The sequence below is a fragment of the Nocardia cyriacigeorgica genome, from assembly GCF_010858045.1.
GTDB classification, from domain to species: Bacteria; Actinomycetota; Actinomycetes; order Mycobacteriales; family Mycobacteriaceae; genus Nocardia; species Nocardia cyriacigeorgica_E.
This window is the reverse complement of the sequence record NZ_JAAGVC010000005.1, coordinates 1-56862: the sequence shown is the minus strand read 5'-3', so window position 1 is coordinate 56862 and position 56862 is coordinate 1. Positions and strand designations below refer to the sequence as shown.

Genomic DNA, 56862 nt, shown 5'->3' with positions numbered 1-56862 from the left:
CCGGTACGCGAACGCGAGGCGGAACCGGAACCGGCGGGCATCACGAACTCACCTTCATCATCACGGGGGAATGGGCAACCACTCCACAATACGCGACAGCGCGCGCCGAACCCAAGTCGAGCCGGTCGGCCGGGCCCGCGCCCCGATCGACGGTTTCCGCCCCTAGCGGCGGTAGTCGGAGGCGTAGTCGGGCATGCCCATCCCGGTACGCAGCTGCTGACGGCCGCGGCCCACGATGCGCAGCGTGCCGTTGAGCGTCTCCTCGAATTCGGCGAGCTTGGAGTCGACGTAGTGATCGCACTCCTCGCGCATCCGGTCCGAATCGGCCTGCGCGGCGTCGATGAGCCGCGCCGATTCCGCGTGCGCGGCCCGCACCACCTCGGTCTGCGCGACCAGCCGGTCCCGCTCGGCCTGACCGTCGGCGACCGAGCGCTCGTAGGCGGCCTTGCCCGCCTCGATCATCCGCTCGGACTCCGCGCGCGCCCGTCCGGTGAGGGCCTCGTATTCGGCATTGCCGTCGGCGACCACGCGAGCGGCCTCGGCTTCGGCGGTGTCCACCAGATGGTCGGCGTGCGCGGTGGCCTCGGCGACCATGCGGTCGGCGTGCGCCTTGGCGTCGGCGAGGATGCGGTCGGCCTCGGCTCGGGCGTTCTCGATGGTTTCGGCGGCCTGTTCGTTGGCGCCGGTCACCGCCGTTTCGGCGGCGTTGCGGGCATCGGTGACGATCTTGTCGCGATGGTCGAGGACGTCCTGGGCGTCGTCGAGCTCGCCCGGCAGGGCGTCTCTGACGTCGTCGAGCAGCTCAAGCACATCACCGCGCGGCACGATGCAATTGCGCGTCGGAGGGATCCCGCGCGCCTCTTCGACGATGGCGACCAACTCGTCGAGTGCTTCGAATACGCGATACATGCTCACTTACCCCGCTCTCCGGATCGACGGCGAACTTCCGTCGCCGCCCAGTGTGCCCTTCGCCACGGCCTGTGCCGAGTCCCTTTCCGGTGTGTCGTGCCAGTGTCTCGCAGACCACAGAAATCAAGTGGAGTAAGTGCCTCCGCTTCGTGCTAAATTCGTTCGGAAGCCACAAGATCTTCATAAGCGGACCACAGGCACACCCTGCGACCGTGCAGTGAAGCAGGCCGACGAGCAGGACACCTCGACATCGACGTTGACAGGTTTCGTTTGTTCAGTACACACTGAACACACCACACACGAAGCCTGGCGTTCACGCCGACGGGAAGGAATGCGAAGACCCTCGCAGTTGTCTTACCTGTTGGCTCACGTTCGATCGGAATGACCATGACCGTCCTGGAACTACCGCGACCGGCACTGCCCACCGCGCGCGTTCTCACGCCGCTGGCCGGGCCGTACCCGGATATGCGGGAAGCGTCGAGCCGGCGGCTTGCTCGCGTGCTCGGGTATCTGCGCGGCGATCGGGCATTCCCTCAGCTGATCCGGTTCGCCCTGGTGGGCGGCTGTAGCAATATCGCCTACGTGCTGCTGTTCTTCGGCATGCTCGGCATCGGGCCGCTGGTGGCCAATGTGGTCGGTTCCGTCGTCAGTACGATCATCGCCAACGAACTGCATCGCCAGCTCACCTTCCACGCCGCCGGTCGTGTCGGCTGGTTCACCGCCCAGTGGGAAGGCGGCGGGCTCGCGCTGGCCGGCCTCGGCATCTCCACCGCGGGTCTGGCCGCACTCGATTTCTGGGCGCCCGGCCTCGACAGCACCTTCCAGGCCGCCGCCGTCCTCGGCATCACCGCCGCCGTCGGCGGGTTGCGTTTCCTGGCGCTGCGCGGATTGGTCTTCTGAGTTCACCTGCCAGACGACGTCGCCCCGGCCCACCGAGGTGGTGTCCGGGGCGACGTCGTGAGTACGGTCAGTTCGCGCGCTCGGCGATTCGATCCAGCAGCCGCTTGTGCACCGCGGGCGGCAGCATGTCGCTGACGTCGCCGCCGTAGGTCGCCACTTCCTTGACCAGCGAGCTGGACAGGTAGCTGAGCGCCGGGTTGGTGGCGATGAAGAAGGTGTCGACACCGGACAGCTTCTTGTTCATCTGCGCCATCTGCAGTTCGTAGCCGAAGTCGCCGGCGTCGCGCAGCCCCTTGACGATCGCGGTGATGCCCTGTTCGCGGGCGAAATCCACCAGCAGACCGGCCCAGGATTCCACCCGCACGTTGGGCAGATGCGCGGTCGCCTCCCGCAGCATGTCGATGCGCTCGTCGACGCTGAACATGCCCTTCTTGTTCTTGTTGATCATCACGGTGACGACGACCTCGTCGAACTGGGCCGCCACCCGATTGAACACGTCGATATGTCCATTGGTCACCGGGTCGAACGAGCCCGGGCACAGCGCTCCTGCCATGAGTCAGACGCTAGCAGGCCGCGGGCCGGGTTCGGCGGGGGCGCCATCGAACTCGGCGAGCTCGATCCTGGTCTCGCCGTAGCGGCGCGGCTTCCGCGCCGAATATCCGGCGGGCCAGTCGATCTCGGGTGAACGGCTGGACCGTTCGACCACCACCAGCGCATCGGGTGCGAGCCAGCCGTTGCCGGCGAGCGCGGTGAGATCGGCGACCACGGTGGCGGTGTCGAGATCGTAGGGCGGATCGGAGAACACCAGGTCGAACTCGACCGGCGCCGGCTGCGCCAGCACGCTCGCCACGGACCCGACACGCAGCTCGGCGCCGGGCAGTCCGAGATCGGCGATATTGCCGCGCACCACAGCGGCGGCCTTGCGATCGGATTCGATCAGCATCGCCCGCGCCGCGCCGCGCGAGAGCGCTTCCAGCCCGAGCGCACCGGACCCGGCGTACAGGTCCAGCACCCGGGCACCCTCCAGATCCAGCCGGGCATCGATCGCGCTGAACAACGCCTCGCGCACCCGATCCGAGGTGGGCCGGGTGCCCGCGGGCGGGACGCGCAGACGGCGCCCGCCCGCGGTCCCGGCGACGATGCGGGTCATTCGGATTCGCGCACGGCCAGCTCGACCAGCAGGTCACCACCCTCGACCTGCTGCACCTTGCCGATGGCGACGCGGCCGACCAGGCCCGCGCGCGGCGCGGTGATGGCGGCTTCCATCTTCATGGCTTCGATGGTGCCGATGGTGTCGCCGGCCGCCACCGTGTCGCCCTCGGAGACGGCGAGGGTCACCACACCGGCGAACGGTGCGGCGATGTGGCCCGCGTTGTTCTTGTCGGCCTTCTCCGCGGCCGGGATCTCGCTGGCCACCGAGCGGTCGCGCACCGACACCGGCCGCAGCTGGCCGTTGAGGATGCACATCACCGTGCGCATGCCGCGTTCGTCGGGCTCGGAGATCGCCTCCAGGCCGATGAGCAGGGTGACGCCCTTCTCCAGCTGCACGCGGTGTTCTTCGCCGCGCCGCAGGCCGTAGAAGAACTGGTTGGCGGACAGGCCGGTGGTGTCGCCGTATTTGTCGCGGTGGGCGAGGAATTCAGCGGTGGGCCCTGGGAACAGCAGCCGGTTGAGCGTGGCGCGCCGCTGCTCGGAGGTGCCCGCCAGCCCGGCCTCGTCCTCGGGGGTGAGCGGTGTTTCCGGCTTGGCGGTGCCGCGCCCGGCCAGCGCCTTGGTGCGGAACGGTTCGGGCCAGCCACCGGCGGGCGTGCCGAGCTCGCCGCGCAGGAACCCGATCACCGAATCCGGGATGTCGTAGCGGCCGGGGTCGGCGGCGAAGTCCTCGATATCGACGCCGGTACCGACCAGCGCCAGCGCCAGATCACCGACGACCTTCGACGACGGCGTCACCTTCACCAGCCGGCCGAGCAGCCGGTCGGCGGCAGCGTATTTCGCCTCGACCTCTTCGAAACGATCACCGAGGCCGAGCGCGATCGCCTGCTGACGCAGATTCGACAGCTGGCCACCCGGGATCTCGTGGGTGTAGACGCGGCCGGTCGGCGCGGGCAGACCGGATTCGAACGGCGCGTACACCTTGCGCAGCGCCTCCCAGTACGGCTCCAGATCACAGACGTTCTGCAGGCTCAGGCCGGTGTCGTGCGGGCTGTTGGCCGCCGCCGCCACGATCGCGGACAGCGCGGGCTGGCTGGTGGTGCCCGCCATCGCGGCACTGGCGCCGTCGACGGCGTCGGCGCCGGCCTGCCAGGCCGCCAGATAGGTGGCCAGCTGACCGCCGGGAGTGTCGTGGGTGTGCACGTGCACCGGCAGATCGAAATTGCTGCGCAGCGCCGAGACCAGGGTCGCGGCCGCGGGGGCGCGCAGCAGGCCTGCCATGTCCTTGATCGCGAGGACGTGGGCGCCCGCGTCGACGATCTGTTCGGCCAGCTTGAGGTAGTAGTCGAGGGTGTAGATGTTCTCGTCCGGGTTGGACAGATCGCCGGTGTAGCTCATCGCGACTTCGGCGATCGCCGTACCGGTTTCGCGCACCGCGTCGATGGCCGGACGCATCTGGTCGACGTTGTTCAGGGCGTCGAAGATGCGGAAGATATCGATACCGGTGGCGGTCGCCTCGGAGACGAAGGCCCTGGTCACCTTCTCCGGGTACGGCGTGTAGCCGACGGTGTTGCGGCCGCGCAGCAGCATCTGCAAGCAGATGTTGGGAATCGCCTCGCGCAGGGCGGCCAGTCGCTCCCACGGGTCCTCGTAGAGAAACCGCAGCGCGACGTCGTAGGTGGCGCCGCCCCAGGCTTCGATGGACAGCAGCTCCGGGGTCAGCCGGGCGACGTGGCCGGCGACCGCGAGCAGTCCACCGGTGCGTACCCGGGTGGCGAGCAGGGACTGGTGCGCATCGCGGAAGGTGGTGTCGGTGACCGCGACCGCGTCCTGTTCGCGCAGTGCCCGCGCGAAACCTTCGGGGCCCAGCGTCAGCAGTCGTTGGCGCGAGCCGTCCGGCGGCGGCACCGACAGGTCGATGGCGGGCAGCTTGTCGTGCGGGTACACCGCGGTCGGGCGTTCACCGTGCGGCTTGTTGACGGTGACGTCGGCCAGGTATTCGAGGATCTTGGTGCCGCGGTCGGCGGACCGGCGCAGGTCGAGCAGCTGCGGCCGTTCGTCGATGAACGACGTGGTGACCTTGCCCGCCCGGAAATCCGGGTCGTCGAGCACGGCCAGCAGGAACGGAATGTTGGTGGTGACGCCGCGGATGCGGAACTCGGCCAGCGCACGCCGGGACCGCGCGACCGCGGTGGAGAAATCGCGGCCCCGACAGGTCAGCTTGACCAGCATGGAGTCGAAGTAGGCGCCGATCTCGGCGCCGAGGTTGGCGCCGCCGTCCAGCCGGATGCCCGCGCCGCCCGGGGTGCGGTAGGCGGTGATGCGGCCGGTGTCGGGGCGGAAGCCGTTGGCCGGATCCTCGGTGGTGATCCGGCACTGCATGGCCGCGCCGCGAATGGCGACGGTGTCCTGGTTCAGACCCAGATCGGCGAGCGATTCACCGGCGGCGATGCGCAGCTGCGACTGCACCAGATCCACATCGGTGATCTCCTCGGTCACCGTGTGCTCGACCTGGATGCGCGGGTTCATCTCGATGAAGACGTGGTTGCCACGCTCGTCGAGCAGGAACTCCACGGTGCCCGCGCAGCTGTAGCCGATCTCGCGGGCGAAGGCCACCGCATCGGCGCAGATGCGTTCGCGCAGTTCGGGATCGAGGTTCGGCGCGGGGGCGAGCTCGATCACCTTCTGGTGCCTCCGCTGTACCGAACAGTCGCGTTCGAACAGGTGCATGACATTGCCCTGCGTGTCGGCCAGGATCTGCACCTCGATATGGCGCGGATTCACCACCGCCTGTTCGAGGAAGACGGTCGGGTCACCGAAGGCCGATTCGGCTTCGCGGGAGGCGGCTTCGATGGATTCGCGCAATTGCGCGGGCGCGGCGACCCGGCGCATACCGCGACCACCACCACCGGCGACGGCCTTGACGAAGATCGGGAATTCCATCGATTCCGCCGCGGCGAGCAGCTCTTCGACATTTGCCGACGGTTCGCTCGATTTCAGTACCGGAAGCCCGGCCGCCTTGGCCGCGGCGATCGCGCGCGCTTTGTTACCGGCGAGCTCGAGCACCTCGCTGGAGGGGCCGATGAAGGTGATGCCCTCCCGCGCGCAGGCGGCCGCGAGGTCGGGGTTCTCGGACAGGAAGCCGTACCCGGGGTAGATGGCGTCGGCCCCGGCTGTCTTGGCCGCCTCGATGATGGCGTCGATGGACAGGTATGCCCGGACCGGGTGGCCTTCCTCGCCGATCTGATAGGCCTCGTCCGCCTTCAGGCGGTGCACCGAGTTGCGGTCCTCATGCGGGAAGACGGCCACGGTCCCGATGCCGAGTTCATAGGCCGCACGGAAGGCGCGGATGGCGATTTCGCCGCGGTTGGCAACCAAGACTTTCGAGAACATTGACCTAAGGTACCCGCCCTCGCACCGTGGGCCGACAGGGAAGTCCCCTTCGCAGCAATCTTCACAACCGGTCCTTGCATGGTTGCGAAGTTGCGTTCACCCGGCCGTCATATCTCACCGCACCGCCCGGCGGAACGTGCGATGAACGCCGGGTCATAGCTACTGGTGAGTTACCTACTGGCCGGTCACCACCAGTGCAGAGTGCGGTACCGCAGGCCACCACGCAGCTGGCCCACCCCGACGCCGATCAGCAGACCACGCTCTTCGCCGGTCAGCCCACGCGAGAACGCGAGCCGGAGCAGGCGGATCAGCACCTCCGGCAGATGGATCTCCGGCAGGCCGTTACCGGGGAATTCGGCATTCAGCCGGGCCAGGCCGATACCGCGCGCACGTCCCTGGCGATAGCCCGGCCGGAACCCACGGCGGTAGCGATAGGCGACCAAGGCCTGGGGCAGGAACCCGGTACGGAAACCTTCCCGGTGCGCATGCCAGCCGAAGGCGAGATCCTCGTTGGCCGCATAGGTGACGTCGATCCCGCCGAGTTTGCGATACACGTTCGCTCGGCACGCCATCGCGCAGCCGACGATCACCGGCGCGAACACTCCGGGCGGCTGGAATCGATCCGGTTCGGGCACCTCGGCGATGCCCCGCCGGTTGTCGGCATTGAGCGAGCGGCCTTCGACCGCACAGCTGATCAGGTCGTAGCCTTCGTCGAGGAACGCGAGCATGCGACGCATCCAGTCCGGATGCACGCGGTCGTCGTGATCGCAGAACAGCAGCACGTCACCGGTGGCGTGCTCGGCGCCGACATTGCGGGCGTACGCCGCGCCGGCCCTCTCCGATGCGGCCACCCAGCGCAGGTGCAGCCGTTCCCGCAGCGGGTGCCCGGCCAGATGAGCTTCGAGGCCGGGTGCGCTGCGATTGTCCGCGACGACGACCTCGAACTCGCCGGCGTAGTCCTGTTCGGCGAGTGCCGTGAGCTGCTCGTCGAGATGCCCGCGATCGGTATCGCCGGCGATGTGCGCGGGAATGACGACCGAGGTCATCGGTGGTTTCGGTGCCTGCACGGCTCCTCCTCCTCGCCGTTGTGAAAGACAGGTGTTTAGGTTAAGTCAGGGATGGGCGGCTCACCACCGGAGCGCTGCCCCGACTATCGTGGGCACCGCAGCTGGTTCGCCGGCCGGACGACAAGGAGCCCCGAACGTCCGCCCCGGCGTCGAAGCCCGCCCCTGGCGGGTGAGAGGGAACCCGGTGGAAATCCGGGACTGTCCCGCAGCGGTGAGTGGGAACGACCGCCGTCATCAGCACTGGGCACACCGCCTGGGAAGCGACGGCCAGTAGGTCGGCCGAATCGGCCGGTGCCCGCGAGTCCGAAGACCTGCCCGTTGTGCCGGATACGCCGTATCCGGCGGCCATCGCCTCGTGGACCGGGCGCTCGCCACCTGTGTTGCCAATACCCGACCCGTCTGCCGGGTCGTCCGGGGCTCATCGGTGCCGTGCGTACCCGAATCGGCGATCGCCCGCCGCAACTCAGCACTGGAGAAACACCGTGACTGTTCTTACGCACAACCCGTTCACCGCAACGGTTCTCGGGCTTCCCCGGGTGGGGCCACGCCGGGAACTCAAGCGCGCCACCGAGTCCTATTGGGCCGGGCGCATCGACGCTGCTCGACTGCACGAGGTGGCTCGCGAGCTGCGTCGTGCCCAGTACACCGAATTACTCGATGCCGGAATGGATTCGATCCCGGTCGGCACCTTCTCCTATTACGACCAGATGCTCGACACCGCCGTGCTGCTCGGCGCGCTACCGCCGCGCGTGGCCGGTATCGAGGCCCCGCTGGACCGCTATTTCGCTGCCGCGCGCGGTACCGACGCCGTCGAACCACTGGAGATGACGAAGTGGTTCGACACGAACTATCACTACCTGGTTCCGGAGCTCGGACCGCAGACCACGTTCACCCTGCATCCGGAGACCGTGCTCGACCAGCTGGGCGAGGCGATCGAGCTCGGCGTGCCCGCGCGGCCGGTCATCATCGGGCCGGTCACCTTCCTGAAGCTGGCCAAGACGGCCGGGGCGGCCGCGCTGGAGCGCATCGACGAGCTGGTGCCGCTGTATCGCGAACTGCTGAGCCTGCTGGCCGGGGCGGGCGCGCACTGGGTGCAGATCGATGAACCGGTGCTGGTCACCGATCTGACCGAGGACGAGCTGGCCGTGGTTCGGCGGGTCTACACCGAGCTCACCGCGTCCGGTGATCGCCCGGCGGTGCTGGTGGCCGCCTACTTCGGCACCCCGGGCCCCGCGCTCGCGGCACTGGCGGGCACCGACGTCGAAGGCCTCGCGGTCGATCTGGTCTCCGGCACCGAAGTGGGCGAGGTGGCGGCGGTGCCCGCACTGGCGAACAAGCTGCTGGTGGCCGGTGTGGTCGACGGACGCAATGTGTGGCGCACCGACCTCGATGCCGCACTGAGCACCCTCGGCACACTGCTCGGCTGCGCGAAGTCGGTGGCGGTATCGACCTCGTGCTCGCTGCTGCATGTGCCGTACTCGCTGGCGGTCGAGACCGGGCTCGACGACGCGTTGCGTTCGTGGCTGGCCTTCGGTGCGGAAAAGGTCGGCGAGGTGCGGGTGCTGGCCACCGGCCTGAGCGCGGGCACCGCGACGATCGCCGATGAATTGTCCGCTGCGCGTGCGGCTTCGGCGAGCCGTGCGGCCGATCCACGGATCAGCAACGGCCAGGTGCGGGCCAGGCTGGCGGCCCTCGGTCCCGACGCGGTGCGGCGGGCGCCGGCCGAACAGCGCAGGCAGCTGCAACGCGAACGGCTCGAGCTGCCGCTGCTGCCCACCACCACCATCGGCTCGTATCCGCAGACTTCGGCGATTCGGTCGGCCCGCGCCGCGGTGCGTTCGGGCGAGATCGACCGCGCCGCCTACGAGCAGCGGATGCGCGACGAGATCGCCGACGTCATCGCCCTGCAGGAGAAGCTGGAGCTCGATGTGCTGGTGCACGGCGAGCCGGAACGCAATGACATGGTGCAGTATTTCGCCGAGCAGCTCGACGGATTCGCGGCGACAGAGCTGGGTTGGGTGCAGTCCTACGGCACCCGCTGCGTCCGGCCGCCGATCCTGTTCGGTGATGTGGTGCGTCCCGCGCCGATGACGGTCGATTGGATCACCTTCGCGCAATCGCTGACCGAGAAGCCGGTCAAGGGCATGCTGACCGGGCCGGTGACCATCTTGGCCTGGTCGTTCGTCCGTGATGATCAGCCGCTGGCGGATTCGGCCAGGCAGGTCGCGTTGGCCATCCGGGACGAGACCGTGGATCTGCAACACGCCGGCATCCGGATCATTCAGGTGGACGAGCCGGCGCTGCGGGAGTTGCTGCCGCTGCGGGCCGCCGAACAGCCTGCCTATCTGGACTGGTCGGTGCGGGCGTTCCGGTTGGCGACTTCCGGCGTCGCCGACTCCACGCAGATCCACACGCATCTGTGCTATTCGGAATTCGGCGAGGTGATCGATGCGATCGCGGGTCTGGACGCCGACGTGACGTCCATCGAGGCGGCGCGTTCACGCATGGAGGTGCTCGACGATCTGAATGCCGCCGGTTTCGATCTCGGCGTGGGCCCCGGCGTCTACGACATCCACTCCCCGCGCGTACCCAGTGTCGAGGAGATCACCGCGTCGCTGCGAGCCGCGCTGAAAGCCGTGCCCGCCGAACGCCTCTGGGTCAATCCCGACTGCGGCCTGAAAACCCGCGGCACCGCCGAGGTCGAGGCGTCGCTGCGCAATATGGTCGCCGCCGCCCGCGCCGTGCGCTGATCCGCCGGACCGGGTGAACGAGCTGGGCCACGCCCCGAAAGGCGTGGCCCAGCCTCACATCGGCCACCTGCTGCCGCACGCCCTTCAGCCCTCCGTCTCCCCCGCAGCCCCCGTTTCCTTACGCCGAGCACGCTTGATCACACATCCCTGACACCGACGCCCGACCCGCAACACCGGTCGGTCCCGAGCATCCGGCGCCACCACCCCACGCCACAGCGCCCTGCACCCCTGATTCCGCTCCATGTGCCTGCCCCTCCTCACCCGTCGATTCGATCGTTTCGCCAGGTTGGACGGACCGGATGGGGATTCGGTTCCCGTCGGCGTCAACAATTTTCGACGCACCGTACGACACGCCGAAATCGTGGCGTCGACGGCAGAACTCGGCCCACGTCGAGGTCGGTCGCAACGCGCGAAAACCGCGAACAGCTCCGATGAGCTGTTCGCGGTTCGCCGGCGGCAGCGCGTCTCAGGCGACGACCAGTTCCCGCTGTTCGACGCCGACGTACGCCGACAGCGGGCGGATCAAGGCGTTCGACTGGGTCTGTTCGATGATGTGGGCGGTCCAGCCGGTGATGCGGCTCATGACGAAGATGGGAGTGAACATCTCGATGTCGAAGCCCATCAGGTAATAGGCGGGGCCTGCGGGGAAATCGAGGTTGGGTTCGATGCCAGTGGCCTCGGCCATGGTGTGTTCCAATGCGGAGTACATGCGCACCCACTTCTGGCCGCCGGTCACTTCGGTGACGTCGTCGAGGGCCGCTTTCATGGTGGGGACGCGGGAATCGCCGTTCTTGTAGACACGGTGGCCGAAGCCCATCACCTTCTCTTTGTTCGCCAGTTTGGTGCGCAACCAGTGCGCGGCGCGTTCGGGTTCACCGATGGCGAGCATGTCGCGCATGACGGCTTCATTGGCGCCGCCGTGCAGCGGGCCTTTCAGGGCGCCGATCGCGGCGGTCACCGCGCTGTAGATATCGGAGCGGGTGGAGGTCACCACACGCGCGGCGAAGGTGGAGGCGTTGAATCCGTGCTCGGCGTAGAGGATCAGCGAGGTTTCGAAGGCTTGCACGATCCGCCGATCGGGCACCTTCCCGAAGCACATGTTCAGGAAGTTCTCCGCGAATCCCAGATGTGACTGCGGCGCAATCGGTTCCAGGCCGCGCCTGCGGCGCATATCGGCGGCGATGACGGTTGGCAGCACTGCCATCAGCCGCAGTGCCTTCCCCAGTTGCGCCTTGTCGCCTGGCGTTCCGGACAGATCTTCGGCCGGGTCCTCTGACCCGAGATAGCTGACGACGGTGCGCACCACATCCATCGGGTGGCAGCTGTCGGGCATCTTCTGCACCAGCGACAGAATCGACCGGTCGGCGTGCCGCTGCGCCCGTTCACGCTGGCACAACAGTTCCAGCTGCCCGGCATTCGGCAGCTCGCCGTACCACAGCAGATACGCGACCTCTTCGAAGCAACAGTGCCGCGCCAGATCCTGCACGGCATACCCGCGGTAGGTCAGCGAATTCGTTTCGGGCACCACCTTCGAAATACTGGTGGTATCCACCACCACGCCGGCGAGGCCCTTCTTGATCTCGGTCATATCGATCACTCACTCACGGTGAAATTGAAGATTCCGGAATCGAAGTCGTTGTAGCGCTGGTACTCCAGCCGTTCGTAGAGCCGCGACCGGTGCTGCATGGCGTCCAACAGCCCGGCTTGCGTTCCGGTGGAAGCGATCTCACGCAGCCCGTGTTCGACGGCGAACATGGCCAGCCGCAGCGTGGTCACCGGATAGATCACGGCGTCGAAGCCGATCGCCTCGAGCGTGCCCGCCGAGATCAACTCGGTTTTACCGAACTCGGTCATATTGGCCAGCAGCGGCACATCCACCGCCGCACGGAACTTCGCGAACTCGCTCTCGTCGGCCAGCGCCTCGGTGAAAATCAGGTCCGCGCCCGCGTCGGCGTATGCCTTGGCCCGGTCGATGGCCGCGTCGAGCCCCTCGATCGCCCTGGCGTCGGTGCGAGCGCAGATGACGAAGTTCGGGTCCCGCCGGGCCGTGACCGCGGCCCGCAGCCTGCGCACCATCTCGTCGCGATCGACCACGGCCTTGCCGTCGAGATGCCCGCAGCGTTTCGGATTGACCTGATCCTCGATATGGCAGGCGGCCAGGCCGGCGTCTTCGAGCAGGGTGACGGTGCGCGCGGCGTTCATCGGCTCACCGAACCCGGTGTCGGCGTCGATCAGTACCGGCAGTTCCGTGACCCGCGCGATCTGCTGTCCACGCTCGGCGACCTCCGTCAGCGTGGTGAGCCCGATATCTGGCAGGCCCAACTCGGCCGACACCACCGCCCCCGACACGTAGACACCTTCGAATCCCATTTCCTGGATCAGCTTGGCCACCAGCGGGTTGAACGCGCCCGGCAGCCGCAGGATCCGATCGGCGGCCAGCCCGGCCCGCAGGGCGATCCGCTTGTCGGCGGCGCTATTGGCCGCCGCGATGAGCCCGGTCATCAGAACACGCCCTCGGGGATGGCCGGTGCGCCGGCGAGCACCTGTTCGGAGACGGTGAAGGTGAGCCGATCGAGTTCACCCGCGGCCAGTTCGGGCGTCCGCTGCGCGGCGTCGAGGAAACGCCGCTGTTCGGCGGCGTCGAGCACGCCTTCGGTCAGCGCGGTGAACTTCTCGATGTACTGTTCGCGCGCGAACGGCCGCGCTCCCAGCGGGTGCGCGTCGGCAACGGCCAGCTCGTCGGTGATGGTCTCGCCACTCTTCAGGGTGACCACCGCCCGCGCGCCGAAGGCCTTCTCACCGGGATCAGTCGAGTGATAGCGCCTGGTCCATTCGGCATCCTCGACCGTCGAGATCTTGCGCCACAGCTCGATGGTGTCGGGCCGCCGCGCGCGTTCCGGCGCATAGGAGCGCTCGTGATGCCAGCTGCCGTCCTGCAGGGCGACCGCGAAGATATAGGGCACCGAGTGGTCGAGGGTTTCCCGGCTGGCGTGCGGATCGAACTTCTGCGGATCGCCCGAACCGGTGCCGATCACGACGTGGGTGTGGTGGCTGGTGTGCAGCACGATCGAGGCGATCTGATCGAGATCGCCGATCCGCGAACGCATCCGGCGGGCGAGGTCGATCGGTGCCTGACTCTGGTACTCGGCCGAATGCTCCTTGGTGTAGCTGTCCAGGATGGCGAGTTTCGGCTCGCCAGGGCCGGGCAGCGGAACCCGATACTCGGCGTCCGGTCCGCCGAGCAGCCAGGCGATCACGCCGTCGGCGCCCTCCCAGATCGGCGACGGCGCACCCTCCCCGCGCATCGCCCGATCGACCGCCTCGACGCCCATCTTCCCGGCGAAGGCCGGCGCATACGCCTTCCAGCTGGAGATCTCGCCCTTGCGGGACTGCCGGGTGGCGGTGGTGGTGTGCAGTGCCTGGCCGATGGCCTGGTAGATCGTCTCCGGATCCAGGCCGAGCAGGGTGCCGAGTCCGGCCGCGACCGAGGGCCCGAGGTGAGCCACGTGGTCGATCTTGTGCTCGTGCAGGCAGATACCGCGCACGAGATCCATCTGGATCTCGTATCCGGTGGCCAGTCCGCGGATCAGGTCGGCGCCGCTGCGCCCGGTGTGCTGGGCCACGGCCAGGATCGGCGGGATGTTGTCGCCGGGATGGGAGTACTCGGCGGCCAGAAAGGTGTCGTGGAAATCGAGTTCGCGCACCGCGACCCCGTTGGCCCAGGCCGCCCACTCCGGGGATACCACTCGATCGGCCGGCAGCCCGAACACCGTGGCTCCCGCGCGACCGGCCCGCGGCGAATAGCCCGCGGCCCCTGCCTGCGCCCGGGCCGCCGCCACCGGCCTGCGGACCAGCGCGGCTGCCGCCACCGCGGCGTTGTCGATGATCCGGTTGACGATCATCTCCCGCACCGCCTCGGTCACCTCGACCGGATCGGTGGCGACTTCGGCGATCTTGGTGGCCAGATGCTCGGCCCGCGGGAAATCTTCCGCGGATCCGCGAGCACGTACGATGTGGGTCTTCATGCGTCCTCCGCACTGTTGGCGTTCTCTCTACCGTTACTTCGCACGCTACGCAGCACGAACCCGTGGCAAAACACCTTGCACGCGTGGATTTTTGTGGGTAACAACCGGCATTTTTGCGATGTTTGCGAAGAACGCGGGGTACGATCGCTCGCCGTGCGGAAGATGTACGCGGGTGCCCGGTTGCGACGGCTGCGCGAGGAGCGGCGGATGACCCAGGCCGCGCTCGCGAAGGCGCTGGACCTCTCGCCCAGCTACCTCAACCAGCTCGAGCGCGACCAACGCCCGCTCACCATCCCGGTCCTGCTCAAGCTGAACTCCACCTTCGACCTGGATGTGCAGTTCTTCGCCGCCGATTCCGATGCCAGGCTGGTATCGGATCTGCACGAGGTCCTGGTCGACGCGGCGGGTGGGGAGAGCGCGCCGCTGACCGAAATCGAGGAACTCGCCACCCGCCAGCCCGAGATCGCGCGCCTGGTGGTGGCCATGCACCGCCGGTTACGCACGGCCACCGATCAACTCGACCTGTTCTCGGCACGGGTCGCGGCGCCCGCGGGCGCGGCCGGTGTGCCCGCGCCCTACGAGGACGTGCGCGACTTCTTCTACGACCATCACAACCACATCGGCCGCCTGGATCTGGCCGCGGAACGGCTGTTCGACGAATGCGGGCTGTCGATCGGCTCGCTGGATCGGCAGTTGGCCAGGGTGGCCGAAGAGCGGGCAGGAGTGACCGTGCTGGTGCGCGGTGACGGCGCCGACTCCTCGGTCCCGAAACGCCGCTACGATCCCGACAGTCGCACCCTCACCCTGGCCCGGCGGTTGCGCCCGGGGCAGCGCGCCTTCCAGATCGCCACCACTTTGGCCTTCCTGCTCTACGGCAACGAACTCGACGCGGTGCTGAGCGAGGCGCCCGCACTGGTGGGTGAATCCCGCACGCTGGCAAGGATCGGGTTGGCCAACTACTTCGCCGGCGCGCTGGTCCTGCCGTACGGGCGGTTCCTGCGGTCGGCGGAGGAACTGCGCTACGACATCGACTTGCTCGGACTGCGGTTCGAGGTGGGTTTCGAGACCATCTGCCATCGGCTGAGCACCCTGCAACGTCAGGGACAGCGTGGAGTGCCGTTCTTCTTCGTGCGCACCGATCGAGCCGGCAATATCTCGAAACGCCAGTCCGCCACCGCCTTCCACTTCTCGCGGGTCGGCGGTAGCTGCCCGCTGTGGGTGGTGCACGAGGCCTTCGCCCATCCCGGCCGCATCCTCACGCAGGTCTCGGAGATGCCCGACGGCCGCCGTTACTTCTGGATCGCGCGCACCGCGATGATGGCGCCGCAGGGGTTCGGCACGATGGCCAAGAATTTCGCCATCGGCCTCGGCTGCGATATCGAATACGCCGACCGGCTGGTGTATTCCAAGGGCATCCAGCTCGACGATCCGGCCAACGCGGTGCCGATCGGCGCCGGGTGCAAGGTCTGCGACCGGCCCGCCTGCCCGCAGCGGGCGTTCCCGCAGATCGGCAGCCCGCTGGCGGTCACCGAGGAGGTGTCGGCGGATCTGCCGTACCCGCGGGTGCGGATCTGAACCGATCAGGACTTGGCCAGGTACTCCAGACGTTCGGAATCGACGGCGGCATGCATCATCGCCGCCAGACCTGGGTGCTGGGTCAGTCCGGGATCCTGCTCGACCAGCTCGCGCGCGAGTTGCTGTGCCGCCGTGATCACTTCGAGGTCGTCGAGCAGCGACAGCAACCGCAGTGACCGTGCCGTGCCCGATTGCGCCGAGCCGAGCACATCGCCTTCGCGGCGCTGGCGCAGATCCAGGACCGCAAGCTCGAAGCCGTCGGTGGTGGCCGCGACCGCTTCCAGCCGGGTCATCGCCGGACCGCCCGGGGCGGCGTCGGTGATCAGCAGGCACAGCCCCGGATGCTTGCCGCGGCCGATCCGCCCGCGCAATTGGTGTAGCTGGCTGACGCCGAACCGGTCGGCATCGACGATCACCATCACGGTGGCGTTGGGCACGTCCACGCCGACCTCGACGACGGTGGTGCAGACCAGCACGTCGATGCTTCCTTCGTTGAACTCCCGCATCACCTGGTCTTTGTCGTCCGAGGGCAGGCGGCCGTGCAGCAGTCCGACCCGTAGTTCGGACAGCGGACCGGTGCGCAGCTGATCGAAAACGTCGAGCACGGCCTGCGTGGTCGGCCCCTCTTTGCCCTCGGCCTTGGATTTGCCGTTACGCGATGTGCCGCCGCCGTCCTCGTCGTCGCCGATGCGCGAGCACACCACATACGCCTGCCTGCCCTCGCGCACCTCCTCGGTGATCCGCTCCCAGGCCCGGTCGACCCAGTTCGGATGCACCCGGCGCGGCACCACTTTCGACGTGATCGGTGAGCGGCCGCGCGGCAGTTCGGTCAGGGTGGAGGTTTCCAGATCGCCGAGGGTGGTCATGGCGATGGTGCGTGGAATCGGCGTCGCGGTCATCACCAGCAGATGTGGTGTGGAACCGGCCTTGGCCTTCGCGCGCAACGCGTCTCGCTGCTCCACACCGAAGCGGTGCTGTTCGTCCACCACGACCATGCCGAGATCGAAGAACTCCACGGCGTCCTGGATCAGGGCGTGCGTGCCGATCACGATGCCCGCCTCACCGGTGACGGCCGCGAGCAGTGCCGCGCGTTTGGCACTCGCGGACATGGACCCGGTCACCAACGTGACCTGAGTGGCATTCTCGGCGGCGCCGAGTTCCCCGGCCTGTCCGAGGTCGCCGAGCATGCCGCGCAGCGATCGATAGTGTTGCGCGGCCAGCACCTCGGTGGGTGCGAGCAGCGCGCATTGCTGGCCTGCGTCGATCACCTGCAGCATCGCGTGCAGGGCGACGATGGTCTTACCCGAGCCGACCTCACCCTGTAGCAGCCGATGCATCGGCTGTTCGCGGGAGAGGTCGGCGGCGATCTCCTCGATCACCTGGCGCTGCCCCGCGGTGAGCTCGAACGACAGTCGCTCGTCGAACGCGGCCGCGATGCCGTCTGTGCGCGGCGGGCACGGTGTGGCGGTCCGCGCGGACACCTCGTGCCTGCGTTCGGCGAGCACCAACTGCAAGGCCAGCGCCTCGTCGAAACGCAGCCGCTGCTTCGCCTGTTCGATATCGAGTTTGTGCTCGGGCAGGTGGATCAGGCGCAACGCGTCCGAGACGGCCATCAGCTGGTGCTCGTCGCGAATGCGTTGCGGCAGTGGGTCGTCGATCGGGTCGAGCTGATCGAGCACCTGCCGCACACAGGCCAGGATTTCCCAGCTCTGCACCTTGGCGGTCGCCGGGTAGACGGGGATGAATTCGCGCTCGAAGAACGACATGTCCACCCCGCCCGCGTCTTTGGCGCTCTGGGCGATGCCGCGCAGATCGCCGCCGCCGCGCACGGTGGTGAGGGTGGGCGTCTCGTCGTCGGCGCTCTCGGGCAGGATCAGATAACCGGGATGGCTCAGATTCCACTGTCCGGGCCGCCAATAGTTCACCGTGCCCGACATCATCGCCCGCACGCCTTCGCGGACCACGTATTTCACCTTGTCACCATTGAAGAAGGTGACGTCGACGCCCTTGCCGGTGCCGGTATCGAGCACCACCTTGAGCAAGGACCCGCGGCGCTGACGCATCGGCTTGAGCTCGGCCTTGGTGACCCGGCCGATGACGGTGATATGCGAGCCGTCCTCGGGCTCTTCCTCGGTGAGCGGCTGGCCCTGCGTGGCGTAGCGCAGCGGATAGTGCCGCAGCAGATCCTCGACGGTGTGCATATCGAACGCGTCGGCCAGCGATGCCGCCGCCTTCACGCCGAGTAGATGGTCGAGCCGATCGCTCAGTGTTGCCATGACCCCGTTCCCGCCGCCGTCGCCTGCTTCTCACCGCGCATCGTCATTCGACTCCGATCTGGATCAGATCGGCATGCTGACCCCCGGAATACACCATGATCTCCACTCCCGGGAAGCCCTCGGCGATGTGATCGGAGAGCTCTTGCGCCAGCCCTTCCGGCGCCGCCGCACCGACCAGCAGGGTGACCAGTTCCCCGCCCAGCCCGAGCATCCGGTCCAGCAGCGTCTGCCCCGCGGCGCGCACGTCACGGTCGATGACGATGACGTCGTGGCCGACCAGGCCGAGTCCGTCGCCGGGTTCGCAGGTGCCGACCATGGTGAGCGCGCGCTCCGTGGCCGCCCGTAGCGAACCCCACCGGGTCGCGGCCGCGGCCTCGGACATCGCGAACGCGTCGTCGACCGCGATTCGGCCGGCGTCGTGCACAGCCAGCGCCGCCAGTCCCTGCACCATGGAGCCGCTCGGCAACAGCAGCACGTCACGGTGGTCGTCGCGGGCGGCCACACCGACCGCGACCAATTCCTGGGCGGGTAGCGCGCCGTTGGGGAGCACCAGTACCTCGCGGTGCGACAGCCGCCGGATCGCGGCGAGCAGCGCGGCGGTGGTGACGGCCGGCTCACCGGGGACCACTTCGGCGCCCGCGTCACGGAACAGCGTCATCGCGCCGTGGCCCGCCGCCACCGCCACGATCGCGCGGTCGGCACCTCCGGTGGACCCGGACGCGCTGCCCGGGCGCGGCGAATCATCCCGTGCGGCAGCAGTATTCGATGCCTCGTCATCTGATTCGGGGCGCCGGACGTCGATCTCCGCGCCGACCACCCGGCCGTCGACAGCACCGATCGCGGGCTCCCCGTGGTCCGCGCATCCAGGTGCACACCGGTCACCACACTCGCCGGCGGTCGCGAACGACTCGACCCGCACGCCGCTGAGCGTTCCAGCCATGATCCCCGCCTCGATGGCGGCACCGGCGTCGACGCAATGCACATGGGCCGACCAACTGTCCGCACCGTCGCCGACCACCACCACCGAATCTCCCAGCTCGGTCAGCCGGTAGCGCAGCGCGGAGATCCGGTCCGGGTCCGAGTCGTCCAGCCGGTACATCACCTCGTAGCGAGCCGGCGGCGGCACCGCTTCCGCCCGCCGCTCGGGTGAACTCGCGGCGGGTCGATACACCGGCCGCTCGGGGCGCGCGCCCGTGACCACCTCGACCAGACTGTCGAGTAGCACCACCAGCCCACGCGCACCCGCGTCGACCACGCCGGCCGATTGCAGCACGGTCAGCTGCGCGGTGGTCTCGCCGAGCGCCTCGGCGGCGCCATCGGCGGCCGCGCGCACCACCTCGGCCAGCTCGTCACCGCGACATTCGGCGGCCGCTCCCGCCGCGCGCTCGAGCACGGTCAGAATGGTGCCTTCCACCGGGACGCTCAGCGCCTCCCGCACCAGCACGGCGGCCCGGTGCAGCGCGGTGCGCGCGGTGTCGCCGTCCAGCGGTGCACCGCGCGTCGCCTCCGCTATCCCGCGCAGCACCTGCGACAGGATGATCCCGGAGTTGCCTCGCGCGCCCGCCGTCGCACCGCGCGCCATCGCGGCCGCGACCAGAGCGGCCGGCACGCCGCCGTCGGATTCGAGCGCACTCTCCGCGACCGGCGCGGGTGGCTGTGCGTCGACCGCGGCGATGCCGTTCGGCCCGCCGACGCCTGCCCTCGTCCGCACGGCGTCGACCACCTCGCGCCACCGACGCTGGGCAGCGGGCGCGGCGGCCGCCGGTTCCTGATCGCGGCTCCACGCGTGCGGGTGCCCGCGCCCCCCGGGAAAGGCGCCGCCGTGCGCGGACAACACCGCCACTTCGGCGCACGAGACGGCCGCGCGCATGGTGGCCAGCAGGTTGGTTCCGGTGTCGGAATCGGCGACCGGGAAGACATTGAGGGCGTTGATCTCCTCGCGCCGGTTGGTCAGCTCGTCCAGGCACAGCCGGCCCCAGCGCATCAGGGCCGTGCCGTTGAGCGCCTGCGGCCGCAGGGCCGCGTACCCGCCGCTCGCCTCCCACGATTCCGGCACCGCGCTGCTCCTCTCGCCACCTCGACCCGACACCACTGCTGGCCAGATTAGCCGGATCGGCCGACATCGCCGCGGCTGCCGGCGGGCACGCCCCGGTGTGGCGCACAGCACCCGATCGGTGCGGCGACGGCGGCCGGTTTGGTGGATCGCGGGGCGGGCGGTTAATCTTGCAGGGTTGCCTCGCGCGGCCGCTTCGGCTTGCGCTCGCCGGTTCCTCCGGCAGGGCACTACGACATTGTTTCCGGACATGCTGTGTTGTGATGCAGCGGTCCCCCTATGACATGAAGGAGTTCGCGACTATGGCTGCCGTCTGCGACGTCTGCGCCAAGGGCCCCGGCTTCGGGAAGTCGGTCTCGCACTCGCACCGGCGCACCAACCGTCGCTGGAACCCGAACATCCAGACCGTGCGTGCGCAGGTCGCGCCGGGCAACACCCGCCGGATGAACGTCTGCACCTCCTGCCTGAAGGCAGGCAAGGTCGTTCGCGGCTGATCCGCCCGACGCACCACCTATAAGTACAGCCCCGCGCCCCGGCACCTTTCGGTGATCCGGGGCGCGGTCATGTCCGGACTCGGCCGGATCCGGGACAGAATAGGGTCATGCCCGCCCCGCGCCCCTACCGCATCGTGCCAGCGGCCGCCGAGCATGCCCGCGGTCTGGCAGAATGCCACATCGTGTGCTGGCGTGAGGCCTACCGCGGCCTGGTCCCCGACCATGTACTGGACGCCTTCGACCTCGGCCAGCGCACCGACGCCTGGATCCGCCGACTGAACGAGCATCCGGGCCGCACCACCATCGCTATCACCGACGACACCGTGATCGGCTTCATCACCCTCGGCCCGTCCGTGTACCGCCCGGTGGTGACGCCACTCGAACTGAACGCGCTCTACGTGCGCTCACGGTGGTATGGCTCCGGCGTCGCCGATGACCTGGTGCAGTCCACGCTGAACCCGGACATCCCCTGCTCGCTGTGGGTGTTCGAACAGAATCCGCGCGCCATCGCCTTCTACCGCAAATACGGATTCACCCCCGACGGCGCCACCCGCACCGAGTATTTCGCCGCCGTCACCGAGCAGCGGATGGTGCGTCCGGAGGGCGCGATAGGGTCGTGGCCATGGCCACCACCGAACAAGCCGAGTACGTGAGCACCGTCGACGGCGTCCTGCAGATCACCATCGCCACCGCCGCCAACGGCACCTCATTGGATTTCACCGGTATCGCCGCGGGCACCGCGGCCCTGCGCGAGCTCGATCCCGAGGTGGGGGCCGTCCTGCTGACGGGCACCGGCGCCAACTTCTGCGCCGGCGGCAACGTCCGCGGTTTCGCCGCCGCGGAGGACCGTTCGGCCCACCTCTACGATCTCGCCGACCGGCTGCACGAGTTCGTGCGCGCGCTGGACGCGACCACCGTCCCGGTGGTGGCGGGCGTGCAGGGCTGGGCGGCCGGGGCAGGCATGAGCCTGGTGTGCGCCACCGATATCGCCCTCGGCGGACCGTCGACCAAACTGCGGCCCGCCTACCCGGGCGTCGGCCTGAGCCCCGACGGCGGCATGTCCTGGACGCTGCCCCGCATCGTCGGCAACGGCCGGGCTCGCGAGATCCTGCTCACCGACGCGATCCTGGACGCCGAACAAGCCGTGCGGCTCGGCATCCTCAGCCGCTTGGTCGCCGACGAATCCGTCCGCGACGAAGCGCTGGCCCTTGCCGTCTCGCTGGCCAACGGCCCGCGCAGCACCCACGCGAGCATCAAGACCCTGCTGAACCGCTCCACCACGGCCACCTTGAGCCAGCAGCTCGACGACGAGCGCGACGCCATCGCCGCCGCCGCCGGCACTCCGGCCGGACGCGAGGGCGTCGACGCCTTCGTCGGCAAACGCGCACCCGACTACCGCGGACTCGCCTGAGGTCGACCGATTCCGAGCCGCCGGGCCCAGCGCCCCATCAGCTGGGCCATCCTCGACGGGAACGCGTCCGGTTCCGGCACGGTCACCGGACGCACCCGCCCGTTGTGGATGGCGGTGATCCGCCAGCCCACAGGCGTGCGCACCAGCACCACCGTCTGCCGGGAGAGCCTGCGCCTGGGCAACCGGGAACGCCACGGCATCAGCACCGAGCCGGTGCCATGCAGGATCGCTACGTCCTCGGTGACGTAGCGGATCGATTCCACCTCGCCCACCAGGGCCGATCCGGCCAGCACACCTCGGAAGAGCTTGTCGTGATTGCGCTGATGCTCGGCGCGACCACTGGCTCGGGTGCCGTCGTAGGAGACGTAGTCGGAGTCCTCGGTGAACAGCGCGCCGAACGCGGCGGCGTCGTTGTCGGTCCAGGCCTGCTTGAAGTCGCCGAACAACGCCAGGATCGCGGTGTCGTCGGCAGTGCGGGTGAGGCTGTCGGTCATGGCGGTGCATCCCTGCTATCGTTTCGATGTTCGAAACGTACGATAACAGAAAGCTTCGAATGTCGAAAGATGAACAGATCGGCGCGATCGGACATCATTTGCGGTTGCTCCAGCAGAGCTTCGACACCTTCGACGAGGCAGCTGCCGCACGTCTCGGACTCAATCGCACCGATATGCGTTGCCTGGACCTGGTGCTCGAACGCGGGCCCATCGCGGCAGGAGAGCTGAGCGTTGCGCTTCGACTGAGTCCGGCCGCAACGACGACGGTCATCGATCGCCTGGTTCGCGCCGGATTCGCCACCCGCGCACAGGATCCGGACAACCGCAGGCGGGTGCTGGTCACCGCGACCGACGCCGCCCATGCGGTCGACGCGGAGATCTTCCGGCCCGTCGGCATGGCAGGCGCCCGCGCACTGAGCCGCTACGACGAAGAAACGCTCGCGGTCATTCTCGACTTCCTGCGCACCGCGCTCGACGTCCATCGGGAACAGACCCGGCTATTGGCCGAACGGGGGACGCAGGGCTGAGATTCAGTCGTTCAGCCTCAGAATGAACTCGGCGACGGCGTCGGTGAAGGCGTCATTGTCGTCGCCGGCGGCGGTGTGGGCAGCCCCGCCGATTTCGACCATCCGCGCATGCGGCACCAGTTCCTGGAAGGCCGCGGCACCTTCGGCGCTGACCACATCCGACTGCAATCCGCGCACCAGCAGCACCGGAATGGTCAGCGTGCGCGCGACTTCCTCCATCCGGCCGGTGATCTCGGACGGGTCCTCGGCGCGATCGGCGAGCATGTCCGGATCCCAATGCCAGTACCAGCGTCCGTCGCGCTCACGCAGATTGCGGCGCAGGCCGTCGGTGTTGTCCGGACGTGGACGGTGCGGCATGTACTCGGCGACGGCGTCGGCCACCTCGTCGAGACTGTCGAAGCCGTCGCGGTGCTTGCCGAGGAAATCCAGCACCCGCTGCACACCTTCCGGCTCGGGACGGGTGACGATATCGACCAGCACGAGGGCGCTGATCTGGTCTCCGCCGGGCACCGCGGTGGCCAGCAGGCCGGTGATGCCGCCCATGCTGGCGCCGACCACCACCGCCGGGCCGCCGAGTTGGCCGAGTACCTCGATCAGATCCTCGACCATCGTCTCGCGCCGGTAATCACGCTCGGCCGACCATTGACTGTCGCCGTGTCCGCGCGCGTCGAGAGTGACCACCCGCATCCCGGTGGCGGCCAGCTTGGCGCCGGTCTGCTTCCACGAGTGCCGGGTCTGCCCGCCGCCGTGCAGGAACACCACGAGCGGGCCGTCGGGGGGCCCGTACTGGTCGGCAGCGAGTTCGATCCCGCCCGAACCGCGCAAGCGCAGCCGGACGGGATCGACGAGATTGTTCGCACTACTCACGATCTGAGGATCGCACAGCCGCCACCTGGCGCCGGAACGAACCCCCGGGAATATTGGAACGGGTTTCAGCAGCCCAACGTTCCGGTGAAGATCACGCACGCGAACTTGGCGTGCACCGTCGCCGAAATGGTGGACGATCCGGACGAGGTGTACTGCTCGGAGACCGGCGCGGTGCTGGTCTCGGTGGCCGGTTCCAGCGCCAGCGGCGCCGCACCCGCGCTGGCCGCACCGGCGGCGAGCGCGGCACCGACGGCCAGGGTGGCGGTGGTGCCGCGTACGACGCTCCGGACGGTTCTGGTCTGCATGTCTCTAGCTCCTCACTTGTTTTCTATCGACGCCCGGTTCAGGGCAGACGCCAATCCACCGGTTCGGCTCCCAACTCGTCGAGCAGCTCGTTCACCCGCGAGAACGGGCGGGAACCGAAGAAGCCGCGCGACGCCGACAACGGCGAGGGGTGCGCGGATTCGATATAGGGCACCTCGGCCTCGGCCAGTGCGGGCTTCAAGGTCTGGGCATCGCGGCCCCACAGGATCGCCACCAGCGGCTCGTCCCGCGCCACGAGCGCACGGATGGCCTGCTCGGTGACGATCTCCCACCCCTTGCCCCGGTGCGAGGCGGGCTGGCCCGGCGACACCGTCAGCACCCGGTTCAGCAGCAGGACCCCCTGATCCGACCACGGGCTCAGGTCGCCGCACGAGGGTGTCGGATGGCCCAGATCCTTGCTGTACTCGGCGAAGATGTTGGCCAGGCTGCGCGGGATCGGCGAGACGTCCGGCGCGACGGAGAAACTCAGTCCCATCGGATGCCCCGGGGTGGGATAGGGGTCCTGGCCGACGATCAGCACCCGCACCGCCTCGAACGGACGCTGGAAAGCGCGCAGGACGTTCTCCCCCGCGGGCAGATAGCCGCGTCCGGCGGCGTTCTCCGCGCGCAGGAAATCGCCCATGGCGGAGATCTGATCCGACACCGGTTCCAGTGCCTTCGCCCAACCCGGATCCACGACTTCCGAGAGTGGTTTCGCGCCCATGACCGGACAACCTATCGTGATCCGGGCCGCTGTGCCGAGTCCGCCCCGGCGAACGATTCCCAGCCGCCCCGCCCGGTTGGGCGCACCCCGTCGACGGTGACGCCCTGACCAGCGCCGACCACGCCGATTCTGGTCCAGCCCGCGGGCAGTTCGGTCGCGGCGGGCCAGGCCGCGGCGAAGGCATGATCCTCTCCGCCGGCCAGAATCCATTGGGCCGCATCGGCATCCAGCGCGGCGGCCAATTCTTCGAGGTGGACGTCGGTGAGCGCACTGCCGTCGAGGTCGATCGCGACCCGCGACGCGGTGGCCATATGGCCGAGGTCGGCGAGCAGGCCATCGGAGACGTCGGTGAGCGCGTGCGGGATCAGCCCGCTCGTCATCGCGTCCAGCACCGCCCGATACGGCGGGCGCGGAACTCGATGTGCTGCAACGGCTTCGGCGAACTCCGCGCGCTCCCCCACGCCCGCACTCAAGGCCGCGAGTCCCGCCGCGGACCAGCCGAGCCGCCCGGCCACCGCGATGACATCGCCGACCTGTGCGCCACTGCGCAGTACCGGTTGCGGCTCGATCGGATCACCGAACGCCGTCACCGATATCACCAGATGCGAGTCGCGCACCAGGTCTCCGCCCGCGATCGATCCGCCGCTGACCGCGGCTTCGGCCCACAGGCCATCGGCCAGGCCGTCGATCAGCGCGACCGGTGTCTCGCCCGGACAGCCGAGCGCGACGACGAACGCGGTCGGCACCGCGCCCATCGCGACCACATCGGCGGCGTTCTGGGCGATGGCCTTGCGGCCGATGTCGTAGGGGCTCGACCAGTCCAGCCGGAAATGGCGATCTTGCACAAGCATGTCGGTGGTGACCACGAATCGGCCACCCGGTGCGGCCAGCAGCGCGGCATCGTCGCCAGGGCCGAGCAGCACCGCGGGCGCCTGGGTGCGTCCGGTGTTGATGCGCTCGATCAATGCGAACTCGCCGAGTTCGGCCACTGTCCCCGGCTGCGTGCTGCTGCTGATGGTCGGCCCTTTCCGTGTGCGGATCCGCGCTGGTCGACGCGGGCGCGCCGCCGAGGTGGATTCGCCCCGACGGTACCCTGTGCACGGGCTATCGGGTTACCGCCCGGTATCGCGGCCTGCCCGTATCGCCGGGGCGGCGCCGCGACGACCGGACGACCACCGCACAGTCCGCAATCGACAGTGAGACCAGGAAGGATCGGTGCGCGCATGGCGAGCACGCCGGACCACGATTCGGCCGAATCACCCGAAGAGGCCGGCGAATCGACCACGCCTGCCGAAGCCACGGGCGATAAGGCGACCGCGGGGGACGCGAGCACGCCCGCCACCGAGTCCGCGACGGCCGAGGAGTCCGCCCCGGCCGACGAGTCCGACTCGGCCGGCGAGCCCGCCCCGGCTGACGAGTCCACCTCGGCCGGCGAGCCCGCCCCGGCCGACGGGCCTGCCCCGGCTGACGAGTCCACCTCGGCCGACGGGCCCGCCCCGGCTGACGAGTCCACCTCGGCCGAATCCGGTTCGGACGGCACCGAGCCCGGCACCGACGAACCGGCGACCGAATCCCGCGGCTCCGGCTATCCGCCGGCCTTGATCGCGACCGCCGTCGCCCTCCCGGTCGCCCTGGTGATCGCGGTGCTGGTCGCGGCGATCATGGCCCGCAATATGCCCGTCGAACGTGAACCGCTGGTGCTCGGTCCGGTGCCGGCGCCCGCCGCGGACAGCGAGGCGTGTGCGACGCTGCTGCCCGCGTTGCCCGCCGACTTGGGCGAGTTCACCAAGTCGACGCTGGTCGAGCCCGCGCCTCCGGCGACCCGCGCCTGGCAGCGCCCCGACGGCGGCGAGCCGATCGTGCTGCGGTGCGGATTGGATCGGCCGATGGAGTTCAACCGCGCCTCCCCCATCCAGATGGTGAACGAGGTGCAGTGGTTCGAGATCCCCGATCCGGATGCCGATGCCAGCACCTGGTTCGCCGTGGACCGCGCCACCTATATCGCGCTGACCATCCCCGGCGGTTCCGGGCCGACGCCGTTGCAGGAAGTGTCCGACACCATCACCGCGAATCTGCCCGCCCAGCCCCTGGACCCGGGCCCGCTGCCGAACTGAGCCGCCCGCTCAGTCCTTGCGCAGCGTCGCCTTTCCGGAACGCAGATCGACGCCGACGTCGCCGGGTGCGCCCTCACCCGCGTCTTCCCGGTACATCAGCACCATCTGCTGCTGTTCGAATTGGTGTTGCCTGCCTGCGGCGAATACCGCGTCGAACTGTTCCAGTCCGATAGCGCCCGCGCTGCGGCCGTCCTCGTCACCGCGCATCCAGGGCAACGCCGTTCGACCGGTGATCCGGCGATACATCACGTCCCCGAAGACGACCACGATGATGAGCAGGGCGAGCCCAGGGATGGTCATGGCCATCAGCATGGGATCGAGGGTACGCGCGCTCAGCGCAGTCCGGTACCGCGCGCCAGTGCCGTCTCGATGAGCGTGGATACCAGGGTGCGGTAGTCGATTCCGGTGGCTTCCCACATCCGCGGGTACATCGAGATCGCGGTGAAGCCGGGCATGGTGTTGATCTCGTTGATCATCGGGCCGTCGGCGGTGACGAAGAAGTCGACCCGCGCCAGTCCCTGGCAGTCCAGGGCGCGAAAAGCCCGCACGGCCAGCGCCCGGATCTCGTCGCTGATGTCGTCGTCGAGCTTGGCCGGGACATCGAATTCGCAGACGTCGTCGAGGTATTTGGTCTCGAAGTCGTAGAACTCCGGTGCCGCGGCGTCCACCTCGGGCATCCGGATCTCGGCGATCACGCTGGCCTGGATGCGTCCGTCCGGGAATTCCAGCACACCGCATTCGACTTCGCGGCCGACGATGCCCGCCTCCACGATCACCTTCGGGTCGTGGGCGCGCGCGGCCGCGATGGCCGCGTCCAGCTCCGCCCAGTCGGTGACCTTGGTGATACCGATGGATGATCCACCGCGCGCGGGCTTGACGAACACCGGCAATCCGAGCCGTTCCCGGTCGGCCTCGCTCACCGTCACATCGCGGGAGCGCAGCACCACCTGCGTGCCGATCGGCAGCCCTTCGGCCGCCAGCAGTTTCTTGGTGAATTCCTTATCCATACCGGCCGCACTGGCCAGCACACCGGGACCGACATACGGAAGGCCCGCCAGTTCGAGCATGCCCTGGACCGTGCCGTCCTCACCGAACGGACCGTGCAGCACGGGGAAGACCACATCCACCGAGCCGAGAGCCGCACCGGGATCGCCGACCGGGATCAGATCGCCGGATCGGCTCGGATCGGTGGCGAGCAAAAGTTCGGTGCCGGAGTCGTCGACCGCGGGCAGACTCTGCGCACCGAAGCCGAGCGCGGCGACATCTGTGCCACCGAGCATCCAGGTGCCCTGGGTGGTGATACCGATCGGGACGGCCTCATAGCGCTCCGGGTCCAGGTTGCGCAGCACGGCGCCGGCCGACACACAGGACACGGCGTGCTCGTTACTGCGCCCGCCGAACACCACAGCCACCCTGATCCGGTTCGTCATGCTCGGAACCGTACCCGTTGCGGGGCCGGGTACACGCGCCGGACTACTCGGGTTTGATCCGACGACCCAGCAATTTGCCGACCGCCTCCGGCACCGGCATTCCCTCATGACAGACCTGGTGCACGGCGTTGGTCAGCGGCATCTCCACATCGTGCGCGGCGGCCAGCGCCCGCACCGATGTGCACGACTTCACACCCTCCGCGACCTGGCCATGAGTGGCTTCCTGGGCGGCCTGCATGGATCCGCCCGCACCGAGGACATGACCGAAGGAGCGATTGCGCGACAGCGGCGAGGTGCAGGTTGCCACCAGATCGCCGACGCCGGCGAGTCCGGCCAGTGTGACCGGTTCGGCTCCCAGCGCGACGCCCAATCGGATGATTTCGGCGAGGCCCCTGGTGATGAGGCTGGCGATGGAGTTGTCGCCGAGGCCCATGCCCGCGGCGATGCCGCAGGCGAGAGCGATGACGTTCTTGCAGGCCCCGCCGATTTCGCAGCCGATGACGTCGGTGTTGGTGTAGGGCCGGAAGTATCCGGTGGCGCAAGCCTGCTGGACGGCGACCGCACGGTCGGCGTCGCTGCACGCCACCACGGTGGCCGCGGGCTGCCCGGCCGCGATCTCCCTGGCCAGATTCGGGCCGGACAGCACCGCGACCCGGCTCGGCTCGGCGCCGGTGACTTCGGAGATCACCTGGCTCATCCGCAGCAGCGTTCCGGTCTCGATGCCTTTGGCCAGGCTCAGCAGGGTGGTGTCGGGGCCGATAGCGGGCTTGAACACCTCGAGATTGGCGCGCAGCGATTGCGAGGGCACGGCGAGCACGATCAGTTCGGCGCCGTCGAGGGCGAGATGGTAATCGTCGGTGGCCCGCACCGGCGGCAGCTGGATTCCGGGCAGGTAGTCCGGGTTGCGATGTTCGGCGTTCAGCGTCGCCGCCACCTCCGCTCGGCGCGCCCAGATGGTGACGTCCGATCCTGCTTCCGCCAACACCTTCGCGAATGCGGTACCCCACGATCCCGCACCAAGCACTGCCGCCCTCGTCATCAGCCCAATATGCCATGGAAAGATCGGGGCCATGCGTTCGCACACCGTGCACGCCGTGATCGCGGTGAAGAGTCTCGATCGTGCCAAGTCCCGCCTGGCCGATCGACTGCCGCCGCGCGAGCGCGCGGACCTGGTGCTGGCGATGTTCACCGATACCGTGCGCGCCGCGACGGCCGTCGGGCAGCTCGCCTCGGTCACCGTCGTCACCCCGGATCCGGCCGTCGCCGAACGCGCGGGCAGGCTCGGCGCGCGCGTGCATCCCGAACCCATGACCGGCTCCGGCGGTCCCGACGATCCCGACGGACTCAACTCGGCGCTGCGCGCGGCGGCCGACGAGCTGCGCCGCAGGCACGGCCCCGTCGATCTGCTGGCCCTGCAGGCGGATCTGCCCGCGCTGCGCGCCGGCGAACTAGCCGACATGCTCGCCCGCGCGCCCCGCGCCGCCCGCTCGGTCGTGGTCGATCACGCGGGCAGCGGTACCGCGGCCCTGCTGGCCCGCGCCGCCGTGGCACTCGATCCGGCTTTCGGTCCGGGGTCGGCGCAACGGCACATCGCCGCGGGTGCGGTGCGGCTCGACGGCGACTGGCCGGGCCTGCGCCTCGACGTCGATACCGCGGCCGATCTCGACCGCGCGATCACCCTCGGCACCGGCGCCGAGACCCGCTCGGTGCTGCGCGACATCGGCTGGTGCGGCCGTGTTCACGCCCCCGTCCCGCACGTGTGCTAGCCGGTCGCCACGGCGGGGGGTGATTCGCGTGGCAATCACGGTGTCAGGCTGCACACCGGCCGGTTTGTAAGGGATGATCGTTGGCGTGAGCGATACCGAAACCGTCAAGCAGCAGCAGGTGCTTCCCACTCCACCGCCGGCGGCGGCACCCTTGCAGCCCGGTTCCCCGGCCCAGCGGTTGCCGGCCGATCGCTACCTCAATCGGGAATTGAGCTGGCTGGACTTCAACGCCAGGGTGCTGGCCCTCGCCGAGGACGCGTCGCTGCCGTTGCTGGAGCGCGCCAAATTCCTGGCCATCTTCGCCTCCAATCTGGACGAGTTCTATATGGTCCGGGTCGCCGGCCTCAAACGCCGTGCCGAGACGGGGCTTTCGGTGCGTTCGGCCGACGGCCGCTCCCCCAGTGAACAGCTGGAGTTGATCGCGGCAAGGGCACAGGAGATCGCCGACCGCCACGCCCGCGTCTTCCTCGATGACGTGCTGCCCGCGCTCACCGCCGAGGGCATCGCGATCATCGACTGGGCCGATCTCGACGAGGCCGAGCGGCGCAGACTCTCGGCGCATTTCCAGGATCAGGTGTTTCCCGTCCTCACCCCGCTCGCGGTGGATCCGGCGCACCCGTTCCCCTATATCAGCGGCCTGAGCCTCAATCTCGCGGTGACGGTGCAGGACGCTACTACCGGCGGTGAGCATTTCGCCCGCGTCAAGGTGCCCGACAATGTGGACCGGTTCGTGCGGGTGCGCCGCACCGATTCCGGTTCCGGTGCGGTGGCAGCGTTCCTGCCGATGGAGGCACTCATCGCCGCGCACCTGGATCAGCTGTTCCCCGGCATGCGGGTGGTGGAACATCATTCGTTCCGCATCACCCGCAACGCCGACTTCGAGGTCGACGAGGACCGCGACGAAGATCTGCTGCAAGCCCTGGAGCGGGAACTGGCCCGGCGCCGGTTCGGTTCGCCGGTGCGGCTCGAGGTCTCCGACGATATGACCGAGCACATGCTCGAACTGCTGCTGCGCGAGTTGGAAGTCGATCCCGGCGACGTCATCCAGGTGCCTGGTCTGCTGGATCTGTCGTGCCTGTGGCAGGTGTACGGGGTGGACCGTCCCGGCCTCAAGGACGCGCCCTATGTGCCCGCGACCCCACCCGCGTTCGGTGAGCGGGAGACCCCGCGCAATGTGTTCGCCGCGCTGCGCGAAGGGGACGTGCTGGTGCACCACCCCTACGATTCGTTCTCCACCAGCGTGCAGCGGTTCATCGAACAGGCCGCCGCCGACCCGCAGGTGCTGGCGATCAAGCAGACCCTTTACCGCACCTCCGGCGATTCGCCGATCGTCAACGCGCTCATCGACGCCGCCGAGGCGGGCAAGCAGGTCGTCGCACTGGTGGAGATCAAGGCGCGCTTCGACGAGCAGGCCAACATCAAATGGGCACGGACGCTGGAGCAGGCCGGCGTGCACGTGGTCTACGGGCTCATCGGCCTCAAGACCCACTGCAAGACCTGCCTGGTGGTGCGCCGCGAGGGCGCCACCATCCGCCGCTACTGCCATATCGGCACCGGCAACTACAACCCGAAGACCGCGCGGCTCTACGAGGACGTCGGATTACTCACCGCCGCACCGGAAATCGGTGCCGACCTGACCGATCTGTTCAACTCGCTGACCGGCTATTCGCGCAAGTCCGATTACCGCAATATTCTCGTCGCCCCGACCGGTGTGCGCGCCGGAATCATCGAGCGAATCCAGCGCGAGATCGAACTGGCTCAGAACGGGCAGCCGGGCCGAATCCGGCTGAAGGCCAATGCGATCGTCGACGAACAGGTCATCGACGCGCTGTATCGCGCCTCGCAGGCCGGGGTACCGGTACAGGTCGTGGTGCGCGGAATCTGCGGGCTGCGCCCCGGTGTGCCGGGAATGAGCGACAACATCGAGGTGCGTTCGATTCTCGGCCGGTTCCTCGAGCATTCCAGGATCATGCATTTCCAGGCCCAGGACGAGTACTGGATCGGCAGCGCCGACATGATGCACCGCAATCTGGACCGGCGGGTGGAAGTCATGGCCCAGGTGAAGGATCCGAAACTGCGCGACCGGCTCGGTTCGGTATTCGATTCGGCGCTCGATCCGATGACCCGGTGCTGGGTGCTGCAACCCGATGGCAGCTGGCAGGCCTGGCCCGAACGCAGCGGTGCCGACGACGGCGCGCAGGTCCGGGATCATCAGGCGTATCTGATGCGATTGCGGCGGCCGGATCAGCAGTGAGCGCGACGACCGGTTTCGCCACCAATGGTGGGTTGTTCCGGGATTCCCGGATGCAGGCCAATATCCACGCCGCCGGTGCCGTCGTCTGGCGGCACGCACCCGACGGGTCAGGTGCGGTCGAGATCGCGGTGATCCATCGCCCGAAATATCAGGATTGGTCGCTACCGAAAGGCAAACTCGATCCCGGCGAGACTCCGGTGCTCGCCGCGGCGCGCGAGGTCGCCGAGGAGACGGGGCTGCGCTGCCGCCTCGGCCGCTATCTCGGACACGTCACCTATCCGGTGCCGGGCCATCGCAAGCTCAAACGCGTCTATTACTGGGCCGCCCAGGTGATCGATGGCGCCTTCGAAGCCAATGCCGAGGTCGACGAGTTGGTCTGGCTGCGGCTGGATCAGGTGATGGATGAGCTGTCGTATCCGATGGATCGGCAGGTCGTGCGCGCATTCACCCGGCTACCCGCGGCGACGAGCACGCTGCTGCTGGTCCGGCACGCGAAAGCCGGGCGCCGCGACCGGTTCAACGGCCCCGATGATCAACGACCGCTGGAACGGGCCGGACGCAAACAATCGCTGGCCCTTGTGCCGAATTTGCTCGCTTTCGGCGCGAGCGAGATCTATTCCGCCGATCCGTTGCGCTGTGTGCAGACGGTGCAGCCACTGGCCGGGGAATTGGACGTGGCGATCGGAATCGAACCGCTGCTGTCGGAATCCGGTTATGCGGCCGCACCGGACCGGGCGCGCGAACGGGCCCGCGAACTGGTCTCCGATACCGCTGTGCGCGTGCTGTGCAGCCAGGGCGCGGTGATCCCGGATCTGATGAGCTGGTGGGCCGAACGCGACGGTGTGACGCTGCCGCCTGCCCGCAACCGCAAGGGCAGCGTGTGGGTCCTGTCGTTCGTCGACCGCCGGCTGGTGGCCGCCGATCATCTGGACCGGTCGCTGTCGATCGACGTGGGGCCCGACGCCCCCGAGTGAGCCGCGCGGCTGCCTCGAAGACGACGAACGGCCCCGGGGATCTCCCGGGGCCGTTTCGCGTTCGGTACCGCGGGTGGAGGTATCCACCCGGTGGACTGGCGTCCGCGCGCGACGGGCTGAGTTACGCGCCTGACGTCGGATCAGCGTGCGCGGCGGGCCGGAGCCTTCTTCGCCGCGGTCTTCTTGGCGGTGGTCTTCTTGGCCGCCGTCGTCGTCTTCTTGGCGGCGGGAGCCTTCTTGGCGGCGGTCTTCTTCGCGACCGTCGTCTTCTTGGCGGGCGCCTTCTTGGCCGCCGTGGTGGTCTTCTTGGCGGCGGGCGCCTTCTTCGCGGCCGTCTTGGTGGCCGTCGTCTTGCGCGCGGTGGTCTTGGCCGGCGCCTTGGTGGCTGCCTTGCGAGCCGTGGTCTTGGCGGGGGCCTTGGTGGCCGCCTTCTTCGCCGCGGTCTTCTTGGCAGCGGTCTTCTTCGCGGCCGTTTTCTTGGCCGCGACCGGCGCATTCACACCGCGTTTCACCGCGGGCCCGGTGGCCGCCAGCTTTTGCTTTCCGGCAATGACGGCCTTGAACTGGGCACCGGGACGGAACGCGGGCACCGAAGTGGGCTTCACCTTGACGGTTTCGCCGGTGCGCGGGTTCCGCGCGACACGGGCCGCGCGCTTGCGCTGTTCGAATACTCCGAATCCGGTGATGGTGACGCTTTGACCTTTGTGCACCGCGCGCACGATGGTGTCGACCACATGCTCGACTGCCGCGGTGGCCGTGCGCCTGTCAGTACCCAACTTTTCGGTCAGAACGTCGATCAGTTCCGCCTTGTTCATTGAATCCTCCGCAGACTAATGGCCCGTCGTCGGACCGACTAGGTACCACGGTAAACCCACTTTGGGCAAGAGTCTATGTGCCACGCCAAAATTCATGTGGTTTAGCACACGTACAGCTACCGCCCCGGTCGGCGCCCAGCTAACCGCCGCAGGTGATTACGTCTGCGAAATATGCGCCGGAAGGGTTGTGGGTTTCCAACTTGGCCTTGCCTTTTCGAACTCGGCGATCTGCTCGCTACGCCGCAGGGTCAGCCCGATGTCGTCCAAACCTTCCAGCAGACGCCACCTGGTGTAGTCATCAATATCGAACGGCAACACGATGGTTCCTGCCGTCACCGTGCGCGCCTCGAGGTCCACAACCAATTCCAGTCCGGGCTGTTCCTCGAGCAACTTCCAGAGCATTTCGACATCGTTCTGTGACATCTGCGCGGCCAGTAGACCACCCTTACCCGCATTGCCCCGGAAGATGTCGGCGAAACGGGACGAGATGACCACCCGAAAGCCGTAGTCCGACAGCGCCCATACCGCGTGCTCACGGGAGGATCCGGTACCGAAATCCGGGCCGGCCACCAGCACACTGCCCCGATTGAAGGGTTCGGTGTTCAGAATGAAGTCCGGATCCGTTCGCCAGGCCGCGAAGAGACCGTCTTCGAATCCGGTTCGGCTGACCCGCTTCAGATAGACCGCGGGGATGATCTGATCGGTATCGACATTGGATCGGCGCAGCGGAACCCCGATCCCCTTGTGCACGGTGAAGGCTTGCATCTGATTCTCCTGAGTCTGATTCGGCTTCGACGGGGCGACTTACTGGCGGGTCAGTCCAGATCCGCAGGCGAGGACAGCGTTCCGCGCACCGCGGTGGCGGCGGCGACCAGCGGCGACACCAGGTGGGTCCGGCCGCCCTTACCCTGCCTGCCCTCGAAGTTCCGGTTCGAGGTGGACGCGCAGCGCTGGCCGGGGGCGAGCTGATCGGGATTCATTCCCAGGCACATCGAACAACCGGCCTGGCGCCATTCCGCGCCGGCGGCGGTGAAAATCTCGCCGAGTCCTTCTTTTTCCGCCTGTGCTCGCACCCGCATAGAACCCGGTACGACCATCATTCGGACTCCGTCGGCCACCTTGCGGCCCTTCAAAACCTCGGCGACGGCCCGCAAATCCTCGATCCGGCCATTGGTGCACGATCCGACGAATACGGTGTCCACCGCGACCTCGCGCAGCGGGGTACCCGGCACCAAATCCATGTATCGCAGTGCCTTCTCCGCGGACTCACGAGCCGATTCATCGGCGATCTGGGCGGGGTCGGGGACCCGGTCGCCCAGCGGGGCGCCCTGCCCCGGATTGGTGCCCCAGGTGACGAACGGGGTCAGCTGATCGGCATCGATGTGCACCTCGGCGTCGAAAACCGCGTCCTCGTCGGTCTTCAGCGCCTCCCAGGCGGCCACCGCGGCGTCCCAGTCGGCCCCCTGCGGCGCGTGCGGGCGGCCTTTGAGGAATTCGTAGGTCGTCTCGTCCGGAGCGATCATGCCGGCCCGTGCGCCCGCCTCGATGGACATGTTGCAGATGGTCATCCGCGCTTCCATCGACATGTTCCTGATGGCCTCGCCGCGATATTCCAGCACATAGCCCTGTCCACCGCCGGTGCCGATCTGCGCGATGACGGCCAGGATCAGGTCCTTGCTCGTGACGCCGGGCGCCAGCGTGCCGTCGACGGTGATCGCCATGGTCTTGAACGGGCGCAGCGACAATGTCTGGGTGGCCAGCACGTGTTCGACCTCGCTGGTGCCGATTCCCATGGCCAGCGCGCCGAAAGCGCCGTGCGTGGAGGTATGGCTGTCGCCGCACACCACCGTCATTCCCGGCTGGGTCAATCCCAGCTGCGGACCGACCACGTGCACGATGCCCTGATCGAGATCGCCCATCGGATGCAGGCGTACCCCGAATTCCGCGCAATTACGCCGCAGCGTTTCCACCTGGGTGCGCGAGACCGGATCGGCGATCGGTTTATCGATATCGATGGTGGGGACGTTGTGGTCCTCGGTCGCGATGGTGAGATCGGGCCTGCGCACCTGGCGGCCTGCGGCGCGCAGGCCGTCGAAGGCCTGCGGGCTGGTCACTTCGTGCACCAGGTGCAGGTCGATGTAGATCAGGTCGGGTTCACGCGCGGCGCCTTCGCCTTCACCACGGGCGACGACGTGCTGTTCCCATACCTTCTCGGCCAGCGTGCGTGCCATGTATCGATCACCTTTCGGGCTGGCATCCGGTGTGCCGCTCTGGGCTGGCGGCGCCGGATGCGCGACATGAGGGGAATTCGCATTCAGTGATCCGAGAGCCCGGAATCCCGGTACCTGGAACCCGAGGCTAGGAATCTCAGCATGCGAGACGCTAATATCGTTCTATGAGACAGCATAGCGGTATCGGCGTCCTGGACAAAGCGGTGGCCGTGTTGTATGCGGTGGCCGAGCAACCGTGCGGCCTCAACGAACTGTGCGAACGCACCGGGCTGCCCCGCGCCACCGCCCACCGGCTGGCCGTCGGCCTCGAGGTGCACCGGCTGCTGAGCAGGGACAACAGCGGTTCCTGGCGCGCCGGTCCGGCGCTGGCCGAGCTGGCGGCGGGCGCCAGCGATCCGCTGCACGACGCGGCCTCGGCCATTCTGCCGCGGTTGCGCGAGATCACCGGCGAGAGCGTGCAGCTGTACTGCCGTGACGGTAACGCCCGCGTGTGCGTCGCCGCGCTGGAGCCGCCTGCGGGTCTGCGCGACACCGTGCCCATCGGGGCGCGGCTGCCGCTCACCGCGGGTTCGGCGGCGAAGGTTCTGGTCGCGTGGGCGGATCCGGAATTGCAGCGATCCATCCTCGCCGACGCCGTCTACAGCGAACGCGCGCTGGCCGAGGTCCGTAAGCGTGGCTGGGCGCAGAGCGCCGCCGAGCGGGCCAGCGGGGTGGCCAGCGTGTCGGCGCCGGTGCGCGATCCCGGTGGTTCGGTGGTGGCCGCGGTGTCGGTGTCCGGCCCGATCGATCGCATGGGACGCAGGCCCGGCGCCCGGTGGGCGGCCGATCTGGTGGCCGCCGCCGACGCCCTGCACAAGCGGCTCTGAATCCGCTGCGCTACCGCTGCCGCCGGCCGCCCGGAGCGGCTGCTCTACCCGAGGGCACCCGCCCTCACTACAGTCGACCCATGGGAGTCAATCAACGGTCGCAGATCGTCATGTCCGACAGCGAGATCACCGATTTCTTGACGCGCAGCCGCGTCGCCACGCTCGCCACCCTTGGTGCGAGCGGCGCACCGCATCTGACCGCGATGTGGTACGCGCTGATCGATACTGCGGACGGCGGCCTGCCGGAGTTGTGGTTCGAAACCAAGGCCAAGTCGCAGAAAGCGGTGAACATGCGCCGCGATCCGCGGGTGACGTGCATGGTGGAGGCCGGCCAGACCTACGACACGTTGCGCGGTGTGTCGATCGAGGGCCGCGCGGAGATCATCGATGATCCGGAGAAGCTTTTCGCGGTCGGTGTGAGCGTCTGGGAGCGTTACACGGGCCCTTACAGCGAGGAGATGCGCCCGTTCGTGGAGACCATGCTCAACAAGCGGGTGGCGGTGCGGGTGGTCGCCGACCGTGTCAGGAGCTGGGATCACCGCAAGCTCGGTCTGCCCGAGATGCCTTTGGGCGGCACCACCGCGCACGCGCTGGACGACTGAATTCCGCCTGACGCGTTCGGGCCCCGGTTAATCCACCTGACAGGACCGCCGCGGCGGGCTAGCGTCGAGGTGTTCGAGACGTTTCGGCCGGGCACCGCCCCCGCTCGCCGGGCGCGGTCTCGGCCCGACCACAAGGAGCACACCATGTCGGAATCGAGTGGTTCCCATAGCAGCGCCGACGAAGTGAAGCGCAAATTCCGGGAGGCACTGGAACGCAAGAACGAGCACCACGCCCGCTCCGCCGATCATTTGGACGGCCACTCCAAGGCAACCGGCCCGCACGGCAACGCCAGCCACAAACGCGAGTTCCGCCGCAAGAGCGGATAAGTGCCACCGAGCCGCCGGCCTGGCGCGGGAAGCCCGGCCAGGCCGGTAGGCGATTCACCTCGGCCGCAAGGCACGAAACGCGGCGGTCAGCCGCGACAACGAACAGCAGCCCAGCCGGCGAAGCCTCGAGATCCCGCTCGCCGCGAACAGCCGAGAACCTGCTTCAGCCACCAGCCCCGCAGGCCCTCAGCGTGTCTCCAGCGGCCGACCGGCAACAACCCCACACCGCAGCCACCTTCCAGGCGACTCTCCCACCAACGCATCCTCACCGGCAACGTCGCTCGATCGGCCACCTCACGCAGGACCTCCACAGAGGACATGGCCGTTCCCCCCAACTCCCCCGGCACGAAGCACCCCAGAGCGCGAAGCACCCGCGAGAAAGTCCGGGGATGCCTCTTCGGGCGGGATGTACGGTTCGCACCCCAAAGAGAGCACGCCCCGAGGGAGTCCGGGACGAAGCCTCCCGGGCGGAGTATGCGGACTACATCCCAAAAAGCGAAGCACCCCCAGGGGTCCGTGGACGAAGCCCTCCGGTGGCAAAGCCCTCCGGCAGTGTCTGGGGCCGGTGAGAATCCGCCCCGAAACGGGTGCCCGACAGCGGGGATCCGGACGCGAATCCCTCCGGCGGGGTTCGGGGCCGGTGAGAACCCGCCCCGGGACGGGTGCCCGACAGCGGGCATCCGGGGGCGAAGCCCTCCGGGCGGGGTCTGGGGGTTGCACCCCCAGAAAACAATGCGAAGCAGAAAAAGGCTCACGCTCTTCGTGAGCATGAGCCTTCCATTCTGCGTAGCCCCGACGGGATTCGAACCCGCGCTACCGCCTTGAGAGGGCGGCGTCCTAGGCCGCTAGACGACGGGGCCAGGACTTGGATCAACCTCTGGCTGAGGTGTATCCGGGTGATCTTTCGATCGTTCTGATCTCTCGATCAGGCTCGGCAAGCTTAACCGGCCGAGGCTCGGCGACCAAATCGCCTGGATGAGCGTCCGGCGAACCTGCTCGCCGTCGCGAGGAGGATTCTTCTCTGGCCTTATGGGCGTGAGTCGAAGCTGGAGCTTTCTCCGCTGGGGTACCAGGACTCGAACCTAGAATGGCTGAACCAGAATCAGCTGTGTTGCCAATTACACCATACCCCAATGACCAGCACCTTCGGCCTCGTGTCTGGGTGACTCCGAGGCCGTGTTCCGGCCGAGAAGAAGAGTACCAAACGAGTGCAGGGTGACTACAAATCGCCTGGTCAAAGCCCCATTTTCGGGCGGTGGGCGGCTGCGTGCACAGCAGCCGCCCACCGCCGGGACCGTCGGCTCAGCCGGCCGGCGTCTGCGTCCGCGCGGCCCGCAGCCGTGCCATGGTGCGGTCGCGGCCGAGCAGTTCCAGCGATTCGTAGAGCGGCGGGCTGATGTGTGAACCCGTCACCGCGACGCGCACCGGCGCGAAGGCTTTACGCGGTTTGAGGCCCATATCGTCGATCAGCGCGGTTTTGAGCACCTCCTCGATAGCGGAGGTGGTCCACGCGGTCAGCGAGTCCAGTGCGGCAATGGCTGCGTCCAATACCGGCGCCGCGTCGGCGCCGAGATTCTTCGCGGCCGCGGCTGGGTCGATAGCGAACTGTTCGTCGGGGGCGAACAGGAATCGCAGCAGATCCCATGCGTCGGCCAGTACGACGATCCTGGTCTGTACCAGTTCGGCGGCCACGGCAAACGTCTTTTCGTCGATTTCGGCGCCGATATGCCCGTGTTCGGTGAGGTACTCGCGCAAACGATGAGTGAAATCGCCCACGTCCAGCAAACGGATGTGCTCGGCGTTGAGCGCATCGGCCTTCTTCTGGTCGAAACGGGCCGGATTCGAATTGACTTTCGAAATGTCGAAGGCGGCGACCATCTCCGACATCGAGAACACGTCGCGGTCTTCGGCGATGCTCCAGCCGAGCAACGCCAGATAATTCAGCAAACCCTCGGGGATGAAGCCGCGGTCGCGGTGAGCGAACAGGTCCGACTCGGGATCGCGCTTGGACAGTTTCTTGTTTCCCGGGCCCATCACGAATGGCAGATGGCCGAACTCCGGGGTGAATTCCGCGACCCCGATCCGCTGCAACGCGGCGTAGAGCGCGAGCTGGCGCGGTGTCGAGGAGAGCAGGTCCTCACCGCGCAGCACATGGGTGATGCGCATCATCGCGTCGTCGACCGGGTTGACCAGGGTGTAGAGCGGGGCGCCGTTGCCGCGGGTCAGCGCGAAGTCCGGCACGGTGCCCGCCTTGAAGGTGGTTTCGCCGCGCACCAGGTCGGTCCAGGTGAGGTCGGTGTCGGGCATGCGCAACCGCACCACCGGCGCGCGGCCCTCGGCGCGGAAGGCCTCTATCTGCTCGGGGGTGAGATCGCGGTCGTAGTTGTCGTAGCCGAGTTTGGGGTCGCGTCCGGCGGCGAGGTGGCGTGCCTCGACTTCCTCGGGGGTGGAGAAGGACTCGTAGGCCTCCCCCGCCTCCAGCAGCCGCCGCACCACGTCCAGATGCAGATCCCGGCGCTCGGATTGCCGGTAGGGCCCGTACGGTCCACCGACTTCGGGCCCCTCGTCCCAGGTGAGTCCGAGCCAGCGCAACGCGTCGATGATCGCGCGGTAGGACTCTTCGGAATCGCGTGCCGCATCGGTGTCTTCGATCCGGAAGACGAAAGCACCACCGTGGTGGCGGGCGTACGCCCAGTTGAACAACGCCGTCCGAATCAGGCCGACGTGGGGCGTCCCGGTGGGCGACGGGCAGAATCGGACCCGTACTTCAGTCATGGCTCTCTTTCGATCAGCGTTTGGCGGCAACAGGATTGGTCAGCGTGCCGATACCGGACACGGTGACGGAGACGTTCTGCCCCGCGGTCATCGGGCCGACGCCCTCGGGGGTCCCGGTGAGGATGACGTCGCCGGGCAGCAGCGTCATCACGGTGGTCACCCATTCGATGAGCTTCGGAATATCGTGCAGCAGAAGCGAAGTGCGGCTGCGCTGGCGCACCTCACCGTCGAGTTCGGTGACGATCTCCAGGTCCGAGGGATCGAGCTGGGTTTCGATCCATGGGCCGAGCGGGCAGAAGGTGTCGTAGCCCTTGGCCCGGGTCCATTGCCCGTCGTGGCGCTGCTGATCGCGGGCGGTGACGTCGTTGGCAACGGTGTAGCCGAGGATCACGTCGAGGGCGCGGGCGGCGGGCACATCCTTGCACGGACGGCCGATGACGATGGCCAGCTCGCCTTCGTAGTCGACCTGAGAGGAGCTGGGCGGCAGGATGATCGGCGCGTTCGGCCCGACGATCGAGGTGCTCGGCTTCATGAAGATGACCGGATCGGCGGGTGCCTCGCCGCCCATTTCGGCGGCGTGCGCGGCGTAGTTCTTGCCGATGCAGATCACCTTGCTGGCCAGGATCGGCGCGAGCAGGCGCACATCGGCCAGCGGCCAGCTGCGCCCGGTGAACGTCGGGGTGCCGAAGGGGTGTTCGGCGATCTCCTTGGCGACGCTGTCGCCACCCTCGCCCTCGATGCTGACGAAGGCGACTCCATCCGGACTGGCAACTCGACCTAGACGCATGGGTCGGAGTCTATCGACCCGGCTCCACCTGCCCGAACGCGGCGGTCCGGGCGGTCCGGTCGCCCGGCGCCGGGCTACCGGTTCACTGGTACCCGCAAGCGGATCCGCGCGTCCCCGCGTGACCGTCGGCCGTACGCCGAACGCGAGCGAGTCGGCGGCCACCGCCCAGCTCGCCCGCGAGGCGTTCACGGTCCGCCGATCCGCAGGCGATGCACCGAGCGGGCGGCACCGCGCGCCTTCATCCGATGTGAGAAGTCAGACACATCCGATGGTTCAGGGCGGCCGGTCCCCGGGTGTACGGTTACCACCGATGCTCACTGCGTGAGATCGGCGTTCCATATAGTGAGATGCGAGAGAGGTGGGCTACCGATGGCCGTGAACGCTTCCGCAGCGACCACACCGCAGGTCGACGCGTTCCGACGGTGGTCGATGCTCGGTCTCGGTGTCTTCGCCCAAGCCTCCAGCGCGGTCTTCGTGCACGGTGTCCCGTTCCTGCTCCCCGCGCTGACCGATCGCGGGATGCCATTGGCGACGGCAGGCCTGCTGGTGGCCATGCCGACCGTCGGGCTGGTGTGCACCCTGATCGCGTGGGGATACGTCGTCGACCGGATCGGTGAGCGCAAGGTGCTCGTCGGCGGTCCGCTGGTGATGTTCGTCGCGGGTACCGCGGCCGCGACCACGTCGAGCTATCCGGCGCTCGGCGTGCTGCTGTTCCTCGGCGGCGTCGGCGCCGCGAGCACCAATGGGGCCAGCGGACGGGTGATCGTCGGCTGGTTCCCGCCCCATCGCCGTGGGCTGGCCATGGGCATCCGGCAGACCGCGCAGCCGTTGGGCGTCGGAGTCGGCGCCGTGGCCATTCCGTGGGTCGCCGGGGCGCACGGTGCGGCGGTGGCGATCCTGGTGCCCGCGCTGATGGCGGCGGTCGCCGCGGTGGGCTGCCTGATCGGAATCGTGGATCCGCCCCGGCCGGCGGGCTCGGCCGCGGACCGGGCCAATCCCTATCGCGGCTCGACGACCCTGCTGCGCATCCACGCGGTGTCGGTGCTGCTGGTGTTCCCGCAGGCCACCGTGTGGACGTTCGCGTTGCTGTGGCTGCATCGCGATATCGGATGGTCGTTGCCGGTCGCCGGGATTCTGGTCACCGCCACCCAGCTGCTGGGTGCGGCGGGCCGGATCGGCGCGGGCGCCTGGTCGGATCGGGTGGGCAGCCGGTTGGGGCCGCTGCGCTCGGTCGCGGTCGCCGCCGTACTGACGATGGCCGCACTGGCGCTGGCGGCCTGGGCACAGTGGTGGTGGCTGGCCATTCCCCTGCTGGTGATCGCGTCGGTGGTCACCGTGTCCGACAACGGTCTGGCCTTCACTGCGGTCGCCGAGATCGCCGGGCCGTACTGGAGTGGGCGCGGACTTGGCATCCAGAACACCGGACAGAATCTGGTGCTGGCCGTGGTCCCGCCGGTCTTCGGCGCGCTGATCACCTACGCCGGATTCCCCGCCACGTACCTGGCCGCCGCCGCGCTCGCCGTCGGCGCGATTCCGTTGGTGCCCAAGGATGCTGCGCCGCGCTGAACACTCCGTGAGCTCGACCGCACAGACAGGCGCCGGGATTCGCGGGCGACCGCTCGACGCTCTGGATCCTCTCCACCGGCAGACGTCGCAGTGCCACAGGTGCCATGCCCCGGGCGACGTCCACTCGATAGGCACCCGCCGACAAGCAGGTAAGCGTCACCGCGCAGTCGAAAGGCCCCGCGCTCGAAAAGAGCGCGGGGCCTTGCCGATAGACGACTCAGACCGAGGCGGCGATCCGGTCGCCGATCTCCACGGTCGAGGCCACCCCGCTGCGCGAGGCCAGATCCTTGGCGACCGCGGCTTCCACCCGCGCGGCCGCCTCGGTGTCGCCGAGGTGGTTCAGCAGCAGCGACAGCGACAGGATCGCGGCGGTCGGGTCGGCCTTGGACTGACCCGCGATATCGGGCGCGCTGCCGTGCACCGGCTCGAACATGCTCGGGTTGGTGCCGGAGGCATCGATGTTGCCGCTGGCCGCCAGGCCGATGCCGCCGCTGACGGCGGCCGCCAGGTCGGTGATGATGTCGCCGAACAGGTTGTCGGTGACGATCACATCAAAGCGACCGGGATCGTTGACCATGTGGATGGTAGCGGCGTCGATGTGCTGGTAGGCCACCTCGACGTCGGAGAATTCGGCGCCCACTTCGTCGACGGTGCGCTGCCACAGCGATCCGGCGAAGCTCAGCACATTGGTCTTGTGCACCAGGGTCAGATGCTTGCGCCGCTGCTGTGCGGTCGCGAAGGCGTAGCGCACGACCCGCTCGATGCCGAACCGGGTGTTGGTGCTGACCTCGGTGGCCACCTCGTGCGGCGTGTTCACCCGGATCGCGCCGCCGGTGCCGGTGTAGGGGCCCTCGGTGCCTTCGCGCACCACCACGAAGTCGATGTCGGGGTTACCCGCGAGCGGGCTGGTGACGCCGGGGAACAGCTTCGACGGGCGCAGGTTCACGTGATGGTCGAGCGCGAACCGAGTGTGCAGCAGCAGCCCGCGCTCGAGCACACCGCTGGGGACCGACGGGTCGCCGATCGCGCCGAGCAGGATCGCGTCGTGCTGCTTCAGCTCCGGCAGCACCGATTCGGGCAGGATCTCGCCGGTGCGGTGGTACCGCTTGGCACCCAGGTCGTATTCGGTCTTCTCGACCCCGGGTGAGACCACGTCGAGCACCTTGAGGGCTTCGGCGATGACCTCGGGACCGATACCGTCGCCCGGGATGACAGCGAGTTTCATGAAAGCAGTGCTCCGTTTCCGATGATGCGCCCGTGAACATCGCAACGATAGCCGGTGCCCGAAACCGGGCCGCGACCAGGGCGAACTCGTCCCGGACACTGGGAAACCGGTGTTGTGCGCAGGCGCCTGAGGTGATCGTGCCGAGCTCGTGTGGGCGATGCGGCCACGCTACGCGACCGGCCGATGTAGTCGAGCCCCGCTCCATACGGAACGGGGCTCGACGACACAGTTCGGGCAGTGCCCGGTGAATCAGAACAGGTCGACCTGGACGACCTTGGTGGCGCCGACGGACTCGCCGATCGCGGCCTGCACCTCGGCGGGCACCTCCTTGCCGACCCGCAGCATCACGGTGGCGCCTTCCTTGTCGACGTCCTGGGTCAGCTGCGCGGCCAGGATGTCGATCTCGGCCTCACCGAGCTTCATGCCGATCTTGCCAAGCGCGCCCGGCTTGTCCTCGTAGTTGAGCACGGCCAGGTTCAGGCCCTCGGCACGCATGTCGTAGTTGCGGCCGTTGATGTTGACGATCTTCTCCACCTGAGCGGGCTCGGTCAGCGTGCCCGCCACGTTCAGCGTGCGGCCGTCGCCGAACACCGCGCGCAGATCGACGACGCTGCGGTGGCTCGGGCTCTCCGAGACCGTGGTGACCTCGGTGCTGATCCCGCGTTCCTGGGCCAGCGCCGGCGCGTTGACGAAGGTGACCTGGTCCTCGACGTGCGCGGAGAAGATGCCGCGCAGCGCCGACAGCTCCAGCACGCCGACCTCGCTGGCGGCCAGCTCGCCACGCACCTGGATCTCCACGCTCACCGGCAGTTCGTCGGCCAGCGCGCCGAGCAGCACACCCTGCTTGCGCACGATGTCGAGCCACGGGGCGACCTCGTCGCCGACGACGCCACCGGTGACGTTCACCGCACCCGGCACGAATTCACCGGCCAGGGCCAGCAGCACCGACTTGGCGACATCGGTGCCTGCGCGGTCCTGGGCCTCGGTGGTGGAGGCGCCCAGGTGCGGGGTCACCACGACCTGCGGCAGGTCGAACAGCGGGCTGTCGGTGCACGGCTCGGTCTCGAACACGTCCAGGCCCGCGGCACGCACATGGCCGGACTTGATGGCGTCGGCCAGGGCCTGCTCATCGATCAGGCCACCGCGGGCGGCGTTGACGATGATGACGCCCGGCCTCGTCAGCGCCAGCTTCTCCTTGCTCAGCAGACCCTTGGTCTCCGGGGTCTTGGGCAGGTGCACCGAGATGAGGTCGGCGCGGCCGAGCAGCTCCTCCAGGGTCACCAGCTCGATGCCCAGCTGGGCGGCGCGGGCCGGGGACACGTAGGGGTCGTAGGCGATGACGTGGGTTTCGAAGGCGGCCAGCCGCGCGGCGAACAGCTGGCCGATGCGGCCGAGGCCCACGACGCCGACGGTCTTGCCGAAGATCTCGACGCCGTTGAACTTGCTGCGCTGCCAGGTGCGCTCACGCAGGGTGGCATCGGCGGCGGGCACCTGACGGGCCGCGGCGAGCAGCAGCGTGACGGCGTGCTCGGCGGCGGTGTGGATGTTGGAGGTCGGCGCGTTGACGACCATGACGCCGCGTTCGGTGGCGGCGGGCACGTCGACGTTGTCGAGGCCGACGCCGGCGCGGGCGACGATCTTCAGGTTCTTACCGGCTTCCAGCACTTCGGCGTCGACCGTGGTGGCCGAGCGCACCAGCAGCGCGTCGGCCTCCGGAACGGCGGCCAGCAGCGCCGGACGGTCGGGACCGTCGACCCAGCGGACCTCGACACCGTCACCGAGCGCGTCGACGGTCGACTGGGCGAGCTTGTCGGCGATCAGAACTACAGGACGGCCTGCTTGGCTCACTGTGGGTTACTCCTGGGGAAGAAATGGGGGTCGGCAGTTACCGGGGCCAAGCTTAGTTGGCGCAATTTCCGCGCCACCTACCGCCTGGTAGGCGGCTGTCCTCAGTCGGGCGGCCGGGGGTTCGTGGTAGCCGTTTTCCTCCGGACACGGACCTGCCCCGGCCGCTACGAGGAAGGCCGGGGCAGGAGTCAGGTCGCGTCCGCGACCGCAGCGTCTGATCAGCCGCCGAACGAGCCCGTCCACAGGGTGTTCACCAGGCCGTGCAGGGCCGCACCCAGGGTGTCGAAAAGACCGTTCACAGCGGCGCTACCGGTGTCGATGATAACGGGGATCATGAAAATACCTCTCGTCGAAATTCAATCCAGTCGAACTGGCTGACACACGGTCCATCGAGCCGCGCACAGAATCGGTTACGGGAAATTACCCATTAGTGACGCAGGCCACAAATCACGGGCTCTTGTGAGCCAGACAGCCGCGATGCAGGCGTCCTATCAGCGAAAACGGACAAATGCCCTGGTTACGGTTCGATCACAGCACGTGCGAGAGCCCGCCGGAGGAATAATCTGAGAAATTACTTAACGTGGTGCCCACAATTTCATGGGCAATTCGCGAACATCGGCCGTCGCAGCGCCGGCGCAGGCGGCACGGAAGGGCGAACAATTAGCTGCGCCCTATTCCTTGGAATTCCTCTCCAACGGTGGGCATCGATAGCCACCCGGCTGCGACGCGGGGCGGTGCGGCAGCCGTTCACGTCCGGATCGACGTTGGATCGCGCACACCCAGGTCCCGAGCCCCGACGTCTCATCCGGCGCCGCCGCACCGTCGTGGATAAGGTGAGCGGCGAATTCCGCCGCCTGCCAGGAGCCGCCGTGCCCCGCCCATCCTCGAACCAGCCGCGCCCGCAGCGATTACACAGACACCTCGGCGTCCCCGATGCGGTCATGATCGGCCTCGGCGCGATGCTCGGCGCCGGAATCTTCGCCGCCCTTGCGCCGGCCGCGGAGGCCGCGGGCAGCGGGCTGCTGCTCGGGCTCGCGGTCGCTGCGGTGGTCGCCTATTGCAATGCGACGTCCTCGGCCCGGCTGGCTGCCCGCTACCCCGACTCCGGCGGCACCTACGTCTACGGCCGGGAACGGCTCGGCCCGTTCTGGGGGTACCTCGCGGGCTGGAGTTTCGTGATCGGCAAAACCGCCTCGTGTGCGGCCATGGCGTTGACGGTCGGGGTGTATGTCTGGCCGGGACATGCGCACGCGGTGGCGGTCGCGGCGGTGATCGCCTTGACGACGGTGAACTATCTCGGCGTCCAGAAGTCGGCGCTACTGACCAGGGTGATCGTCGCCGTCGTTCTCGCGGTGCTCGCCGCGATGGTCGTCGCCGCGAGCACGTCGTCCGAGGCAGATCCGCACCACCTGGCGTTCGGATCCGACATCACGCCGCTCGGGGTATTGCAAGCGGCGGGCCTGCTGTTCTTCGCGTTCGCCGGCTACGCCCGCATCGCGACCCTCGGCGAGGAGGTGCGCGACCCAGCCCGCACCATCCCGCGCGCCATCCCGATCGCCCTCGGCATCGCTCTCATGGTCTACGTGGCCGTGGCGGTCGCCGCTCTGCTGGCCCTCGGGCCGCAGCGGCTGGCCGAATCCAGCGCGCCGCTGTCGAGTGCAGTCCATGCCGCGGGCGCCGACTGGCTGTCGCCCATCGTCCGCGGCGGCGCCGCGGTCGCCGCGCTCGGATCGTTGCTGGCCTTGATCCTCGGTGTCTCGCGCACCACCCTCGCCATGGCCCGCGATCATCACCTGCCCCACGCCCTCGCGGCAGTTCATCCGCGCACCGGCGTCCCGCACCACGCCGAAATCGCCGTCGGCGCTGTGGTCGCCCTCGCCGCCGCCACCGCCGACCTCCGCGCGGCCATCGGCTTCTCCTCCTTCGGCGTGCTGCTCTACTACGCCATCGCCAACGCCTCCGCCTGGACGTTGCCCCGAAACGAAGGCCGCCCACCCCGCGCCGTCCCGGCAATCGGCCTGAGCGGCTGCCTTGTCCTCGCGTTCACCTTGCCGGCGGAATCGGTTCTCGCCGGCGCGGCCGTCGCCGCCGTTGGTGCAGTGGTGTACCTCGCCCGGCGGGGGGCGGCACGCCACGGCACGTGACCGCCGGTCGAGCAGGTCCGCTACGCACAACGCCGGGTCCCGAAGACGCAGGGTCGCGATATGGCCGCGATCAGGGACCTGACCGCGACGTTCTTCCGCCGAGAAGCAACCGCGGACCGGAATCGGCTGTAGTCCCGCGGTGCGGGGCAGGGTTGAGCGGAGTTCAGCCGTCCACGCCCGCAGCCGCGGCGTAGGCCTGCGCCAATCGTTCACTCGCACGGGGAGCCGACGGATCGGGGCGAGGCGTCCCGAGGTGCAGCTCCCGCAGCTCGTCCATGAACTCCTCCCACAGCTTTGGGCCGCCCTCCTCCAGCAGTTGTGCCCGGACCCGCAGGCGATGGGTGGTCTCGCGGTGACGCAGCCCCCAGGACCCCAGCTGTGCCATGATCGGCACCAGCTGGATGGCGGGCTCGGTCAGCCGGTATTCGGCTTTGCGGCCGGGCCCGGCATCTTCGCGGCTCAGCAGCCCGGCCGCCACCAGCCGCTTGAGCCGGTCGGACAGGATATTGGAGGCGATGCCCTCCTCGGAGCCGGCCAAGAGCTCGCGGAAGTGCCTGCGGTTGCCGAACATCACGTCACGCAACACCAGCAGCGTCCACCGGTCGCCGATCACCTCGATGGTCGCGTTGATCGGGCAACCCGAACGACCGTCTTCGCGCATGCCGCCCTCCTCCTATTCGACCTACCGCTTGCAATATACAACCACTAAGGGTTACGGTTCCACTCGAGCGATTGCGAAATGCAATCACCTCTTCCCGAGGAGGACGTCATGCCCAAGGTGCGCGCCACCATCTCCTGCTCGCTCGACGGCTTCGTCGCGGGCCCGAATCAGAGCGTCGAGAATCCACTCGGCGAGAACGGCGAACGGCTGCACGACTGGATGTTCGCCACCCGCGCGGGGCGGGCGATGCTCGGCGAAGAGGGCGGCGGGACCGGCATCGACAACGACATCGTCGCCACCCACAATGAGGGCATCGGCGCGGCGATCATGGGCCGCAATATGTTCGGGCCGGTGCGCGGCGCGTGGCCCGACCACGACTGGACCGGCTGGTGGGGCGAGAATCCGCCGTTCCACCACGACGTCTTCGTGCTCACCCACCACCTGCGCCCCTCGGTGCCGATGACGGGCGGAACCACCTTCCATTTCATCGCAGCTGCTCCGGAAGAGGCGCTGCGGCAGGCTTTCTCCGCCGCCGATGGACAGGATGTCCGCATCGCCGGCGGCGCGGCGACCCTGCGCCAGTTCTTGCGGAGCGGCTTGATCGATGAGTTGATCCTGTCGGTGGTCCCGATCCTGCTCGGCTCCGGCGAACGACTCTTCGACGACCTCGGAACCCTGCCCGGCTACCGAGTCGAGGTGCTCGCCGGCTCCCCCGCCGTATCCCACATGCGCATCGCCCGGCAAGAACCGGACCAGCACCGGGACACAGCCGGCGGATGACCGGAACACCTGATTCGATCGTTTGCTCGCATTCCCGGCGCACGTGCACCCGCTCGAGGCTGTGCAAGGCTGGGCCCATGACTTCCCCCGCCCGCAACCGCCAAGGCGACGCGACCAGGCTGCGTCTGATCAAGACGGCCGAGCGACTCTTCGCCACCCACGGCGTCGACGCGGTCTCGGTGCGGGCGATCAACGCCGCGGCGGGGCTCGGCGCCGCCTCGGTCCACTACCACTTCGGCAGCAAGGATGAGCTGCTGGCCGCCGTCCTGGTCGACCTCGGCGCACCGGTGCGCGATCGCATTCGCGCCAACGTCGGCCTACTGGCGGACGCACCGCGCCCGCCGGATGCCGAATCGCTGGTCCGAGCCGTGACCACACCGTATCTGGAACTGCTGCAACGTCATCGGACCCGCGGCATGCGCTGGATCAAGATCATCGCCCAGATCGCGCCGCAGGGCCATCCGGTGCTCGCGGCGACCGACCAGCAGCTGCCAGAGGCGCTCTTCGCCCAGGTCCGCCGGGCTTTTCCGGATGCCGATCCGCAGCGGCTGGCCGCGCGCTGGGCGGTGTCGCTGATGGGTTTCGTGCAGGCGTTGAGCCAGGCCGACGAGTGGAGCCGCGACGGCACCCGGCTTTCGGCGGCGGAGCTGGCCACCTTCTACGACGACGTCGTCACGTTCGTGATCGGCGGCGTCGAACGCCTCCTCCCCTCCTGATCGGCGGGCGCTCTCCCGTCGCCGAAACGTTCCACTCAGCGGGATATTTCTGGATCATGTGATCCAACTCTCTGGTACACACGAACCCGTGAGCGGATGTGACCCCACTCACTTCTCTCGTCCCGATCCCGTCAGGAGACGACGCCCGTGTGGACCTCCCGATCACTGCGATTCGGCGCCTTCCTCGCCCCGTATCACCCGCTCGACGCCGATCCAGCGCTGCAACTGCGCCGCGATATCGACCTCATGGAACACCTCGATCACCTCGGCTTCGACGAGGCCTGGATGGGTGAGCATCACTCCACCGGAGCCGAAATCGTCCCTGCCCCGGACATGTTCATCGCCGCCGCCGCCGAGCGCACCCAGCGCATCCGCTATGGCACCGGCGTCATGTCGCTGCCGTATCACCACCCGCTGATCACCGCCGACCGGATCACCCAGCTCGACCTGCAGACCCGCGGCAGGCTGATCGTCGGCACCGGACCGGGCAAGATCCCGCTGGACGCGCACATGATGGGCATCGACCCTTCCGACCAGCGTCGACGGCAGGGCGAAGCCTTGGAGGCGATAGTGGCGCTGCTGCGCGGCGAGGTCGTGAACATGAACACCGACTGGTTCACGTTGCGAGACGCCCGCGCGCAGCTGCCCACCTACGATCCGGCCGGCATCGAGGTGGCGGCCGCGTCGACGATCTCGCCCAATGGTTCGGTGCTGGCAGGCACCCACGGACTTTCGCTGTTGTCGCTGGCGGCTGGCTCCCCCACCGGCTTCGAGGCCCTCGACCGCAACTGGGGCGTCTACGAGAAGGTGTGCGCCGAGCACGGGCACGTGGCCGACCGCTCGACCTGGCGGTTGGTGAACCCGATGTTCCTGGCGGAGTCGCGTGCCGAAGCCGAACGTGCGGTGAGCCGCCGCATCGGCGCGATGGCCGCCTACGTCAACCGGCAGACCGGTGTCCGTCCGGTGTGGGCGGACTCCCCGCGCGGAATCATCGACCAGTGGCGCAACGACACCCTCGGCGAGTTCGGCCAAGCCATCATCGGCACGCCCGATGAGGCGATCGCCCAGATCGAGCGGCTGATCGAGAAGACCGGTGGGTTCGGCACCCTGCTCGTACTGCACGTCGACATGGCGAACTGGGAGGACACTTTACGCAGCTACGAGCTGTTCGCCGCCGAGGTGATCCCGCATTTCAAGCGCCGCAACCTCGGTCGCGAAGCCAGCCTGCAATTCGCCGAGGACAACCGCGAGTACCTGATCGGCGGCCTGGTCAGCGCGATCACCAAGGCCCACACCGACTATTACGGCGTCGCGCAGAAGGGGGCGTGAGTCGTGCGTGCAGCACAGTTCGCCGACGGCGAGTTCACCGTGACCGAGGTCGCCGATCCGCCCGCCGTCGGTCCGGGCCAACTGCGTATCGCGGTCGCCGCGTGCGGGATCTGCGGTAGCGATCTGAGCATGTCGAAGGATCCGTGTCGTTTCGTCGAGGTGGCCGAGAAAGCGGGCTACCCGCTGGCCGTCTTCGATCCACGGCGGCCGGTGGTCCTTGGGCACGAGTATGCCGGCACGGTTGTCGAAACCGGCTCGGGTATTACCGATTTCGCCGTCGGCGACCGCGTCGCGGGGATCGGGGTCAGCACCGCGACCGGCACCGGCATTCCGACGATCATCGGCTACTCGAACGAATACCACGGCGGCTTCGGCGAATTCATCGTCGTCGACGCGTTCTGGGTACGTCACGTTCCGGACGGTCTCTCGCTCGAGCACGCCACCCTGGCCGAACCGCTGCATGTGGGCGAGATGCATGTGCAGCAATCGGGTTTGACCGCCGAGGATTCCGCACTCGTCATCGGCTGCGGCCCGATCGGACTCGGCGCGATCCTTGCGGCGAAGGCGCACGGCGCGCGGACCGTCATCGCGTCCGAACCTTCGCCGGCCCGCCGCGCCCTGGCCCGAGCACTCGGGGCCGATATCGTCGTCGACCCGGCCGAACAGGATCCGGTCGCCGTGTGGAACGAGCAGGCCGCACCGAGCTCGGGAATCCTCATCGCCTACGAATGCAGCGGCCGCCCGGGCATTCTCGACTCGCTGCTGCACACCCTGCCGTTCGGATCGCGTATCCAGGTGCTGGCGGCCGGTTTCGCCGAGGAGACCATCGTTCCGGTGGTGGGTCAGTTCCGGATGATCGCGATCAACTTCGGCCACGGCAGCTACGAGCGCGCCTACGACACCGTGCTGCAACGGCTGGCCGACGGCGAGATCGACGCCGAGGCCATCATCACCGGCCGGGTCGGACTCGACGGCGTCGCCGACGCCTTCCAGGCGCTGCGCGACCCCGACGGCCACGTGAAGATCCTCGTCCTGCCACAAGCGTGATGCCCCCTTGTTCCGGAAAGGAATTCCACGATGCCCGTCATCGACCCCACCCGTACCTGGGAACCGCTCGAACAACGCCTCGCCGACACCACCGATCGCAGGCACCGCATCGTCTTGAGCGCCGTGATCGACCATATGAAGGCCGAGGCCGAGCCCGACCTCGACGCCCTGATGGCGACACTGTCGGAGACGCCCGACTATCACTTCTGGAACGCGGGTATCGACCGCGGGCCGAAGGGGATCAACGGCGTCCGCCGGTACTACACCGACTTCCTGGCCACGCGCACCAATATCCTCGAGTTCGACATCGATCGCATCGTCGTGGACGACTATTGCGTGGTGACCGAAGGCTTCCTCAAGCAGATCTACCCCGGCTCCTACGCGGCCAGGATCGGTCTCCCGGTCGGTGACGAATCCGCCCACTATCTGGTCACCAACCGCCAGCTGATCCTGTGGCCGGTCGACGAGGACGGACGCATCGTCGGCGAGGATTCCTATCAGTCGGGACCCGCCGACATCACCCTGCTACGGCCGGACGAACTGCCGCAGCAGTACGTCGACCTCATGCGCTCGCCGAGCTGAGCGGAGGTCTTCGATGAAAGGTTGCCGGCGATGACCACCTCGGCCGACCACAAACCCGACATCGCTCGCATGCTCATGGCGCGCGTGGGCGACGACCATCTCGGACTGCGCACCAGGCAGCGCGACTGGACCTGGGACGCCGTGGTCCGCGAATCGGCCGCGCGGGCGGCCCTCGCACGGGCGTTGCGGGTCGACGGTCCGTTCCACATCGGTGTGCTGCTCGACAATGTGCCCGACTTCCTGTTCTGGCTCGGCGGTGCGGCACTCGCCGGCGCCACCATCGCCGGAATCAACCCCACGCACGGAGCCGCCGAACTGCGCGAGGAGATCCGGTTCGTCGATTGCCAATTGATCGTCACCGACCGCGCCGGTGCGGCGCGCTTGCGGGAGCTGGATCTCGGTCTGGCCGAGGACCGGTTTCTCGTCATCGACGAACCCCGCTACGCGGACATGCTGAACGCGCACCGCATCGACCCGACCATTGCCGACGGTGTCGGCGCGGACTCGTTGTTCCTGTTGCTGTTCACCTCCGGCACCACCGGCCGGTCCAAGGCCGTCCGATGCAGCCAAGGCAGGTTGGCGCGGCTGGCCTACGCGAACTTCAAATACGGCCACCATCGCGACGACATCGACTACTGCTGCATGCCGCTGTTCCACGGCAACGCGCTGATGGGCCTATGGGCACCCGCACTCGCCTGCGGCGCCACGATCTGCCTGACGCCGAAATTCTCCGCGTCCGGCTTCCTGCCCGATATCCGGTTCTTCGGCGCCACCTTCTTCACCTATGTCGGCAAGGCCCTCGGCTATCTCATGGCCACCCCCGAGACCCCGCATGACCGCGACAACAGGCTCGAACGCGGTTTCGGCACCGAGGCCGCACCGGCCGACAAAGCCGAGTTCGCCCGCCGGTTCGGGGCACCGCTGCTCGAGGCCTACGGGTCCAGCGAAGGCGCGGGTTCGGTGCGGCTGGACCCGGCCGCCCCGGTCGGCGCCCTGGGACGTCCGGCGCACTCCGGTATCGCCGTCGTCGATCCTTCGACGCTGCGGGATTGCGCACCAGCTCGGGTGGACGAGCACGGCCGCGTCCTCAACCCCGACGAAGCCGTGGGCGAAATGGTGAACAAGGACGGCGCGGCGGCGTTCGAGGGCTACTACAACAATCCGGCCGCGGACGCCGAACGCGTCCGCAACGGCTGGTACTGGACCGGCGATCTCGGCTATATCGATGAAGCCGGGTTCCTCTACTTCGCCGGCCGTCGCGGTGATTGGATCCGGGTCGACGGCGAGAACACCTCGGCACTGCTGATCGAACAGGTTGTCCGCCGGCATCGCGGCGTCCTGGCCACCGGTGTCTACGCGGTACCGGATCCGCGTTCAGGTGATCTGGTGATGGCGGCGATCGAAGTGCACGAGCCCGAGGTGTTCGATCCGGTCGAGTTCGCTTCCTTCCTCGCCGGGCAAGCCGATCTCGGCCGCAAAGCGACACCGCGACTGCTCCGGGTATCGTCCGCGCTGCCGGTGACCGGCTCGGGGAAGGTCGTCAAACGCGAACTGCAACAACAGAAATGGCGGACGACCGATGCCGTCTACCGCTGGGACCGCGGCGCGTACCAGCTGATGTCCGATTCCGATAAGAGGACGTTCGAGCAGGAGTTCGTCCGCCACGACCGGCAGCGACTGCTCTGACATCCCTCCCAGGAAAAGGGGCAAGCCCCGCACCGTACGGCGCGGGGCTTGCGAAAGTCACGCTGTTCAGATAGCGCGGACGTCCTGAGCCTGCGGACCCTTCTGGCCCTGCCCGATCTCGAACTCCACACGCTGACCCTCTTCGAGGGTCCGGAAACCCGACCCGGAAACTGCCGAGTAATGCACGAAGACGTCAGGGCCGCCTCCGTCTTGCGCGATAAAGCCGAAGCCCTTTTCGCTGTTGAACCACTTCACGCTGCCTTGAGCCATGTTCTGTACTTCATACTTCCTGTAGATGAGCCGAGCAAATGTCAAGCCCGGTCTCGCCTACAACGATGCCATGCTTTGCGATATTCCTCCACCTCTGGGGCACGTGACTGTGAGGTAACTATCCCTCCGCGCATTCCACTATGGAGTGTGGACGATTGCCCAGGTAACGGGGCGTCACGTTCGAGATGCCGCGCGTTCACCTCGCGGCGCGCCCGAGCAGTCCGCCCACGATCAGCTCCGCGAGTTCGCGCGCGGTGCGTTCCTGACTTTCCCGGGTAACCGGGGCAGCCCGCCCCAACCGATAGGCCAGCGGCAGTTGCACCAGCCCGGCCACCGGGCTGATCACCGCGAAGAACAACACGTCCATCGACACCGTCGGCATCCGATCCGCGCCCATCAGCCGTTCGAGGGCCGGGATCATCGGACCGAGCGTCGGTGCCACATAGTCGTCGTACAAGTAGTCCAAACGCTCGGATTCACAAGCGAATTCGTCGGCGAGCAGCCGTCCGAACAGCGGTGTTTCCACGGCGGCCTGATAGAAGTGGGTGATCACTGCGCGGACCAGGTCGGCGTCGTCCAGTCCGGAGTCGAGCAGCTGCAGGCGTTCGTGCTGATCTTCCTGCAACGCCGAGTCCACCACCGCGCGCCAGAACGCGGCCTTGGAGCCATAGCGGTCGTTGATGAAGTTGTGGCTGACACCGAGCCGCCTGGCCAGCTCCCGCACCCGAGGTGCGGTCGTAGCCGAGCTCGGCGAACGCCTCGATCCCACGACGCAGAATCTCCGACTCCGCCGGCACCGCCCGCCCGCCGTCCCACACCGGACATCACCGTCCCCGACCTCACCGGCAAGCTCGCGGTGGTCACCGGCGCCAGCGACGGCGTCGGTCTCGGCCTCACCACCCGCCTCGCCGCCGCCGGCGCGGAGGTGATCATGCCCGTCCGCAACCCGGCCAAAGGCGAGGCCGCGATCGCGCAGATCCGCGAGCACCACCCCCACGCCGAACTCTTACTACGCGGCCTGGACCTCTCGTCGCTGTCCTCCGTCGCCACCCTCACGGGCCAGCTCATCGACGAAGCCCGCCCCATCCACATCCTCGTCAACAACGCCGGCGTGATGACCCCACCCACCCGCCAAACCACCCACGAC

General features: G+C 68.2%; 51 protein-coding genes, 2 tRNA genes, 1 pseudogene and 1 riboswitch (1 of these 55 only partly in view). Of the genes and pseudogenes, 23 read left to right on the top strand and 31 right to left on the bottom strand.

Annotated features, from left to right (window positions below):
* A protein-coding gene (locus tag GV790_RS06670; protein WP_163811607.1) for a YceD family protein crosses the window boundary here: on the bottom strand, positions 1 to 41 show its 5' end (the start). 643 nt of this gene lie to the left of the window's left edge; 41 of the gene's 684 nt are visible here — the first part of the coding sequence; its start codon is at positions 39 to 41; its stop codon lies beyond the left edge, outside the window.
* Positions 42 to 162: 121 nt separating this feature from the next.
* Positions 163 to 909, bottom strand: coding sequence for a DivIVA domain-containing protein (locus GV790_RS06665; RefSeq protein ID WP_163811967.1), 747 nt, complete (start codon positions 907 to 909; stop codon positions 163 to 165).
* Between the two features lie 387 nt (positions 910 to 1296).
* Between GV790_RS06665 and GV790_RS06660 the strand changes: the two genes are divergently transcribed.
* Positions 1297 to 1809: a GtrA family protein gene (locus tag GV790_RS06660; protein WP_175585825.1), complete on the top strand. Its 513-nt coding sequence runs from the start codon at positions 1297 to 1299 to the stop codon at positions 1807 to 1809.
* Between the two features lie 67 nt (positions 1810 to 1876).
* Here GV790_RS06660 and coaD read toward each other — a convergent pair whose 3' ends face one another.
* The 4 genes from coaD to GV790_RS06640 all read right to left on the bottom strand — a co-directional run bounded on the left by coaD (position 1877) and on the right by GV790_RS06640 (position 7421).
* Positions 1877 to 2362, bottom strand: a complete 486-nt coding sequence (gene coaD / locus GV790_RS06655) for a pantetheine-phosphate adenylyltransferase (RefSeq protein ID WP_163811603.1) — start codon at positions 2360 to 2362, stop codon at positions 1877 to 1879.
* A 3-nt stretch (positions 2363 to 2365) separates the two neighbouring features.
* Positions 2366 to 2959, bottom strand: a complete 594-nt coding sequence (rsmD, locus tag GV790_RS06650) for a 16S rRNA (guanine(966)-N(2))-methyltransferase RsmD (protein WP_163811601.1) — start codon at positions 2957 to 2959, stop codon at positions 2366 to 2368.
* Complete coding sequence (locus tag GV790_RS06645) at positions 2956 to 6354, bottom strand: pyruvate carboxylase (protein ID WP_163811599.1); 3399 nt, start codon at positions 6352 to 6354, stop codon at positions 2956 to 2958. The genes rsmD and GV790_RS06645 overlap by 4 nt, the downstream gene beginning before the upstream one ends.
* Before the next feature lie 185 nt (positions 6355 to 6539).
* Positions 6540 to 7421 (bottom strand): glycosyltransferase, encoded by an 882-nt coding sequence (locus GV790_RS06640; RefSeq protein ID WP_163811597.1) that lies wholly within the window; start codon positions 7419 to 7421, stop codon positions 6540 to 6542.
* Between the two features lie 149 nt (positions 7422 to 7570).
* Positions 7571 to 7754: riboswitch (cobalamin riboswitch) on the top strand.
* A gap of 149 nt (positions 7755 to 7903) precedes the next feature.
* On the opposite strand from GV790_RS06640, the gene metE reads away from it, so the two are divergent.
* Positions 7904 to 10171 carry a 5-methyltetrahydropteroyltriglutamate--homocysteine S-methyltransferase gene (metE, locus tag GV790_RS06635; RefSeq protein WP_163811595.1) on the top strand — a complete coding sequence of 756 codons (2268 nt, stop codon included), beginning with the start codon at positions 7904 to 7906 and terminating at the stop codon, positions 10169 to 10171.
* A 466-nt stretch (positions 10172 to 10637) separates the two neighbouring features.
* On the opposite strand, the gene GV790_RS06630 is transcribed toward metE, so the two are convergent.
* The 3 genes from GV790_RS06630 to prpD are packed head-to-tail and all read right to left on the bottom strand — an operon-like array spanning position 10638 to position 14196.
* Positions 10638 to 11759: a bifunctional 2-methylcitrate synthase/citrate synthase gene (locus GV790_RS06630; RefSeq protein ID WP_163811965.1), complete on the bottom strand. Its 1122-nt coding sequence runs from the start codon at positions 11757 to 11759 to the stop codon at positions 10638 to 10640.
* 5 nt (positions 11760 to 11764) lie between these two features.
* A complete protein-coding gene (gene prpB / locus GV790_RS06625) occupies positions 11765 to 12673 on the bottom strand; it encodes a methylisocitrate lyase (RefSeq protein ID WP_163811592.1) in 909 nt (302 codons plus the stop codon).
* Positions 12673 to 14196, bottom strand: a complete 1524-nt coding sequence (prpD, locus tag GV790_RS06620) for a 2-methylcitrate dehydratase PrpD (protein ID WP_163811590.1) — start codon at positions 14194 to 14196, stop codon at positions 12673 to 12675. The genes prpB and prpD overlap by 1 nt, the downstream gene beginning before the upstream one ends.
* Before the next feature lie 153 nt (positions 14197 to 14349).
* Between prpD and GV790_RS06615 the strand changes: the two genes are divergently transcribed.
* Entirely contained in the window at positions 14350 to 15771 is a 1422-nt protein-coding gene (locus GV790_RS06615) for a short-chain fatty acyl-CoA regulator family protein (RefSeq protein WP_175585814.1), read from the top strand.
* 5 nt (positions 15772 to 15776) lie between these two features.
* Here GV790_RS06615 and recG read toward each other — a convergent pair whose 3' ends face one another.
* Together recG and GV790_RS06605 are read right to left on the bottom strand one after the other, a co-directional pair.
* The gene (gene recG / locus GV790_RS06610; RefSeq protein WP_163811588.1) at positions 15777 to 18047 is read right to left on the bottom strand and encodes an ATP-dependent DNA helicase RecG; all 2271 of its coding nucleotides are present in this window, start codon (positions 18045 to 18047) and stop codon (positions 15777 to 15779) included.
* A 43-nt stretch (positions 18048 to 18090) separates the two neighbouring features.
* A complete protein-coding gene (locus GV790_RS06605; RefSeq protein WP_163811961.1) occupies positions 18091 to 20031 on the bottom strand; it encodes a DAK2 domain-containing protein in 1941 nt (646 codons plus the stop codon).
* Positions 20032 to 20402: 371 nt separating this feature from the next.
* Here GV790_RS06605 and rpmB point away from each other — a divergent pair, with 371 nt between their 5' ends.
* From rpmB to GV790_RS06590, 3 genes are all read left to right on the top strand, one after another.
* A complete protein-coding gene (gene rpmB / locus GV790_RS06600) occupies positions 20403 to 20594 on the top strand; it encodes a 50S ribosomal protein L28 (protein ID WP_011210730.1) in 192 nt (63 codons plus the stop codon).
* A 107-nt stretch (positions 20595 to 20701) separates the two neighbouring features.
* Complete coding sequence (locus GV790_RS06595) at positions 20702 to 21247, top strand: GNAT family N-acetyltransferase (protein ID WP_163811586.1); 546 nt, start codon at positions 20702 to 20704, stop codon at positions 21245 to 21247.
* Entirely contained in the window at positions 21217 to 22005 is a 789-nt protein-coding gene (locus tag GV790_RS06590; RefSeq protein ID WP_163811584.1) for an enoyl-CoA hydratase/isomerase family protein, read from the top strand. The genes GV790_RS06595 and GV790_RS06590 overlap by 31 nt, the downstream gene beginning before the upstream one ends.
* Here the strand turns inward: GV790_RS06590 and GV790_RS06585 are convergent.
* Positions 21987 to 22499, bottom strand: coding sequence for an SgcJ/EcaC family oxidoreductase (locus tag GV790_RS06585; protein ID WP_163811582.1), 513 nt, complete (start codon positions 22497 to 22499; stop codon positions 21987 to 21989). The genes GV790_RS06590 and GV790_RS06585 overlap by 19 nt on opposite strands.
* Positions 22500 to 22558: 59 nt before the next feature.
* Here GV790_RS06585 and GV790_RS06580 point away from each other — a divergent pair, with 59 nt between their 5' ends.
* Positions 22559 to 23026: a MarR family winged helix-turn-helix transcriptional regulator gene (locus tag GV790_RS06580; protein WP_163811580.1), complete on the top strand. Its 468-nt coding sequence runs from the start codon at positions 22559 to 22561 to the stop codon at positions 23024 to 23026.
* Between the two features lie 3 nt (positions 23027 to 23029).
* Here GV790_RS06580 and GV790_RS06575 read toward each other — a convergent pair whose 3' ends face one another.
* The 4 genes from GV790_RS06575 to GV790_RS06560 all read right to left on the bottom strand — a co-directional run bounded on the left by GV790_RS06575 (position 23030) and on the right by GV790_RS06560 (position 25936).
* Complete coding sequence (locus tag GV790_RS06575; protein ID WP_163811577.1) at positions 23030 to 23893, bottom strand: alpha/beta fold hydrolase; 864 nt, start codon at positions 23891 to 23893, stop codon at positions 23030 to 23032.
* A gap of 65 nt (positions 23894 to 23958) precedes the next feature.
* A complete protein-coding gene (locus tag GV790_RS06570) occupies positions 23959 to 24198 on the bottom strand; it encodes a hypothetical protein (protein WP_014352134.1) in 240 nt (79 codons plus the stop codon).
* A gap of 38 nt (positions 24199 to 24236) precedes the next feature.
* The gene (locus GV790_RS06565) at positions 24237 to 24920 is read right to left on the bottom strand and encodes a uracil-DNA glycosylase (RefSeq protein ID WP_163811575.1); all 684 of its coding nucleotides are present in this window, start codon (positions 24918 to 24920) and stop codon (positions 24237 to 24239) included.
* A gap of 11 nt (positions 24921 to 24931) precedes the next feature.
* Positions 24932 to 25936, bottom strand: coding sequence for a thiamine-phosphate kinase (locus GV790_RS06560; protein ID WP_163811959.1), 1005 nt, complete (start codon positions 25934 to 25936; stop codon positions 24932 to 24934).
* Positions 25937 to 26458: 522 nt separating this feature from the next.
* Here GV790_RS06560 and GV790_RS31620 point away from each other — a divergent pair.
* A pseudogene (locus tag GV790_RS31620) lies at positions 26459 to 27034 on the top strand (DUF3515 domain-containing protein); the annotation flags it as partial.
* Between the two features lie 9 nt (positions 27035 to 27043).
* Here GV790_RS31620 and GV790_RS06550 read toward each other — a convergent pair.
* The 3 genes from GV790_RS06550 to GV790_RS06540 are packed head-to-tail and all read right to left on the bottom strand — an operon-like array spanning position 27044 to position 29503.
* On the bottom strand, positions 27044 to 27334 hold the full coding sequence (locus GV790_RS06550) for a DUF6191 domain-containing protein (protein ID WP_256673082.1): 291 nt from the start codon (positions 27332 to 27334) through the stop codon (positions 27044 to 27046).
* Positions 27335 to 27366: 32 nt separating this feature from the next.
* A complete protein-coding gene (locus tag GV790_RS06545; protein ID WP_163811571.1) occupies positions 27367 to 28464 on the bottom strand; it encodes a D-alanine--D-alanine ligase family protein in 1098 nt (365 codons plus the stop codon).
* Between the two features lie 43 nt (positions 28465 to 28507).
* Positions 28508 to 29503 carry an NAD(P)H-dependent glycerol-3-phosphate dehydrogenase gene (locus tag GV790_RS06540; RefSeq protein ID WP_163811569.1) on the bottom strand — a complete coding sequence of 332 codons (996 nt, stop codon included), beginning with the start codon at positions 29501 to 29503 and terminating at the stop codon, positions 28508 to 28510.
* Positions 29504 to 29534: 31 nt separating this feature from the next.
* Here GV790_RS06540 and cofC point away from each other — a divergent pair, with 31 nt between their 5' ends.
* From cofC to GV790_RS06525, 3 genes are all read left to right on the top strand, one after another.
* A complete protein-coding gene (gene cofC, locus GV790_RS06535) occupies positions 29535 to 30230 on the top strand; it encodes a 2-phospho-L-lactate guanylyltransferase (RefSeq protein WP_163811567.1) in 696 nt (231 codons plus the stop codon).
* A gap of 73 nt (positions 30231 to 30303) precedes the next feature.
* Positions 30304 to 32484: an RNA degradosome polyphosphate kinase gene (locus GV790_RS06530; protein WP_163811565.1), complete on the top strand. Its 2181-nt coding sequence runs from the start codon at positions 30304 to 30306 to the stop codon at positions 32482 to 32484.
* 50 nt (positions 32485 to 32534) lie between these two features.
* On the top strand, positions 32535 to 33458 hold the full coding sequence (locus tag GV790_RS06525; protein ID WP_163811955.1) for an NUDIX hydrolase: 924 nt from the start codon (positions 32535 to 32537) through the stop codon (positions 33456 to 33458).
* A 140-nt stretch (positions 33459 to 33598) separates the two neighbouring features.
* Here the strand turns inward: GV790_RS06525 and GV790_RS06520 are convergent, their stop codons facing one another.
* The 3 genes from GV790_RS06520 to leuC form a co-directional block, all read right to left on the bottom strand.
* A complete protein-coding gene (locus tag GV790_RS06520) occupies positions 33599 to 34273 on the bottom strand; it encodes an HU family DNA-binding protein (protein WP_036538453.1) in 675 nt (224 codons plus the stop codon).
* A gap of 156 nt (positions 34274 to 34429) precedes the next feature.
* Entirely contained in the window at positions 34430 to 35038 is a 609-nt protein-coding gene (leuD, locus tag GV790_RS06515; protein ID WP_036538454.1) for a 3-isopropylmalate dehydratase small subunit, read from the bottom strand.
* A gap of 50 nt (positions 35039 to 35088) precedes the next feature.
* A complete protein-coding gene (gene leuC, locus GV790_RS06510; protein ID WP_163811562.1) occupies positions 35089 to 36504 on the bottom strand; it encodes a 3-isopropylmalate dehydratase large subunit in 1416 nt (471 codons plus the stop codon).
* Between the two features lie 164 nt (positions 36505 to 36668).
* Between leuC and GV790_RS06505 the strand changes: the two genes are divergently transcribed.
* From GV790_RS06505 to GV790_RS06495, 3 genes are all read left to right on the top strand, one after another.
* Positions 36669 to 37370: an IclR family transcriptional regulator gene (locus GV790_RS06505; protein ID WP_138447146.1), complete on the top strand. Its 702-nt coding sequence runs from the start codon at positions 36669 to 36671 to the stop codon at positions 37368 to 37370.
* Between the two features lie 80 nt (positions 37371 to 37450).
* Positions 37451 to 37972 carry a PPOX class F420-dependent oxidoreductase gene (locus GV790_RS06500; RefSeq protein ID WP_163811560.1) on the top strand — a complete coding sequence of 174 codons (522 nt, stop codon included), beginning with the start codon at positions 37451 to 37453 and terminating at the stop codon, positions 37970 to 37972.
* Positions 37973 to 38116: 144 nt separating this feature from the next.
* Positions 38117 to 38299 (top strand): DUF5302 domain-containing protein, encoded by a 183-nt coding sequence (locus tag GV790_RS06495; RefSeq protein WP_163811558.1) that lies wholly within the window; start codon positions 38117 to 38119, stop codon positions 38297 to 38299.
* Positions 38300 to 39086: 787 nt separating this feature from the next.
* Here the strand turns inward: GV790_RS06495 and GV790_RS06490 are convergent.
* From GV790_RS06490 to GV790_RS06475, 4 genes are all read right to left on the bottom strand, one after another.
* Positions 39087 to 39159: transfer RNA gene (locus GV790_RS06490), tRNA-Glu, on the bottom strand.
* A 201-nt stretch (positions 39160 to 39360) separates the two neighbouring features.
* Positions 39361 to 39432 (bottom strand) — tRNA-Gln (locus GV790_RS06485).
* 169 nt (positions 39433 to 39601) lie between these two features.
* Positions 39602 to 41074, bottom strand: coding sequence for a glutamate--tRNA ligase (gene gltX, locus GV790_RS06480; protein ID WP_163811556.1), 1473 nt, complete (start codon positions 41072 to 41074; stop codon positions 39602 to 39604).
* 13 nt (positions 41075 to 41087) lie between these two features.
* Positions 41088 to 41861, bottom strand: a complete 774-nt coding sequence (locus tag GV790_RS06475) for a fumarylacetoacetate hydrolase family protein (protein ID WP_163811554.1) — start codon at positions 41859 to 41861, stop codon at positions 41088 to 41090.
* Positions 41862 to 42230: 369 nt separating this feature from the next.
* On the opposite strand from GV790_RS06475, the gene GV790_RS06470 reads away from it, so the two are divergent.
* Entirely contained in the window at positions 42231 to 43427 is a 1197-nt protein-coding gene (locus tag GV790_RS06470) for an MFS transporter (protein WP_218586379.1), read from the top strand.
* A 217-nt stretch (positions 43428 to 43644) separates the two neighbouring features.
* On the opposite strand, the gene GV790_RS06465 is transcribed toward GV790_RS06470, so the two are convergent.
* A complete protein-coding gene (locus GV790_RS06465) occupies positions 43645 to 44652 on the bottom strand; it encodes a 3-isopropylmalate dehydrogenase (protein ID WP_163811552.1) in 1008 nt (335 codons plus the stop codon).
* A 249-nt stretch (positions 44653 to 44901) separates the two neighbouring features.
* A complete protein-coding gene (serA, locus tag GV790_RS06460; RefSeq protein WP_163811550.1) occupies positions 44902 to 46500 on the bottom strand; it encodes a phosphoglycerate dehydrogenase in 1599 nt (532 codons plus the stop codon).
* A gap of 869 nt (positions 46501 to 47369) precedes the next feature.
* Between serA and GV790_RS06455 the strand changes: the two genes are divergently transcribed.
* Entirely contained in the window at positions 47370 to 48644 is a 1275-nt protein-coding gene (locus tag GV790_RS06455) for an APC family permease (protein ID WP_280211097.1), read from the top strand.
* Between the two features lie 163 nt (positions 48645 to 48807).
* On the opposite strand, the gene GV790_RS06450 is transcribed toward GV790_RS06455, so the two are convergent.
* Positions 48808 to 49305 (bottom strand): winged helix-turn-helix transcriptional regulator, encoded by a 498-nt coding sequence (locus tag GV790_RS06450; protein ID WP_163811543.1) that lies wholly within the window; start codon positions 49303 to 49305, stop codon positions 48808 to 48810.
* Positions 49306 to 49413: 108 nt separating this feature from the next.
* Here GV790_RS06450 and GV790_RS06445 point away from each other — a divergent pair, with 108 nt between their 5' ends.
* From GV790_RS06445 to GV790_RS06420, 6 genes are all read left to right on the top strand, one after another.
* Entirely contained in the window at positions 49414 to 50085 is a 672-nt protein-coding gene (locus GV790_RS06445) for a dihydrofolate reductase family protein (protein ID WP_163811541.1), read from the top strand.
* A gap of 77 nt (positions 50086 to 50162) precedes the next feature.
* Positions 50163 to 50801: a TetR/AcrR family transcriptional regulator gene (locus tag GV790_RS06440; RefSeq protein WP_163811539.1), complete on the top strand. Its 639-nt coding sequence runs from the start codon at positions 50163 to 50165 to the stop codon at positions 50799 to 50801.
* 147 nt (positions 50802 to 50948) lie between these two features.
* Entirely contained in the window at positions 50949 to 52130 is a 1182-nt protein-coding gene (locus GV790_RS06435) for an LLM class flavin-dependent oxidoreductase (RefSeq protein ID WP_163811537.1), read from the top strand.
* Between the two features lie 3 nt (positions 52131 to 52133).
* The gene (locus GV790_RS06430; RefSeq protein WP_163811535.1) at positions 52134 to 53177 is read left to right on the top strand and encodes an alcohol dehydrogenase catalytic domain-containing protein; all 1044 of its coding nucleotides are present in this window, start codon (positions 52134 to 52136) and stop codon (positions 53175 to 53177) included.
* A gap of 30 nt (positions 53178 to 53207) precedes the next feature.
* Positions 53208 to 53759, top strand: a complete 552-nt coding sequence (locus GV790_RS06425; RefSeq protein ID WP_163811533.1) for a nuclear transport factor 2 family protein — start codon at positions 53208 to 53210, stop codon at positions 53757 to 53759.
* A 30-nt stretch (positions 53760 to 53789) separates the two neighbouring features.
* The gene (locus tag GV790_RS06420) at positions 53790 to 55445 is read left to right on the top strand and encodes an AMP-binding protein (RefSeq protein ID WP_163811531.1); all 1656 of its coding nucleotides are present in this window, start codon (positions 53790 to 53792) and stop codon (positions 55443 to 55445) included.
* Positions 55446 to 55511: 66 nt separating this feature from the next.
* On the opposite strand, the gene GV790_RS06415 is transcribed toward GV790_RS06420, so the two are convergent.
* Both GV790_RS06415 and GV790_RS06410 read right to left on the bottom strand, forming a co-directional pair.
* On the bottom strand, positions 55512 to 55715 hold the full coding sequence (locus tag GV790_RS06415; RefSeq protein ID WP_030521844.1) for a cold-shock protein: 204 nt from the start codon (positions 55713 to 55715) through the stop codon (positions 55512 to 55514).
* 196 nt (positions 55716 to 55911) lie between these two features.
* Positions 55912 to 56484, bottom strand: coding sequence for a TetR/AcrR family transcriptional regulator (locus GV790_RS06410; RefSeq protein WP_218586381.1), 573 nt, complete (start codon positions 56482 to 56484; stop codon positions 55912 to 55914).
* An 87-nt stretch (positions 56485 to 56571) separates the two neighbouring features.
* Here GV790_RS06410 and GV790_RS06405 point away from each other — a divergent pair.
* Positions 56572 to 56862 (top strand): SDR family NAD(P)-dependent oxidoreductase (locus GV790_RS06405; protein WP_309138981.1); only part of this gene is annotated, 291 nt, incomplete at its 3' end.

Coding starts and splice junctions, on each gene's coding strand:
- GV790_RS06505 (WP_138447146.1), top strand. CDS start 36,669: ATGAGACAGCATAGCGGTATCGGCGTCCTGGACAAAGCGGTGGCCGTG.
- GV790_RS06565 (WP_163811575.1), bottom strand. CDS start 24,920: ATGGGCGCGAAACCACTCTCGGAAGTCGTGGATCCGGGTTGGGCGAAG.
- rsmD (WP_163811601.1), bottom strand. CDS start 2,959: ATGACCCGCATCGTCGCCGGGACCGCGGGCGGGCGCCGTCTGCGCGTC.
- GV790_RS06550 (WP_256673082.1), bottom strand. CDS start 27,334: ATGACCATCCCTGGGCTCGCCCTGCTCATCATCGTGGTCGTCTTCGGG.
- prpB (WP_163811592.1), bottom strand. CDS start 12,673: ATGACCGGGCTCATCGCGGCGGCCAATAGCGCCGCCGACAAGCGGATC.
- GV790_RS06605 (WP_163811961.1), bottom strand. CDS start 20,031: ATGCGCTGGGGCCGGCTGTGCCTGGACGAGCTGACCAACCGGCGCGAG.
- GV790_RS06665 (WP_163811967.1), bottom strand. CDS start 909: ATGTATCGCGTATTCGAAGCACTCGACGAGTTGGTCGCCATCGTCGAA.
- GV790_RS06495 (WP_163811558.1), top strand. CDS start 38,117: ATGTCGGAATCGAGTGGTTCCCATAGCAGCGCCGACGAAGTGAAGCGC.
- GV790_RS06520 (WP_036538453.1), bottom strand. CDS start 34,273: ATGAACAAGGCGGAACTGATCGACGTTCTGACCGAAAAGTTGGGTACT.
- GV790_RS06450 (WP_163811543.1), bottom strand. CDS start 49,305: ATGCGCGAAGACGGTCGTTCGGGTTGCCCGATCAACGCGACCATCGAG.
- leuD (WP_036538454.1), bottom strand. CDS start 35,038: ATGCAAGCCTTCACCGTGCACAAGGGGATCGGGGTTCCGCTGCGCCGA.
- GV790_RS06465 (WP_163811552.1), bottom strand. CDS start 44,652: ATGAAACTCGCTGTCATCCCGGGCGACGGTATCGGTCCCGAGGTCATC.
- coaD (WP_163811603.1), bottom strand. CDS start 2,362: ATGGCAGGAGCGCTGTGCCCGGGCTCGTTCGACCCGGTGACCAATGGA.
- GV790_RS06530 (WP_163811565.1), top strand. CDS start 30,304: ATGATCGTTGGCGTGAGCGATACCGAAACCGTCAAGCAGCAGCAGGTG.
- GV790_RS06445 (WP_163811541.1), top strand. CDS start 49,414: ATGCCCAAGGTGCGCGCCACCATCTCCTGCTCGCTCGACGGCTTCGTC.
- GV790_RS06425 (WP_163811533.1), top strand. CDS start 53,208: ATGCCCGTCATCGACCCCACCCGTACCTGGGAACCGCTCGAACAACGC.
- GV790_RS06500 (WP_163811560.1), top strand. CDS start 37,451: ATGGGAGTCAATCAACGGTCGCAGATCGTCATGTCCGACAGCGAGATC.
- GV790_RS06440 (WP_163811539.1), top strand. CDS start 50,163: ATGACTTCCCCCGCCCGCAACCGCCAAGGCGACGCGACCAGGCTGCGT.
- GV790_RS06585 (WP_163811582.1), bottom strand. CDS start 22,499: ATGACCGACAGCCTCACCCGCACTGCCGACGACACCGCGATCCTGGCG.
- GV790_RS06580 (WP_163811580.1), top strand. CDS start 22,559: ATGTCGAAAGATGAACAGATCGGCGCGATCGGACATCATTTGCGGTTG.
- gltX (WP_163811556.1), bottom strand. CDS start 41,074: ATGACTGAAGTACGGGTCCGATTCTGCCCGTCGCCCACCGGGACGCCC.
- GV790_RS06645 (WP_163811599.1), bottom strand. CDS start 6,354: ATGTTCTCGAAAGTCTTGGTTGCCAACCGCGGCGAAATCGCCATCCGC.
- cofC (WP_163811567.1), top strand. CDS start 29,535: ATGCGTTCGCACACCGTGCACGCCGTGATCGCGGTGAAGAGTCTCGAT.
- GV790_RS06545 (WP_163811571.1), bottom strand. CDS start 28,464: ATGACGAACCGGATCAGGGTGGCTGTGGTGTTCGGCGGGCGCAGTAAC.
- GV790_RS06525 (WP_163811955.1), top strand. CDS start 32,535: ATGCAGGCCAATATCCACGCCGCCGGTGCCGTCGTCTGGCGGCACGCA.
- GV790_RS06590 (WP_163811584.1), top strand. CDS start 21,217: ATGGCCACCACCGAACAAGCCGAGTACGTGAGCACCGTCGACGGCGTC.
- GV790_RS06475 (WP_163811554.1), bottom strand. CDS start 41,861: ATGCGTCTAGGTCGAGTTGCCAGTCCGGATGGAGTCGCCTTCGTCAGC.
- GV790_RS06630 (WP_163811965.1), bottom strand. CDS start 11,759: ATGACCGAGATCAAGAAGGGCCTCGCCGGCGTGGTGGTGGATACCACC.
- GV790_RS06660 (WP_175585825.1), top strand. CDS start 1,297: ATGACCGTCCTGGAACTACCGCGACCGGCACTGCCCACCGCGCGCGTT.
- GV790_RS06415 (WP_030521844.1), bottom strand. CDS start 55,715: ATGGCTCAAGGCAGCGTGAAGTGGTTCAACAGCGAAAAGGGCTTCGGC.
- GV790_RS06470 (WP_218586379.1), top strand. CDS start 42,231: ATGGCCGTGAACGCTTCCGCAGCGACCACACCGCAGGTCGACGCGTTC.
- GV790_RS06570 (WP_014352134.1), bottom strand. CDS start 24,198: ATGCAGACCAGAACCGTCCGGAGCGTCGTACGCGGCACCACCGCCACC.
- prpD (WP_163811590.1), bottom strand. CDS start 14,196: ATGAAGACCCACATCGTACGTGCTCGCGGATCCGCGGAAGATTTCCCG.
- rpmB (WP_011210730.1), top strand. CDS start 20,403: ATGGCTGCCGTCTGCGACGTCTGCGCCAAGGGCCCCGGCTTCGGGAAG.
- GV790_RS06540 (WP_163811569.1), bottom strand. CDS start 29,503: ATGACGAGGGCGGCAGTGCTTGGTGCGGGATCGTGGGGTACCGCATTC.
- GV790_RS06595 (WP_163811586.1), top strand. CDS start 20,702: ATGCCCGCCCCGCGCCCCTACCGCATCGTGCCAGCGGCCGCCGAGCAT.
- leuC (WP_163811562.1), bottom strand. CDS start 36,504: ATGGCACGCACGCTGGCCGAGAAGGTATGGGAACAGCACGTCGTCGCC.
- GV790_RS06420 (WP_163811531.1), top strand. CDS start 53,790: ATGACCACCTCGGCCGACCACAAACCCGACATCGCTCGCATGCTCATG.
- recG (WP_163811588.1), bottom strand. CDS start 18,047: ATGGCAACACTGAGCGATCGGCTCGACCATCTACTCGGCGTGAAGGCG.